This window comes from Blastococcus sp. TML/C7B (assembly GCF_016612845.1).
GTDB lineage: Bacteria > Actinomycetota > Actinomycetes > Mycobacteriales > Geodermatophilaceae > Blastococcus.
Map to the genome: position 1 here is coordinate 335,940 of NZ_JAEOAA010000001.1, position 56,447 is coordinate 392,386.

Annotated in this window: 53 protein-coding genes, 2 tRNA genes and 2 pseudogenes (1 of these 57 only partly in view); 16 read left to right on the forward strand and 41 right to left on the reverse strand. The window is 75.3% G+C overall.

From position 1 onward, the window contains the following. Positions 1-93: 93 nt before the first annotated feature. The 3 genes from JKP76_RS01675 to JKP76_RS01690 all read right to left on the reverse strand — a co-directional run bounded on the left by JKP76_RS01675 (position 94) and on the right by JKP76_RS01690 (position 5,714). On the reverse strand, positions 94-777 hold the full coding sequence (locus JKP76_RS01675; RefSeq protein WP_200489310.1) for a hypothetical protein: 684 nt from the start codon (positions 775-777) through the stop codon (positions 94-96). Continuing rightward, positions 774-5,060 carry a PKD domain-containing protein gene (locus tag JKP76_RS19995; RefSeq protein ID WP_200492743.1) on the reverse strand — a complete coding sequence of 1,429 codons (4,287 nt, stop codon included), beginning with the start codon at positions 5,058-5,060 and terminating at the stop codon, positions 774-776. The genes JKP76_RS01675 and JKP76_RS19995 overlap by 4 nt, the downstream gene beginning before the upstream one ends. 171 nt (positions 5,061-5,231) lie before the next feature. Next, positions 5,232-5,714 (reverse strand): adenylyltransferase/cytidyltransferase family protein, encoded by a 483-nt coding sequence (locus JKP76_RS01690; protein ID WP_200489311.1) that lies wholly within the window; start codon positions 5,712-5,714, stop codon positions 5,232-5,234. 319 nt (positions 5,715-6,033) lie between these two features. Between JKP76_RS01690 and JKP76_RS23760 the strand changes: the two are divergent. Beyond that, positions 6,034-6,228, forward strand: a pseudogene (locus JKP76_RS23760) (Wzz/FepE/Etk N-terminal domain-containing protein); the annotation flags it as partial. A gap of 8 nt (positions 6,229-6,236) precedes the next feature. On the opposite strand, the gene JKP76_RS01700 reads toward JKP76_RS23760, so the two are convergent. Beyond that, a complete protein-coding gene (locus JKP76_RS01700; RefSeq protein WP_200489312.1) occupies positions 6,237-6,521 on the reverse strand; it encodes a hypothetical protein in 285 nt (94 codons plus the stop codon). 71 nt (positions 6,522-6,592) lie between these two features. On the opposite strand from JKP76_RS01700, the gene JKP76_RS01705 reads away from it, so the two are divergent. Both JKP76_RS01705 and JKP76_RS01710 read left to right on the forward strand, forming a co-directional pair. Then, a complete protein-coding gene (locus tag JKP76_RS01705; RefSeq protein WP_200489313.1) occupies positions 6,593-7,231 on the forward strand; it encodes a hypothetical protein in 639 nt (212 codons plus the stop codon). Between the two features lie 161 nt (positions 7,232-7,392). After that, a complete protein-coding gene (locus JKP76_RS01710; protein ID WP_200489314.1) occupies positions 7,393-8,322 on the forward strand; it encodes a hypothetical protein in 930 nt (309 codons plus the stop codon). A gap of 116 nt (positions 8,323-8,438) precedes the next feature. Here JKP76_RS01710 and JKP76_RS01715 read toward each other — a convergent pair whose 3' ends face one another. The 16 genes from JKP76_RS01715 to JKP76_RS01795 form a co-directional block, all read right to left on the reverse strand. After that, a complete protein-coding gene (locus JKP76_RS01715; RefSeq protein WP_200489315.1) occupies positions 8,439-8,681 on the reverse strand; it encodes a hypothetical protein in 243 nt (80 codons plus the stop codon). 41 nt (positions 8,682-8,722) lie between these two features. Next, positions 8,723-8,947 carry a hypothetical protein gene (locus JKP76_RS01720; RefSeq protein ID WP_200489316.1) on the reverse strand — a complete coding sequence of 75 codons (225 nt, stop codon included), beginning with the start codon at positions 8,945-8,947 and terminating at the stop codon, positions 8,723-8,725. A 110-nt stretch (positions 8,948-9,057) separates the two neighbouring features. Beyond that, entirely contained in the window at positions 9,058-10,335 is a 1,278-nt protein-coding gene (locus JKP76_RS01725; protein ID WP_200489317.1) for an O-antigen ligase family protein, read from the reverse strand. Continuing rightward, complete coding sequence (locus tag JKP76_RS01730; protein WP_200489318.1) at positions 10,335-11,591, reverse strand: hypothetical protein; 1,257 nt, start codon at positions 11,589-11,591, stop codon at positions 10,335-10,337. Before JKP76_RS01730 ends, JKP76_RS01725 begins: the two co-directional genes overlap by 1 nt. Before the next feature lie 134 nt (positions 11,592-11,725). Continuing rightward, on the reverse strand, positions 11,726-16,048 hold the full coding sequence (locus JKP76_RS23125; protein WP_309232795.1) for a PKD domain-containing protein: 4,323 nt from the start codon (positions 16,046-16,048) through the stop codon (positions 11,726-11,728). Between the two features lie 396 nt (positions 16,049-16,444). Further along, positions 16,445-17,311 (reverse strand): polysaccharide deacetylase family protein, encoded by an 867-nt coding sequence (locus tag JKP76_RS01740; protein WP_200489319.1) that lies wholly within the window; start codon positions 17,309-17,311, stop codon positions 16,445-16,447. 22 nt (positions 17,312-17,333) lie between these two features. Continuing rightward, positions 17,334-18,482: a glycosyltransferase family 4 protein gene (locus tag JKP76_RS01745; protein WP_309232796.1), complete on the reverse strand. Its 1,149-nt coding sequence runs from the start codon at positions 18,480-18,482 to the stop codon at positions 17,334-17,336. A gap of 17 nt (positions 18,483-18,499) precedes the next feature. Continuing rightward, a complete protein-coding gene (locus JKP76_RS01750) occupies positions 18,500-19,156 on the reverse strand; it encodes a hypothetical protein (RefSeq protein ID WP_200489320.1) in 657 nt (218 codons plus the stop codon). Then, positions 19,153-19,902 carry a CDP-alcohol phosphatidyltransferase family protein gene (locus tag JKP76_RS01755; protein WP_200491218.1) on the reverse strand — a complete coding sequence of 250 codons (750 nt, stop codon included), beginning with the start codon at positions 19,900-19,902 and terminating at the stop codon, positions 19,153-19,155. Before JKP76_RS01755 ends, JKP76_RS01750 begins: the two co-directional genes overlap by 4 nt. After that, positions 19,899-21,158: a DUF1972 domain-containing protein gene (locus tag JKP76_RS01760; protein WP_200489321.1), complete on the reverse strand. Its 1,260-nt coding sequence runs from the start codon at positions 21,156-21,158 to the stop codon at positions 19,899-19,901. Before JKP76_RS01760 ends, JKP76_RS01755 begins: the two co-directional genes overlap by 4 nt. Before the next feature lie 153 nt (positions 21,159-21,311). Beyond that, positions 21,312-22,808 (reverse strand): sugar transferase, encoded by a 1,497-nt coding sequence (locus JKP76_RS20000; RefSeq protein ID WP_309229455.1) that lies wholly within the window; start codon positions 22,806-22,808, stop codon positions 21,312-21,314. A 202-nt stretch (positions 22,809-23,010) separates the two neighbouring features. After that, entirely contained in the window at positions 23,011-23,517 is a 507-nt protein-coding gene (gene pth / locus JKP76_RS01775) for an aminoacyl-tRNA hydrolase (protein ID WP_242471149.1), read from the reverse strand. Between the two features lie 150 nt (positions 23,518-23,667). Next, positions 23,668-24,363, reverse strand: coding sequence for a 50S ribosomal protein L25/general stress protein Ctc (locus JKP76_RS01780; protein WP_200489322.1), 696 nt, complete (start codon positions 24,361-24,363; stop codon positions 23,668-23,670). A 344-nt stretch (positions 24,364-24,707) separates the two neighbouring features. Next, a complete protein-coding gene (locus JKP76_RS01785; RefSeq protein WP_200489323.1) occupies positions 24,708-25,688 on the reverse strand; it encodes a ribose-phosphate diphosphokinase in 981 nt (326 codons plus the stop codon). Beyond that, on the reverse strand, positions 25,685-27,196 hold the full coding sequence (gene glmU, locus JKP76_RS01790; protein WP_309229453.1) for a bifunctional UDP-N-acetylglucosamine diphosphorylase/glucosamine-1-phosphate N-acetyltransferase GlmU: 1,512 nt from the start codon (positions 27,194-27,196) through the stop codon (positions 25,685-25,687). Before glmU ends, JKP76_RS01785 begins: the two co-directional genes overlap by 4 nt. Before the next feature lie 30 nt (positions 27,197-27,226). Then, positions 27,227-27,299 (reverse strand) — tRNA-Gln (locus JKP76_RS01795). A 240-nt stretch (positions 27,300-27,539) separates the two neighbouring features. On the opposite strand from JKP76_RS01795, the gene JKP76_RS01800 reads away from it, so the two are divergent. Next, on the forward strand, positions 27,540-28,523 hold the full coding sequence (locus JKP76_RS01800; RefSeq protein ID WP_200489324.1) for an acyl-CoA desaturase: 984 nt from the start codon (positions 27,540-27,542) through the stop codon (positions 28,521-28,523). A 77-nt stretch (positions 28,524-28,600) separates the two neighbouring features. Next, positions 28,601-29,209 (forward strand): TetR/AcrR family transcriptional regulator, encoded by a 609-nt coding sequence (locus JKP76_RS01805; RefSeq protein WP_200489325.1) that lies wholly within the window; start codon positions 28,601-28,603, stop codon positions 29,207-29,209. 7 nt (positions 29,210-29,216) lie between these two features. On the opposite strand, the gene JKP76_RS01810 is transcribed toward JKP76_RS01805, so the two are convergent. From JKP76_RS01810 to JKP76_RS01840, 7 genes are all read right to left on the reverse strand, one after another. After that, positions 29,217-30,149, reverse strand: a complete 933-nt coding sequence (locus JKP76_RS01810) for a 4-(cytidine 5'-diphospho)-2-C-methyl-D-erythritol kinase (protein ID WP_200489326.1) — start codon at positions 30,147-30,149, stop codon at positions 29,217-29,219. Beyond that, positions 30,146-31,063, reverse strand: coding sequence for a 16S rRNA (adenine(1518)-N(6)/adenine(1519)-N(6))-dimethyltransferase RsmA (gene rsmA / locus JKP76_RS01815; RefSeq protein WP_309232797.1), 918 nt, complete (start codon positions 31,061-31,063; stop codon positions 30,146-30,148). The genes JKP76_RS01810 and rsmA overlap by 4 nt, the downstream gene beginning before the upstream one ends. Next, positions 31,020-32,111 (reverse strand): resuscitation-promoting factor, encoded by a 1,092-nt coding sequence (locus tag JKP76_RS01820; RefSeq protein ID WP_200489327.1) that lies wholly within the window; start codon positions 32,109-32,111, stop codon positions 31,020-31,022. The genes rsmA and JKP76_RS01820 overlap by 44 nt, the downstream gene beginning before the upstream one ends. 361 nt (positions 32,112-32,472) lie before the next feature. Next, positions 32,473-33,312 (reverse strand): hypothetical protein, encoded by an 840-nt coding sequence (locus JKP76_RS01825; RefSeq protein WP_200489328.1) that lies wholly within the window; start codon positions 33,310-33,312, stop codon positions 32,473-32,475. Positions 33,313-33,503: 191 nt separating this feature from the next. After that, positions 33,504-34,400, reverse strand: a complete 897-nt coding sequence (locus JKP76_RS01830) for a TatD family hydrolase (protein ID WP_200489329.1) — start codon at positions 34,398-34,400, stop codon at positions 33,504-33,506. A 37-nt stretch (positions 34,401-34,437) separates the two neighbouring features. Next, positions 34,438-36,234: a methionine--tRNA ligase gene (gene metG, locus JKP76_RS01835; protein WP_200489330.1), complete on the reverse strand. Its 1,797-nt coding sequence runs from the start codon at positions 36,232-36,234 to the stop codon at positions 34,438-34,440. 48 nt (positions 36,235-36,282) lie between these two features. Then, entirely contained in the window at positions 36,283-36,939 is a 657-nt protein-coding gene (locus JKP76_RS01840) for a hypothetical protein (RefSeq protein ID WP_200489331.1), read from the reverse strand. Positions 36,940-37,101: 162 nt separating this feature from the next. Between JKP76_RS01840 and corA the strand changes: the two genes are divergently transcribed. Then, positions 37,102-38,244: a magnesium/cobalt transporter CorA gene (corA, locus tag JKP76_RS01845; RefSeq protein ID WP_200489332.1), complete on the forward strand. Its 1,143-nt coding sequence runs from the start codon at positions 37,102-37,104 to the stop codon at positions 38,242-38,244. Positions 38,245-38,306: 62 nt separating this feature from the next. Here corA and JKP76_RS01850 read toward each other — a convergent pair whose 3' ends face one another. Both JKP76_RS01850 and rsmI read right to left on the reverse strand, forming a co-directional pair. Continuing rightward, positions 38,307-39,185, reverse strand: a complete 879-nt coding sequence (locus JKP76_RS01850; RefSeq protein ID WP_309229451.1) for a hypothetical protein — start codon at positions 39,183-39,185, stop codon at positions 38,307-38,309. Between the two features lie 130 nt (positions 39,186-39,315). Continuing rightward, complete coding sequence (rsmI, locus tag JKP76_RS01855; protein ID WP_200489333.1) at positions 39,316-40,155, reverse strand: 16S rRNA (cytidine(1402)-2'-O)-methyltransferase; 840 nt, start codon at positions 40,153-40,155, stop codon at positions 39,316-39,318. Positions 40,156-40,208: 53 nt separating this feature from the next. Between rsmI and JKP76_RS01860 the strand changes: the two genes are divergently transcribed. Both JKP76_RS01860 and JKP76_RS01865 read left to right on the forward strand, forming a co-directional pair. Next, a complete protein-coding gene (locus JKP76_RS01860; protein WP_200489334.1) occupies positions 40,209-41,729 on the forward strand; it encodes a dolichyl-phosphate-mannose--protein mannosyltransferase in 1,521 nt (506 codons plus the stop codon). Positions 41,730-41,761: 32 nt separating this feature from the next. Beyond that, positions 41,762-42,583, forward strand: a complete 822-nt coding sequence (locus JKP76_RS01865) for an enoyl-CoA hydratase-related protein (RefSeq protein ID WP_309229450.1) — start codon at positions 41,762-41,764, stop codon at positions 42,581-42,583. A 61-nt stretch (positions 42,584-42,644) separates the two neighbouring features. Here the strand turns inward: JKP76_RS01865 and JKP76_RS01870 are convergent. The 5 genes from JKP76_RS01870 to JKP76_RS01890 form a co-directional block, all read right to left on the reverse strand. Beyond that, a tRNA-Ala gene (locus JKP76_RS01870) sits at positions 42,645-42,718 on the reverse strand. Positions 42,719-42,798: 80 nt separating this feature from the next. Next, a complete protein-coding gene (locus tag JKP76_RS01875; RefSeq protein WP_309229449.1) occupies positions 42,799-43,494 on the reverse strand; it encodes a hypothetical protein in 696 nt (231 codons plus the stop codon). Positions 43,495-43,684: 190 nt separating this feature from the next. Then, on the reverse strand, positions 43,685-44,020 hold the full coding sequence (locus JKP76_RS20005; protein ID WP_309232798.1) for a GNAT family protein: 336 nt from the start codon (positions 44,018-44,020) through the stop codon (positions 43,685-43,687). 284 nt (positions 44,021-44,304) lie between these two features. Next, a complete protein-coding gene (gene glp, locus JKP76_RS01885; protein WP_200489336.1) occupies positions 44,305-45,711 on the reverse strand; it encodes a gephyrin-like molybdotransferase Glp in 1,407 nt (468 codons plus the stop codon). Between the two features lie 8 nt (positions 45,712-45,719). Beyond that, positions 45,720-46,775, reverse strand: a complete 1,056-nt coding sequence (locus JKP76_RS01890; protein WP_242471150.1) for a UTP--glucose-1-phosphate uridylyltransferase — start codon at positions 46,773-46,775, stop codon at positions 45,720-45,722. A gap of 27 nt (positions 46,776-46,802) precedes the next feature. Here JKP76_RS01890 and JKP76_RS01895 point away from each other — a divergent pair, with 27 nt between their 5' ends. Both JKP76_RS01895 and JKP76_RS01900 read left to right on the forward strand, forming a co-directional pair. After that, positions 46,803-47,414 carry a 5-formyltetrahydrofolate cyclo-ligase gene (locus JKP76_RS01895; protein WP_200489337.1) on the forward strand — a complete coding sequence of 204 codons (612 nt, stop codon included), beginning with the start codon at positions 46,803-46,805 and terminating at the stop codon, positions 47,412-47,414. Continuing rightward, the gene (locus tag JKP76_RS01900) at positions 47,411-48,949 is read left to right on the forward strand and encodes a carboxyl transferase domain-containing protein (protein WP_200489338.1); all 1,539 of its coding nucleotides are present in this window, start codon (positions 47,411-47,413) and stop codon (positions 48,947-48,949) included. The genes JKP76_RS01895 and JKP76_RS01900 overlap by 4 nt, the downstream gene beginning before the upstream one ends. Positions 48,950-49,108: 159 nt before the next feature. On the opposite strand, the gene JKP76_RS01905 is transcribed toward JKP76_RS01900, so the two are convergent. The 3 genes from JKP76_RS01905 to JKP76_RS23765 all read right to left on the reverse strand — a co-directional run bounded on the left by JKP76_RS01905 (position 49,109) and on the right by JKP76_RS23765 (position 50,206). Next, positions 49,109-49,393, reverse strand: coding sequence for a hypothetical protein (locus tag JKP76_RS01905; protein ID WP_200489339.1), 285 nt, complete (start codon positions 49,391-49,393; stop codon positions 49,109-49,111). A gap of 80 nt (positions 49,394-49,473) precedes the next feature. Next, the gene (locus tag JKP76_RS01910) at positions 49,474-50,022 is read right to left on the reverse strand and encodes a hypothetical protein (protein WP_200491431.1); all 549 of its coding nucleotides are present in this window, start codon (positions 50,020-50,022) and stop codon (positions 49,474-49,476) included. Then, positions 49,940-50,206, reverse strand: a complete 267-nt coding sequence (locus tag JKP76_RS23765; RefSeq protein ID WP_200489340.1) for a TIGR04222 domain-containing membrane protein — start codon at positions 50,204-50,206, stop codon at positions 49,940-49,942. The genes JKP76_RS01910 and JKP76_RS23765 overlap by 83 nt, the downstream gene beginning before the upstream one ends. 275 nt (positions 50,207-50,481) lie before the next feature. Here JKP76_RS23765 and JKP76_RS01920 point away from each other — a divergent pair, with 275 nt between their 5' ends. The 4 genes and pseudogenes from JKP76_RS01920 to mscL form a co-directional block, all read left to right on the forward strand. After that, positions 50,482-51,144, forward strand: coding sequence for a TIGR04222 domain-containing membrane protein (locus tag JKP76_RS01920; RefSeq protein ID WP_200489341.1), 663 nt, complete (start codon positions 50,482-50,484; stop codon positions 51,142-51,144). A 484-nt stretch (positions 51,145-51,628) separates the two neighbouring features. Beyond that, positions 51,629-51,931 carry an FmdB family zinc ribbon protein gene (locus JKP76_RS01925; RefSeq protein ID WP_200489342.1) on the forward strand — a complete coding sequence of 101 codons (303 nt, stop codon included), beginning with the start codon at positions 51,629-51,631 and terminating at the stop codon, positions 51,929-51,931. A gap of 85 nt (positions 51,932-52,016) precedes the next feature. Then, positions 52,017-52,634, forward strand: a complete 618-nt coding sequence (gene cpaB, locus JKP76_RS01930) for a Flp pilus assembly protein CpaB (RefSeq protein WP_200489343.1) — start codon at positions 52,017-52,019, stop codon at positions 52,632-52,634. A gap of 42 nt (positions 52,635-52,676) precedes the next feature. After that, positions 52,677-53,036: pseudogene (gene mscL / locus JKP76_RS01935) on the forward strand (large conductance mechanosensitive channel protein MscL); the annotation flags it as partial. Between the two features lie 81 nt (positions 53,037-53,117). On the opposite strand, the gene JKP76_RS01940 reads toward mscL, so the two are convergent. Then, positions 53,118-53,819, reverse strand: coding sequence for a YbaK/EbsC family protein (locus tag JKP76_RS01940; protein WP_200491224.1), 702 nt, complete (start codon positions 53,817-53,819; stop codon positions 53,118-53,120). A gap of 66 nt (positions 53,820-53,885) precedes the next feature. Between JKP76_RS01940 and JKP76_RS01945 the strand changes: the two genes are divergently transcribed. Beyond that, a complete protein-coding gene (locus tag JKP76_RS01945; protein ID WP_200491225.1) occupies positions 53,886-54,242 on the forward strand; it encodes a VOC family protein in 357 nt (118 codons plus the stop codon). After that, positions 54,239-54,640 carry a PaaI family thioesterase gene (locus JKP76_RS01950; protein ID WP_309229447.1) on the forward strand — a complete coding sequence of 134 codons (402 nt, stop codon included), beginning with the start codon at positions 54,239-54,241 and terminating at the stop codon, positions 54,638-54,640. Before JKP76_RS01945 ends, JKP76_RS01950 begins: the two co-directional genes overlap by 4 nt. Here the strand turns inward: JKP76_RS01950 and JKP76_RS01955 are convergent. The 3 genes in view from JKP76_RS01955 to JKP76_RS01965 are tightly spaced (at most 45 nt apart) and all read right to left on the reverse strand, a layout consistent with a single transcriptional unit that may run on beyond the window. Then, positions 54,637-55,539 (reverse strand): MSMEG_6728 family protein, encoded by a 903-nt coding sequence (locus JKP76_RS01955; protein ID WP_200489344.1) that lies wholly within the window; start codon positions 55,537-55,539, stop codon positions 54,637-54,639. The genes JKP76_RS01950 and JKP76_RS01955 overlap by 4 nt on opposite strands. Positions 55,540-55,584: 45 nt before the next feature. Then, entirely contained in the window at positions 55,585-55,890 is a 306-nt protein-coding gene (locus tag JKP76_RS01960) for a biopolymer transporter Tol (RefSeq protein WP_200489345.1), read from the reverse strand. Then, positions 55,887-56,447: the 3' portion of an NAD-dependent protein deacetylase gene (locus JKP76_RS01965; RefSeq protein ID WP_200489346.1), read on the reverse strand. 288 nt of this gene lie beyond the right edge of the window; 561 of the gene's 849 nt are visible here — the last part of the coding sequence; its start codon lies off the right edge, out of view; it ends in the stop codon at positions 55,887-55,889. The genes JKP76_RS01960 and JKP76_RS01965 overlap by 4 nt, the downstream gene beginning before the upstream one ends.

Here is a 56,447-nt window from a genome sequence, read left to right on the forward strand (position 1 = left end):
GCCGCACCGCTGCCGCCCGAGTGCGGCGCGGGGCCCGATTCCCAGGTTAGACGGCGGGGCCGACACCCGCCGGGGCGCGGCGGGCCGCCCGGGTCAGCGGACGGGAACCGCCCCGGCGAACACGGCCGGGAACCGGTAGCCGTCGACGTCGACGGACAGGCTCACGGCACCGAGCTCGCCCTCGGGGATGGCGAAGGCGTAGACGCCGGTGGCCGTGGCCCCCGGCGCGAGCACGCCGCCGAGGTCGACGGTGTCGCCGTCGTACAACGGGCTGGCCTGGGTCCCCGGGCCGTAGGTCGCCTGGACCACCACGGCGTTCAGGTCCAGCGGCGCGCCGCTGCCGTTGGTCAGCTCGACGGTGAACACCGTCTGCGGCTGACCGGCCCGGGCGCCCGGGCCGCTGCCCCGGGTCACGCCCTGGGTCGCGCCGACCACCCGGACGGAGGCGCCGTCGGACCACTGCGCCGGCCGCGCGAAGTCGGCCGGCGCCGCCTGGACCGTGCGCGCCGACTCCGGCACCCCCTGCCGGATCACGACGTCCGCGGCCACCACCTCCGTCGCCGGCGACTCGACCGGCTCCGTCGGCGCCGGGAGGGCGTCGGGATCCGGCGTCGGCTCCTCGGTCCCGGGCGCCGAGGTCACCGGGGCCGGGGCAGCCGGCGCACCCGCCGTCCGCGCGTCGTCGTCGTCCGTCGTCGTCAGCACGAGGACCAGCGCGGCGAGCAGCATCACGACCAGGGCCGGGAGCACCCGGCGGAGCAGCACGGCGCGGGTCACGGGAGCACCCGGGCGAGGAACGTGGCCACGCGGACCTCGACCGGAGCGGTGGCGCTGCCGGACAGGTACGTGAACAGGCCCACGCTGCCGGGCGCCTGCAGCGCCGCGGTGGTGTCGGTGCGGGTCAGCGTCGGCGCGACCGGCTCGGCCGTGCCCGCCTTCCACACCGTCGCCGCGAGCTCCGTGGTGCCGGTGCCGGCGACCCGGACGCGCACATCAAGCTCCGTGCCGGCGGTGTAGGTGAGGCCCGGGACGAGCACCTCGGCACCGATCAGCACGTCGTCGCTGGTGCCGGACAGCCGGACCATGCCCACGCGCACGCTGCCGTCGGCCAGGACGCGCACCCGGGCGCGGTACTCCTGGTTGGCGGCGACGCGGCGCCCGATCACGTAGACGCTGGAGCCGCCGCCGGTCGGCACGGAGCCCAGCGACAGCCGGGTCTGCACCTCCGTCCGGGTCTGGGACACCCCGCCCACGAACGAGCCGGTGTTGGTGCCCTTGACCGAGGCGAGGACACCCGCGCCGCCGCTCACCGACTGCCGGGCGGCACCGGCCGCGACGGTCCAGGCGCCACCGACGTCGGCGGTCCCGAGACCGCCGGTCACCGACCGGTCGAACTCGTCGGCGACGAGGGGCTGCTCGGTCGGCGGCTCCTCGACCGGGGGCTCCTCGACCGGCGGCTCCTCGACCGGCGCGGTCACGGTGACCGGGCGGGTGGTGGTGGCGGTCGCGCCGTCGTCGTCGGTCACCGTCAGCGTCACCGTGTAGGTGCCCGCGGCGCCGTAGGTGTGCGTCGCGGTCGCTCCCGAGCCGGCCGGCGTGCCGTCGCCCCAGTTCCAGCTGTGGGAGGCCACGGTGCCGTCGGCGTCGGTGGAACCGGTGCCGTCGACGGTGATCCCGAGCCCGGCCGGGGTGGCGGTGAACGCCGCGACCGGGTCCTGGTTCACCACCGGCGCGGGCGCGCCGACCGGGGCGACCCGGAAGGAGGTGAACCGCACCGCGGAGGCGGCCGTGTTCGACGTCGGCCGGTAGGCGGCCAGGCCCACGCCGCCGGGCGCCTGCAGCGCCGCGGTGGTGTCGGTCCGGGTGAGCTGCGGCGCGGTCGGCTCCGCCGTGCCGTCGGCCCACACGGTCGCGCGGATGTCGGTGCTGCCGGCCCCGGTCACCTGCACCCGGACGTTGAGCAGGGAGCCCGGGGCGTACCGCAGACCCGGGACGACGATCTCGCCGCCCGGCCAGGACTCGGTGCCCGAGATCCGCGACAGGGCGAGCCAGACCTGGCCGTCCGCCGCGACCCGCACGCGGACCCGGTACTCCTTGTCGGCCGCCACGCGGCGGCCGCTGACGTAGACGTAGGTGCCGGCGGCGCCGGTGGGCATCGCGGCGAGCCGGAACGACGTCCGCACGTCCGCCGAGGTCTGCGCAACCCCGCCCAGGTAGGCGCCGGTGTTGTTACCGGCACCCGGCAGGCCCAGCTCGCCCACGCCCGGCGTCACCGACAGGCGCGCAGCACCGACCGCGGCGGTCCAGGGGCCACCGGTGTCGGCGGTCCCGAGACCACCGGAGACGGTCCGGCCGAAGGCGTCCGCGGCGACGACACCGGCCTCCGGGGGGACGACGACGGGCGGTGCCGTCACCGTGACGTCCCGGGTGGTCGTGCCGGTCGCGGCGTCGTCGTCGGTGACCGTCAGCGTGACCGCGTAGGTGCCGGCAGCGGCGTAGGTGTGCGACGCGGTCGCACCGGTGCCGGCCGCGCTGCCGTCGCCCCAGTTCCAGGAGTACGAGGCCACGGTGCCATCGGCGTCGGTCGACGCGGTCGCGTCCACCGCCACCGTCAGGTCGGTCGCCGTCGAGGTGAACGCCGCCGTCGGCGCGGCGTTCGGGGCCGGGGCGGTGGCCAGCGCGAAGTGCGCCGCCACCTGCTCCGCCGTCAGCGTCGACGGGTACACGGCGAGCTCGTCCAGCGCACCGGCGAGGGCGGGGCCGGCCGGGGCGTTCGGGACGCCCGAGACCACGGTGCCGCCGCCGAACATCCAGTAGCCGGAGGCGACGCGGGTGTTGGCCCGCGTCATCGTCGGGTCGTTCGCCACCGGGGCGCCGTCGACGTAGAGCACGGTGCCGCCGGTGCCGACCGTGGCCACGAGGTGGTGCCACCGCCCGTCGGTGACCGGCTCGGTGCTGCGCACCGTCTTGTAGGTCGTCGCCCGCGGAGCGGTGCTGGCGCGGGAGGAGAGCCCGAAGGACACCCGTCCGCCGTCGTCGACGTACAGCGCCCGGTCGGTGTTGGCGATGTCGCCGGCCGGCAGGTCCCTGCCGTACTGGGCGATGACGCCGCCGGTGGTCGACGTGGTGCGGACCCAGGCCTCGACCGAGAACGCGGTGCCGGGCGTGGTCACCGCGACCGCGGTGGAGGCCAGGCCGGCGGCCGTGCCGTCGGTGGTCACGGCGGTGTTCCCCGGCACGGCGCCCTCGGCGCCGCGGCCCACGCCGGACCCGGTCGTCAGGTTCGTGGTGCCGGCGTGATCGAAGGAGGTGGTGCCGCTGGGCTCACCCACCCGCCAGTACTGCACCGGGCCGTCGGCCAGCACGCCCCGGGCGTAGGCGCTCGTGGCGGTGGCGACCTGGGCCGCGTTGGACGGCGAGCTGGTCACCGTGTTGCCGTACGGGTCGGTCACGACGACGCGGTAGCTCACCGTGGCGCCCGCGGGCGCGGTGTCGGTGAACTGCTGCACCGGCCGGTTCCACCACGCGGACTCGACGGTGGCGGTGTGCACCGGCGTGGTGCCGCCGTCGCGGAAGACCTGGTAGGTCAGCGTCGAGTCGTCCATGTCGTACGACGACGGGTAGCGGACCTCGACCTCGCCGGCGGTGACCGACGTGGCCTGCGGCCGCATCTGCGCGGCGGTCAGCTCCGGGCCGCGGTCGTTGGGGGCCACGTTCGGACGGGCGAAGCGGACCAGGCCGGACTGGGCGCGGCCGTTGACGGAGGTGAACTCACCGCCGAAGACGACGTAGTCGCCGGCCCCGGTCACCGACCACGGGCCCTGGAACTGCTGGGTGTAGGTGCCCGCGTTCAGCGTCGGCCAGAAGTGCAGGATCGTCGGGCTCGGGCGACCCTCCCAGCTGGTGTAGCGGGGCAGGTCGGTCGTCGCCTTGAGGAGGCCGGTCGCCGCCACGGTCATCGCGACCGCGCGCTGCCACGTCCGCGGGTTCGGGTCGGGGAAGCTGCCGGCGGTCTCGCAGTCGTGCGCGTGGCTGGCGTTGTAGAGGACGGTGCCGTCGGCCCACGTGTCGTACGGGTCGCCGTGGCAGTCGCTCATCCACACCAGGTCCAGCGTGGTCGGGTCGAACGCGACGACGCCCTCGACGTTGCCGATCTGGAAGGCGTAGACGCTGGCGTAGGCCACGCCGCCGTACATCTTCAGGCTCCAGGCGCCGGCCGGGTCGCCGGTGTTGTTGATGCCCCAGGGCTGCGACTTCGCGTCGCCGCCGGCGGTGTCCACGGAGGCGATCGAGTACGCGGTGATGCCGTTGACCTGGCCGAACTGACCCGCGAGCACGACCCGGGTGCCGGTCGGGTCGACGACGATGCCGCGGACGGTGTTGTTCGCCGTCGGCGCCCAGCTGGTCAGGGCGCCGTTGGCGGCGTCGAAGGCCGCCAGCCGCGTGCGGGACTGGCCGCCCGCGGTGGTGAAGTTGCCGCCTGCGTAGACCGTGGAGCCGGTGACCGCGATCGAGTACACGGCCTGGTTGGTCGTCGGGGCGAAGCCGGGCACGAGCGCGCCGGTGGCGACGTCGAAGGCCGCGATGTGCCCGCGGGCGATGCCGTCGACGGTGGTGAAGTCACCGCCGACGTAGATGCGCGACCCGTCGGGCGAGGCGACGACGATGCGCCCCTGGCCGTTGAGCCGGTGGTCGAAGCCGGGGATCAGCGCGCCGGTGCGGATGTCGAAGGCGAGCAGGTTGGCCCGCGGGGTGCCGGCGCCACCGCCGGCCGGCGTCGCGGTGGTGAAGCTGCCGGTCGCGTAGACGGTGGTGCCGACGGTGACCATCGACCAGACGACCCCGTTGGTCTGCACGGTCGGCAGGGCGTCCGCGGAGACCGTGTCGGGGAGCGGGACCGGCGCGGGCTCGGCCGCGGAGGCGGGTGCGGGCACCGCCAGCCCCAGGGCGATGAGGGCGCCGGCGAGCGCTCCGGCCACCAGGGCGGAGAGGGCCCGTCGGCCCTGCCCGCCGCGCACGACGCCTCGCTGCATGTCCTTCTCCCCGATGAGGTGGTGCACGACCGGCCTCCTGAGCGGAGAGCCGGGGTGCCGGCGCGGAGCCGGCGTCGGGCCTTGCGGCCGGAGCAGATGATGACGGAGCGTGACCACCGGTCAAGGTGCGGTGTCACCTGGGAGGGGCGCTACGGGCGCGAACTCACCCGTTCGTGAGCGCCCGGGGCAGCCGGTCGGTCAGGAGCTGAGCGCCCGGGCGCCGCGCCCGGTGGGCGTCTCGGCCTCGATCGCGGCCAGCGCCTTGCGCAGCAGGGTGCTGGAGGTGTGCATCGTGTACGGGAAGTACTGCACGGTCACGCCGACCTCGGCGAAGTCCCGCTCCAGGCGCTCGCCCTTGGGGGTCCCCCGCCAGTCGTCGCCCTTGAAGATGACGTCGAAGCGGACCTCGCGCCAGGTGTCGATCTTGTCCGGCACGACCTCGGCGTGGACGTCGTCGACGAACCGCAGGCTGCGCACGATCTCCATGCGCTCCGCGAGCGGGATGACCGGCGCCCGGCCCTTGGTCAGGACCAGCATCTCGTCGGAGACCACGCCGGCGATGAGGACGTCGCAGTGCGCCGCCGCGTGCTTGAGGATGTTGAGGTGGCCGACGTGGAACAGGTCGTAGGCGCCCGGGGCGTACCCCACGACGGGTGCGGTGGCCCGCGGCTGGTCCGGCATCGACATTCTTCTTCCCCCGATTCGTCACGCTGGGCGACCGTCTCGGCGCGAGATGCCGGTCGTCCAGCGGGTGCCTTCGGAAGATAGGCGAGTTCTGGTCACTCCCCGTGAGATCGGCCGGGGATTCACCCTCCCTGGGGACGCCGGCGGGCGACCCGTCGGTGGAACCGCCTCCCGACCCCGCCCCATGGGGTGAGGGACCCCCGCCGACCGGGTCGGAGGAGCCCTCCGGCGCCCTAGCCTCGGGCGTGCGGCGCGGACCATCGCGCCCTCGAGTGACCCGCCGGGCTTCCGGCCGGCGTGGACGAGGAGCACGGGCATGGAACTCCGGGACTACCTGACGGCCCTGCGCCGGTACTGGCTGACGTGGACGGGCGTGGCCCTCGCGGCCGTCGCCCTCGCCGCCGTCGTGGTGCTGAGCGGCTCCCCCACGTACGAGGCCCGGGCGTCGGTCTTCGTGGCTCCCGCCTCCTCGGAGAGCGGCACGAGCGGCGCGCAGTTCATCAAGCAGCGCGTGACCAGCTACCCGGACGTGGCGCGCAGCGAGGCGGTCCTGGGTCCGGTCATCCAGGACATGGACCTGACGACGTCGGTGGCGCAGCTGCGCGCCCGCGTCTCGGCGGACAGCCCGCTGGAGAGCTCGCAGATCGACATCACCGTGACCGACGAAGACGCGGACGACGCGGCGGCGATCGCCAACGCCGTCGCCGACGAGTTCCGCCGCGTGGTCGAGCAGCTGGAGACCCCGGCCGAGGGCGACTCGCCGGTCAGCCTGACCGTCACCGACCCGGCCAGCGCCCCGACCACCCCGGTCTCCGCCCAGCCCGCCCTGCTCCTCGGGCTCCGGCCTGGTCGTCGGCCTCGGGCTGGGGGCCGCCGTGGCGGTGATCCGCAGCCGCACCGACACCCGCCTGCACGACGAGGACGACGTCCGCGGCGCCTGGGGGCCCGGCGGCGAGGACCTCGTCGTCCTCACCGCCACCGGGCGGCGCCGGTCCCGCCGGTTCGCCGGGCGCCCGTCCGCCCTGGTCGCGCGGCGGCTCGCCGCTCCGACCGGCAGCATGCCGGTGCGCGCCGTCGTCCTGGGCGTGGACACCGAGGACGACCACCAGGTCGCCCGCTCGTTCGCCGACGAGGTCGCGGCCGAGCTGGTCGACGGCGGCGTCCCTGCGAACGTGACCGGTCCCGTCGGCGGCCCGGCCAAGGCGGCCAAGCCGTTCGAGGTGCAGCTGGCGACGGCGACCACCCGCGTCCCGCTGTCGGAGTGGCGGATCATCGGCGAGCGCTACGACGGCGTGATCCTGGTGGCCCCGGCCGGCCGGGTCGACGCCGCCGACCTGAGCGAGATCCGCGCCCTGCTCACCGCCGCGGGCGCCCTGCCGCTCGCCGTGGTCCTGCTCCCCCGCCGCCGCACCGGCCTGGCCGGCGCCCTGTCCGGCATCCCGGCCACCCCCGAGACCGCGGCCGGCGCCAACCTGGTCCGCACCCGCGAGAAGGCCGCGCTCACCAAGAGCTGACCTCGGCAGCAAGTGTTGATCAGGGTGCCTACATCGGGGCCGTCCCGGCCGGCGATTGGCTCTGCGTCAGCGTGCTCTCGCTTCGGGCGGGGGCCGGGCAACGGCGTGGTCGGCGTGTCGAATGAGTGGTCCGCGAAGGACGAGGCGGCACGATCGAGCGCGTGACTGCGGCAGACGAACCCGGCGTGGGGGCCACTTCCTCGCGGATGGAGGAGATCGCGTCGGGACTTCGGTCGTCGAGGACCTCCACGTTCGAGGCGGCGGTCCGGGCGGCGGTCGAGCTCGGCGCTGAGGGCGACAGGCTGCTTGCCGGCCTGGACGGTCTGCGCGGCTGGCGGCCCGTGGTTGTCGTGGCTGCGCTCGGTGAGGTCGATGGCCCTCACGGTGGCGCCGTGTTGCGGCGCGCCATCGCTTCGCGAGGTCGCGGCACCTCCGATCTGCGCTGCGCGGCGCTGCTCGCCCTTGCCAAGCGCGAGAAGGCCAGTGCCAGCGCGGAGCTATCCGAGGCGGTGGGCGACGCCGATGCGGCTGTCCGTGACTACGCGGTGATGAGTCTGGCCGCCGTCGGCGACGGGCGCGCCTGGTACGCGGTGCTCGCTCGGCTGACGGCAACGCTCGGGCGTACGCGCAAGACCGAGGCTGGCGATGACCTGTCTCCGGTCGTGCTCGCCGTGGTCTACCTGCTGCGGCACGTCGGTGAGGATGACGGCCAGGCCGAGGCGGTGGTGTCGCTGCTGCGGCGGCGCTGGTCGCGTCTCACCGACCGGGAACGGCGCTGGTTCGGTCAGCACTGGCCAGCGGTTGTGCCGGGTTCCTCCGGAGCAGGCGGAGCCCGCGCTGCCCGACCCGGCGGCCCTGCAACGGTGGCTGCTGGACGATCCGCTGTTCGCGGGGCCAGTACTGGTCTGAGGGTCGCGAGCCCGTGCGGCCGCACGTCATCAGCGCCCGTGGGGTCAGCCGGTGCGCGCGAACCGCAGCGGGCGCCGGCGTTTCGGCGTGGCGGGGTGGTGCGGTCGCCTCGGCACCGGGTTGCCGTTGGCGTCGAGGACGGTCACGGCCAGGCTGGCCAGCCGGGCCTGGCGGCGCTTTAGGCACCAACGATCAACACTTGCTGCCGAGGTCACCAAGAGCTGAGCGCGCACCCGCGGCCCGTGTCCTCGAGCTGCGGCTGCCCGGTGGGCGTCCCCGCGCCGTCAACGCGGTTTCGTCACACCCCGTTCCTGTGGCGCAGGAGATCCTCGTAGCGGTCGCCGAGTCCGCGCAGCCGCCGGTGCTGCCGCGTGCCCCACACCACCGCGCACGCCACCACGGCGACGTGGCCGGGCACGAGGAAGAGTCGTGCGTCGGTCACGACGGCGAGCCAGCCACCGACCCCGTACAGCGAGACGGCGACGAGGGTCGCGCCGCGGAGGGACAGCCGGAACGGCTCGTCGGCGTCCCGGAGCTCCACGCGGAGATGGTCGTCCTCGTGCCGGGGCGCCACCACTCGTGTCACCCGCTGGGGACCGGTGACTCCGGCGCCTCCAGGCTGAAGAGGGCGGTCAGTCCGGCCACTCCTCCAGTGATGAGCCGAACCCACACCCCGAGCGCCAGCAGCTCCTCCGCGCTGACAGCGCCGGATCCCTCGCCGCCGGGACCGTGCCAGACCGGCAGGTCCGCACCGTGCTCCGGGAACAGCGTGAGTCCCGGCCGCCGCTCCTCGTCGTCCTCCGCCACCGGCCCGGCTGGCGCGGCGACGGCCGCGGGCCGACGGCGGAGTTGCGGTCGCCCGCCACGGCGTGTCCGGCCGTGTCGCCGCACCGACCCAGCAGTCGGCAGAGAACAGGTCAGGCGGGCAGGGCGCCGTTCCGCTCGTCGTCCGCCAGCCGGGCGCGGGAGCCGCCCTCGGCGAGCAGGGAGACGGCCAGCAGCACCAGCAGCGCCGGCGTCGCGTCGAACAGGCCGCTCTCCAGGACGCTGCGGCCGACGACGAAGATCAGCAGGCCGAGGAAGAGGATGCGGTGCGACCGCGGCGCGCGGCGGGTGCCGCGCACGATCCACAGCAGCCACACGGCCGCCACGGCGAGGCCCACGACGCCGGCCTGCACCAGGAGCGAGACCCAGCTGCTGTCCAGCGGCTGGGTGTCCCAGTACTGCCCGCGCACCCGGATGATCTTCACCGACAGGCCGCCGCCGAAGTACTGCTGCCAGGCGGAGTCGGCCCAGGTCAGCGACGCCCGCCAGGCGATGAAGCGGGAGTCCAGCGTGCTCGACCCGTCGCCGCCGCGGGCGGCGAAGCCGGCGACCGCCCCGGTGGCGACCACGGCGACCACCCCGACGACGGCGAACACGAGGCCCGAGAGGACCAGCCCCACCCGCGGGCGCCGGATGTGGGCGGCCATCACGACCAGCGCGAGCAGGAGCACCGCGAGGCCGGTGCGCGACCCGGTCGCCCACACGATCCCCAGCAGGAGGACGACCGCCAGGAGGCCGGCTCCGCTCAGCGCGTCGAGCACCAGCCGCCAGGCCAGGACGACGACGGCCACCCCGGCCAGCAGGGCCAGGTCGTTGGGATCGATGGCGGGCACCCCGCCGGCGAGCCGTCCCTCGGCGACGAAGCTCGGCAGGCCGCTGAGCGCGGCGACGCCGGCGATGAGCCCGCAGGCGCCGGCGATGGCGGTGAGCACCTGGACGCCCGGAGCGGCGCGCAGCAGCAGGACGACGGTGGTCGCGAGCACGGCCACCCGCACGGCGATCACCCCGCCGGCCACCGCGTTGCCCGCCGTCACCGCGCCGAGCACCGAGGCCCCCAGCCACAGCCCGACCCACCAGAGCGTGCCCGTGCCCAGCGGGCGGCGCGGCCCGGACTGGGCCAGCAGCAGGGCGAGGCCCAGCGCGAGCAGGCTGACCGCCGCCTTGGCGAGGACGACGGGGTCCAGCGAGCCGGAGAAGTACTCGCCGCGCCGCCAGGTCACCGCCCCCAGGACGACGAGCAGCGCGACGAGCCGCACCCGCGCGGCCACGCCGTCCCGGAGTCGGGGAGCGACCGCGCTGTCCGGGCGACCGGACGCGGCGAAGGCCGCGGCCAGCCGCTCGCGGACCGGGGACCCCGGGGTGCCGGTCATCAGACGGTCACCGGCTCGGGCAGCGCCGGGGCGCTGCGCTCCCACGGCGCGAGGACCGACCGGCGGACGGCGAAGGCGGTGAGCAGCGGGCCGAGGGCCAGGGCCAGCGGCGTCCAGCCGGCGCCGTCGTCCCCCATCACCACGAGCAGCGCGACCACCGCCAGGAGGGAGGCGAACTCCAGGGTCCGGAACGCCAGCACCCGCCGCTGCCGGCCGTGCACCGAGGCCAGCGACGAGTACGGCAGCAGGGTGGCGCTGGCCGCGGCGTACACCGACCAGCCGGCGACCGCGCCGAGCGGGACGTCGTAGCCGCCGCCGGTGAGCAGCGGGCCCAGCCAGGGCAGCGCGACGAGCGCGACCGCGCCGATCGCGGCCACGCCGAGGGTCAGCCCGAGCGCGGCGCGGTCGGCGGCCCGGAGGCCCGCCGACGGGCCCTGGACGCGCAGCGCCACGAAGTGCGGGAGCAGGAACGAACCCATGCCGGCGACCAGCACCAGGGTGGGCGCGGTGTAGACGCGGGCCACCTCGAGCGGGCCGTAGGCGGCCGCACCCGCGGCGCCGATGACGACGATGCGCAGCAGGGTGAGCATGGCCGGCCGGATGGTCTGCGCGAGCGCCCGCCAGACGCCGAAGGAGGCGACCTCGCGCAGCGCCGGGCGCCGCCACGGGCCGCGCGGCCGCTCGTGCGCCGGCAGCAGCAGCCAGGCGACGACGGCGGCTCCGGCCTGGCCGACCAGCACGGCGAGCACGAAGGAGGTCAGGGTGAGCGGCCCGGAGGCGGCCGCCGCGACGAGGACGCCGAGCGCGAGCACGAGGCTGCTGCCGTCGACGAGCGTCAGCGACCAGAACCGGCCGGTCGCCATGAGCAGCCGGCGCAGCGTGTCCTCGAGGATGAAGGCCGCCGTGGCCAGCCCGAGCAGCGGCCCGACCCAGGCGGGGACGACGTCGGTGGCGGCGGCGAGCACCGCGCCGACGAGCGCCGCGACACCCGGGACGAGGACGGCGCCCACGTGCAGGCCCGCCCGGAGGTCGGGCCGGTGCCGGTCCAGCACGGTCAGCGAGTCACCGACGAGCCCGCTGCAGACGGCGGTGGCCAGGACCATCGCCCCGTAGACCAGCGAGAAGGTCGCCAGGCCGGCGGCGCCGAGCTCGCGCGCGGCCACGACCTGCAGCGCGAGGCCCGCGACCGCCTGACCGGCCTGCCCGGCCAGCGCGCCCGCCGCGGGACGACGCAGCAGTCGGAGCACACCTCTCACCAGGACATCCTCCCGGTCCGGCGGCCCGTATCGGCCGGTCCGGGCGGGGCGGTCACCCCAAGGGGGCAGCCGGGACGCCGACGGCCCCCCGCCCCGGATGCCCGGGACGGGAGGCCGTCGGTGCGTGCGGTGGATCAGGCGACGGGGGTGACCCGCACCTCGGTGAAGCGGACCTCGACCGGCGCGGTCGCGCTGCCCGAGAGGTACCCGCCGAGGGTGATCCCACCGGCGACCTGGAGCGCCGCCGTGGAGTCGGTGCGCACCACCGTCGGCGTCGTCGGCTCCGGGGTTCCGGTGGCCCACACCGTCAGCGACAGGTTCGTCGTGCCGGTGCCCGAGGCCACGACCCGCACGTTGAGCTCGGTGCCCGGCGTGTAGGTGAGGCCGGGCAGCAGCGCCTCGGAACCGATCAGCACCTCGTCGGTGCTCCCGGTCAGCTTGACCAGCGACACGCGGACGCTGCCGTCGGCCAGGACGCGGACCCGCGCCTTGTAGCCCTGGTTGGCGTCGAGCTGGCGGGCGCCGACGTAGACCATCGCCCCGCCGCCGGTGGGCACCGACGACATGGTGAAGGCGGTGCGCACGTCGGCGTCCGTCCGGCCGATGGGCAGGATCGACCCGGTGTTGGTGCCCTTGCCCATGGCGAGGACGGCGGCACCGCCGGACACGGACTGGCGGGACGCGCCGGCCCACGCCGACCAGACGCCGCCCAGGTCGGCGGTGCCCAGGGCACCGGTGACCGCCCGCTCGAAGGCGTCGGCCGCGACCGGCGCCGGGGTGCCGGGCTGCTCCGGGGTGCCGGGCTGCTCGGGGGTGCCGGGCTGCTCGGGCGCCGTGACGGTGACCGTGCGCGTCGTGGTGCCGACGGCACCGCGGTCGTCGGTCACGGTGAGCCGGACGGTGTAGGTGCCGGCCGCGGCGTACGGGTGGCCGGCGGTGACGCCGGTCCCCGTGCTGCCGTCACCGAACTCCCAGGCGTAGCTCGCGACGGTGCCGTCGGAGTCGCGCGACGCCGAGGCGTCCACGGCCACCGAGAGACCGGTGACCACGGTGCCGAACTCCGCCGTGGGGGCCACGTTGGCCGGCGGGGTGACCGGCGGGGTGACCGGCGGGGTCACGGGGAGCGCACCGATCGGCGACGCGGTCAGCTCGGCGAACCGGAGCTCCACCGAGGCGGTGGCGCTGCCCGAGAGGTAGCCGCCGAGGCTGATCGACCCGGGCACCTGGAGGGACGCCGTCGAGTCGGTGCGCACCGCGGTCGGCGTGGTCGGCTCGGCCGAGCCCGCCGCCCACACGCTCAGCGACAGGTCGGTCGTGCCGGTGCCGGACGCCTGCACCCGCACGTTCAGCCGGGTACCGGCCGTGTAGGTCAGCCCGGGCACGAGCACCTCGGAACCGATCAGAGTCTCGTCGGACGAGCCGGCGAACCGCACCAGGGCGGCCCGCACGCTGCCGTCGGCCAGGACGCGGACCCGCGCCTTGTAGGCGGTGTTCGTGTCGACCTGACGGGCACCCACGTAGACCATCGCCCCGCCGCCGGTGGGCACCGACGACAGCGAGAAGGACGTGCGGACGTCGGCGTCGGTCTGGCCGATCGAGCCCAGCGCGGAGCCGGTGTTGGTGCCCTTGGCCATGGTCAGGACGGCGTCGCCGCCGGTGACCGACTGCCGCGAGGCACCCGCGTACGCCGTCCAGGGACCACCGGCGTCGGCGGTGCCCAGACCACCGGTCACCGACCGGTCGAAGGCGTCGGTGGCGAGCATCGAGCCGGTCACGGTGATCGAGCGCTCGACGGAGCTGGTGGCGCCGTCGTCGTCGGTGACCGTGAGGGTCACGGTGTACGTGCCGTCCTCGGCGTACTCGTGCGTGGCCTGCGCGCCGCTGCCGGTGGCGCCGTCGCCGAACGCCCAGGCGTAGGAGACGACGGTGCCGTCGGTGTCGGTGGACGCCGCGGCGTCGAAGACCCCGGTGCGGCCGGAGCCGGCGATGCTGAACGCGGCCGTGGGGGCCTCGTTCGGCGGCGGCGCGACGACGCTGACCGTGCCGGTGCGGGTGTCGGTGGCCCCGCGGTCGTCGGTGACGGTGAGCTGCACCTGGTAGGTGCCGGCCTCGCGGTAGGTGTGCGCCGGCGTCGCGCCGGTCCCGCTGGTGCCGTCACCGAAGGTCCAGGCGTAGGAGGCGATGGTGCCGTCGGTGTCGGTGGAACCGGTCGCGTCGAAGGTCGCGTCCAGGAACGACGCCGTCGAGGTGAAGGCGGCCGTCGGGGCGACGTTCGCCGCCGTCCCGGTGCGGCCGACGGCCTCGTGCGCGGCGATCCGGTCGGCCGGCAGCGCGGTCGGGTAGATCGCGACCTCGTCGATCGAGCCGGAGAAGGTCGACGACCCGCTCCACACGTTGTCGGCACCGATCCGCCAGTAGCCGTTGTAGGCCTGCGCCGACGTGGTGTCGGTGCGCCCGGCCACCTGCTTGCCGTCGACGTACAGGACCATGCCCTGCGCGCCGAGCGTGCCCGCGACGTGGTGCCAGGCGCCGTCGTTAACCGCGGTCGGGCTGGTGACGACCCGGGTGCTGCCCGGGTAGACGCCGAAGTTCACCCGGCCGTTGGTGTCGAGGTACAGGTGGCGGTCGTAGCTGCCGCTGGTGGTGGTGGCCTGGTCGCCGAAGCCGACGAGCCGGCCACCGGCGCGCGAGGTGGTCTTGACCCAGGCCTCGACGGTGAACGTCTGCGGGCCGGGGACGGCCGCGCGGGTCGAGGCGAAGGCCGACCAGGTGCCGTTCAGGCTGACCGCGGTGTCGCTGTCCCCGCGCAGCGCGCCGGCCTGGCCGCGGCCCACGCCGGTGCCCGCGGTCATGTCCAGCGGACGGCCCAGGTTGTAGGCGGCCGTGCCGGAGGCCTCGCCGAGCGACCAGTGGTCGCTGGCGCCGTCGGCGCGCACCACGTCGGCGTACGGGCGGGCCGCGCCGCCGGTGGCGACGGTGGCCGTCGTCCAGCCGGAGGTGGCGACGTTGCCCGACGGGTCGGTGGCCGTGACGCGGTACCGGTGCGTGCCGGCCGCCAGGCCGGTGTCACCGACGCCGATGGTGGGCTTGTTCCACCAGCTCGACGCCTGGGTCACCGTGTGGATCGGGGCGACCTCGTCGTCCCGGTACACGCGGTAGGTCAGGTTCTCGTTGTCCATGTCGTCGGTGGTCTTCCACGCGACGCGGACCGCGCCGGCACCCACCGCGGTGACCGTGGGCTCCATGCCGGTGGCGGCGGGGCCGGTCGTGTTCGGGGCGATCGACGGCAGCGCGAAGCGGACCAGGCCCTGCTGGTTGGTGCCGTTCACCCGCGGGAACTCGCCGGCGTAGGCGACGTACTGCTCGTTGCCCTCGACGGTCCAGCCGGCCTGGTACTGGCCGGTGACGCTGCCCTGGGAGAACGAGGGGTACCAGTGCAGCAGCGCCGGCGCGGGCTTGCCGCTGAAGTTGGCGTTGGTGAAGCCGCCGACGATGGTCCGGGTCGGGGTCAGGCCGAACGCGTTGCCGTGCTTCCAGACCTGCGACGGCGCGGAGTCCGCCCAGCCGCCGATGTAGTCGCAGCGGTGCATGTGCGAGGCGATGTAGAGCACCTGGCTGGTGGCGAAGTTGTCGTAGTTGTCGCCACGGCAGTAGGCCGCGAACCGGAGGTCACCACCGTTGGCGTTCGCCGCGAAGGTGCCCTCGAGGTTGCCCGGGCCGCCGAAGTCGTAGGCGCTGCCGAAGACGGTGTCGCCGGTGGCCGACAGGCCCCAGATCGCGGAGCTGGAGCCCTGGTTGGTGATCAGCTTGTTGACGGCGAACGGCCGCGTCGCGCCGGTGACCGCGTCGAGCGCGCCGACGCCGGTGGCCGCGGTGCCGTTCAGGCTGGCGAACCGTCCGCCGGCCACGACCTGGGCGCCACCGCTGGTCACGACGAGCGCGAGCACCTCGTTGCTGCCCTTGGTCGCGGAGGCACCCGGGACCGGGGCCCACGGGAGCAGCGCGCCGGTGGACGCGGAGACCGCGGCGAGCTTGGTCCGGCTGGCCCCGCCGACGGCGGAGACGCTGCCGCCGAGGTAGACCGCCGAGTCGGTGGCGGCGAGCGCGCGGACCTGGCCGCTGACGCTGGGCCGGAAGTCGGTGGCCAGCTGGCCGGTGGCGGTGTCGTAGGCGGCGATCCGGTTGCGGACCTCGCCGTTGGCGCGGGTGAAGTCACCACCGACGAAGATGCGGCGGCCGTCCGGGGTGGCGGTGATCGCCAGCGCCTGGCCGTTGAGGTCGGGCGCGAAGGAGCTGATCAGCTCACCGGTGCGGATGTCGTAGGCGAGCAGGTTGTTGCGGACGACCTGCTGCGTGCCGGCGCGGGCGCCGGCGGGGCGCGCGGTCGCGAACTTGCCGGCCACGTACACCGTGTTGCCGACGACGACCTGGTCCCAGGCGACGCCGTCGATCTGCACGGTGGGCAGTCGGGTCGGCCGTCACGGTCACCGGCGTGGCCGGGTTCGCGGGGTCCAGCGGCGCGGAGTCCGCCGATGCGGCCGGTGCCATGAGGCCGACGGCCCCGCTGACCAGGAGGAGCGCCACTCCACCCGAGATCGAGCGCCGGGCAGTCCCCGGAGCACGTGCCGTCATCGTCTTCCCCCATGGCTCAGCCGCGGGGAATCCCCATGATCCCCCCGGACGGGCCGACACTAAGCGTGACGATCACGCTCACGCCAGGTTGCGACCGTCACCCGATCAGGTGCATCGGCGCAGGTCAGCGGCTCGTAGCCCGATCACGCCCTGTGCAGGACGGCGGCATTTCTCACCGTGCGTGACGGTCCGCTCCCGGGCCGCGACGGATCCCCGGTGTGTCATCTCGCGCCGGCCCGCCGGGCCCGGAAACGGCGGCGGCCCGCACCGGCCCCCGTGCGGGGGCGGGTGCGGGCCGCCGGGACGTGCGCGCTCACCCGGACGAGGGGGTGGCCCCTCCCCGGGAGGGGACGGCGGACCCGCACGGAGTGCCGCACCATGCGCGCGACGACGTGCACCGTGGTGTCCCCCGGGCTGACGTAGCAGCGGGGCAGGGTGAACCGGTCGCCGGGCTCGTAGTCACCGGTGACGCAGGCGTGGTCGTACCCGGCGGCGCGCACGGCCTCGGCGGCGGCGTCGTCGTAGCTCCCGTAGGGGTAGCAGAACCCGGGGACCTCGGCCTGCAGCACGTCCTCGAGCACCCGCCGGCTCTCCCCCACCTCGGCCGCCAGCGCCCCCGGCTCCGCGCCGGCCAGCCGCGGGTGGGTCATGGTGTGGCTGCCCACCTCGTGTCCGGCCGCCGCGACCGCGCGCACCTGGTCGGCGTCCACGATCGGCAGCCGCGGGCCGTCGTCCCACTCGTTGACGCCGCCGAGCCGGCCGGCGACGACGTAGAGGGTGCCGGCCATCCCGTACCGCTCGAGCAGCGGGACGGCGTGGTCGAGGAAGTCGGTGTAGCCGTCGTCGAACGTCAGCCCGACCAGCCCGCGGGCGCGGCCCTGCTCCTGCGCGCGGAGCAGCTCGCCGAGCGGGACGCCGCGCAGCCCCAGCCGGGAGAGCAGCCTCAGGTGGCGGGCCAGCCGGTCGGGGTGCACGCGGAGCGCGTGCGGATCGGGCGCCGTCGAGGGGCTGATCGAGTGGTACATGAAGACCGGCGGGGTGACCGTGCGGTCGCGCCCCTCGGTCGTCGGTCCTGCGTGTCCGGGCACGGGGATCCCTCCTGGGACGTCTCTAGGGGGCGGCGACGACGGCGCGGTCGTCCCCGACCAGCGCCCGCAGCTCGCCGACCAGCTCGTCGCGGTAGCGCTCGGGGGCGTGCCGGCGGCGCGCCTCGTCGGCGTCGGCCAGCGCGGCCCGGGCGTATCCGGCGCGGTCGGCGACCACCCGCTCGACGGCGTCGGCCCACGCGCCGACGTCCCCCGGCGGGAGCGCCTGCACCGAGGCGTAGCCGGCGGCCGCCTCGCGCAGCCCGCTGGAGTCGCTGACCAGCAGCGGGCGGGCGGCCAGGACTGCCTCCACGGTGGTGAGGCCGAAGGACTCCTCGGCGATCGACGGCACGAGGACGACGTCGGCAGCCCGGAGGTGGTCCCACACGTCGGCGCGGAAGCCGAGAAAAGCCACCCGGTCGCCCAGGCCCGCGGCCGCGACGGCCGCGTGCAGTTCCTCCTCGAACCACTCGTAGCCCTCGAAGACCGAGCCGACGAGGTCCAGCCGCGCGTCGACGCCGCGGCGCACCAGCTCCTCGAGCACTGCGACGGCGACCTGCGGGCCCTTGCGCGGCGACAGCCGGCCCACGACGAGCAGCCGCAGCGGGCCGTCGGTGCCCGCGTGCGCGGAAGACGCCTCGCCGGGCGCCGTCACGGCGTTGTAGACGACGGCGGCGCGCCTCCGCAGCCGCGGCGCGACCTCGCAGAGCACGTCGAGGGTGAACCGGCTGTTCGCGATGACCCGGTCGGCCAGGACCGGCGCGAGCGCCATGCCCCGGCGCAGCAGCCGCGGCTGCGACGCCTCCGCCTCGTGCACGTGGCACAGCGAGGGGCTGCCGGCCAACCGGGCCAGCAGCGGCCAGGACGGCAGGGTGAGGGTGTTGACGTAGACGCCGTCCCGGCCGTGCCGGCGGATCAGCCGGACGGCGGGCAGCGCGCCGCGCACCGCGTCGGCCACCAGCCGCAGGAAGCCGCGCGGCCGCATCGCGGCGTTGCGGAGCACCGGCATCCGGCACTGCACGACCCGCAGGCCGCGCGCCTCGAGCTCTTGGACGAGCGGCCCCGGGCCGGGCAGGACGACGGTCACGTCGAACGCCGTGGCCAGCGAGGACGCCGAGTCCAGCAGCACCCGGTCGGCGCCGTAGAGCTCGGCTCCCGGGTGGGCGACGAGCACCCGCCGGCGGCCCACGGTCAGGCCCCGGAGCCGGTGAACACCATGAACGGCGCGCCGGCCTGGTACCCGACGGAGAGGGTCACGAGGTCGCGGTCGCCGGCGGGCACGGTGAAGACGTACACGCCCTCGGCGCTCTCCCCCGGCTGCAGGACGCCGGAGAACGGCGCGGTCGACGGGTCGTTGATCGGCGAGGCGGGCAGCTGCTCCTCGCCGTGTGCCAGGTCGACCGCCACGCCGTCGAGCGGCACCGGGCCGCCGGTGCCGTTGGTGATCCGCACGGTCACCCGCAGCGCCGGGCCGGAGATGTTGCCCGGGCCGACGCCCGTGGCGTCGACCGCCTCCAGGGAGACGACGTCGGCGACGACCCCGTCCCCGGCAGCGGCCTGCTCGTCGAACCCGACCGGCGCCAGGGTCGCCGGGAGCTCGGTGGCGTCCTCGGTCGGTCCGGCGGGCTCGGGGGTGACCGGCGCGGGCGCCAGCTCCGGCGGCGCGCCGGAGGTCAGCGGCGCCTCCGTCGCGTCGGCGTCCTGACCGGACGCGCTCATCGTCCCGTCGTCGCCCGGCGCGAGCGCCAGCCCGACGGCGACGAGGACGGCGACCAGCAGCGCGGCCGCCCCGGCGACGACCAGCCGCCGGCGGCGATCGCCGCCGGAGATGCGGGAGAGCAGCGTCATCGGGGCAGCCTCGTCATCTCGGTGAACCACTTGATCGAGGCGAGGGCGAGGAAGCCCGCCGCCGCGAGGAACAGGAGCGTGTAGGCCGGGACGAACAGCCCCGGCGCGCCGTACAGCACGAACAGGCAGGCCAGCAGGCCGTAGTCCGTGGGCAGCGTGAGCAGCGACCGGCCGATGCCGGCCGGCTGCGCGGTGGGCTGGGCCCGGGTGGCGACGCCGTGCTGCGCGCGCAGCGCCTCGTTGAGCATCGTGGCGAAGTAGGTGACCGCGTCGACCAGGCAGTAGCCCAGCGGCACCAGCAGGACCACCGGGTCGACGACGTCGAAGCGGTAGAGGCCGATGACCAGCGCGAGGTGCAGCCCGGAGGACTTCACCGCGTCGACCATGTGGTCGAGCCACTCCCCGGCCGGCGAGCCCCCGCCGCGCAGCCGGGCCAGCTGGCCGTCGGCGGCGTCGAAGGCGTAGCCGAGCACCAGGCACGCGGTCAGGACCAGGCCGAGGGTCCACGACGGCTCGACGGTGGCCAGCAGCACGAGCGCCGTGGCGGTGAAGACGGCGCTGATGCCGGTCACCGCGTTGGGCGTGAGCCGCGCGTGGAAGGCGACCGCGGCCAGCAGCCGGCCGAGCTTGCGGTTGACGAAGCGGGAGTACGCGGGTGCGCCGGCCGCGCCCTTCTGGGCACCGGACAGCCGGCCGAGCGTCTCGCGCAGGCTCTCCTCGGGCCGCGGCGGGGCGAGGGTGCTCACTGCTGCGCTCCGCGGATCGGGATGACCGGCGTCGTCGTCCCCGGGTGCGCGACCGGGTTCACGACCGGGGGCACGACCGCGGTCGTGGTCCGCGGCTCCGGGATGCGCAGGGGGGCCGGCACCGCCGTCGGCAGCCGCCGGCCGTTCGGACGACGGGTCGGGAAGTCGCGCCGGGCCAGGGCGAGGGCCAGCTTCTCGTAGCCGGTCGCGACCTCGTCCCAGTCGTAGCCGGCGGCCAGGTCGCGGGCCCGCTTCCCGGCGATGCGGATGCGGCGGGGCTCGGCCTCGGCGGCGTCGACCAGGGCGGCGACGTCGGCGGGGCTGGTGAAGTAGCGACCGGCGTCCTCGACGACCTCGCGGTTGAAGTCGCAGTCGAACGCCAGCACGGCGGTGCCGGCGCCGATGGCGCGCAGCAGCGAGGGGTTCGTGCCGCCGACGCAGTGGCCGTGCAGGTAGGTGTAGGCGTTGGCGTAGAGCTGGTCGAGCTGCTCCTGGTCCCAGACGCCGCCGAGGAACCGGACCCGGTCGTCGGCCGCGGCGTGCACCTGCGCGGTGTAGGCGTCGGAGTAGGGCGCGGAGCCGACCACGACCAGCGGCTTGGTCGCGCCGCTGCGGGCGTAGCCCTCGACGATCACGTCGACGTGGTTCTCGGGCTCGAAGCGGGCGACCACCAGGTGGTACTCCCCCGGGGTCAGGCCGAGCTCGGCCAGCCGGTCGGCCCCGGGCTGGATCAGCGGGGCGCCGTAGGTGAGCAGCGTGGTGGGCGCGCCGAACTCGTGCCGGTAGTAGTCGGCGATGCCGACGGCGTCGGCGATCAGCGCGTCGGACCAGCGCACGGCCAGGGCTTCCGCGGCGCGGTAGTACCGCTGGCCGACCGGGCCCCACTTGGCGCGCTTCCACTCCAGGCCGTCGACGTGCGTCGCGACCGGGATCCGGGCGGCCCGGAGCGCCGGCAGCAGCGGCGAGTTCGCGGCGTTGAAGACGAACGCGGCATCGGTGCGGTGCCCCAGCAGGTGGCCGACCGACAGGGCCGAGTGGCTCAGGGTCTCCAGCGCCCGCTTGTGCGCGGCCGGCAGGTGCACCAGCTCCATGCCCAGGTAGCGGTCGGGCCGCTCGGTCTCGTCCCGCCCGGTCCGGCAGTAGACGACGACGCGGTGCCCGCGGTCGGCCAGCCGGCGGCCGACCTCCTCGACGGCGGTCTCGAAGCCGCCGTACCGGGCGGGAACACCTCGGGTGCCCAGCATGGCGATGCGCATCGTGGTCCGTCCGTTCGCTCGTCCGCAGCCGGTGGATGCGGCCGCTCCGGCGCGCTGTCACGCACCGCGAATCAAGGATCGCGGCCCGTAGCCGCGCGCGCGTCGTTCCGGCGGACGCCGTCACCCTGCGGGGTGACCCCCGGACGGGGTGGGTCAGTAGGCCCCGGAGCGGTTGAGGACCGCGCGCGTCGTCTTCCAGAGGATCAGCATGTCGAGGGCGAGCGACCAGTTCTCCACGTACCGCAGGTCCAGGCGCACGGCCTCCTCCCACGGCAGGTCGCTGCGGCCGGAGATCTGCCACAGGCCGGTGAGGCCCGGCTTCACCAGCAGCCGGCGGCTGACCGACGCGTCGTAGCGGGCGACCTCGCCCGGCAGCGGCGGCCGGGGGCCGACGAGCGCCATGGTGCCGCCCAGCACGTTGAACAGCTGGGGCAGCTCGTCCAGCGAGAGCCGGCGCAGCCAGCGGCCGACCGGGGTGACCCGCGGGTCCTCCCGCATCTTGAACAGCAGGCCGTCGGAGATGTTGTCCGCGCGGATGTCCTCGAGCCGCTTGTCGGCGTCGACGACCATGCTGCGGAACTTCAGCATCGTGAAGGCCTGGCCGTTGATGCCGACGCGCTCCTGGCGGTACAGGGCGGGCCCGGCGCTGGTCAGCCGGACGGCGAGCGCGATGCCGACGAGCACCGGCGAGAGGAGCAGCAGCGCGAGGCCGGCGGCGCAACGGTCGACGGCGCCCTTGACCATGCGCCGCCAGCCCTCGAAGCGGGGCTGCTCGACCGAGAGCAGCGGCAGGCCCTCGAACGGGCGGATGTGCAGGCGGGGGCCGGCGACCTCGATGAGGCCGGGGGCGACCAGGAGCTCGACACCGCTGCCCTCGAGCTGCCAGGACAGCTGGCGCAGGTACTGCGCGGCCGTCTCGCTGGCCGAGGTGACGGCGATGGTGTCGGCACCCAGCCGGGCGGCCAGCGCGACGACGTCGTCCAGGCCCTCGACCGGCACGTCCACCAGGCCGGCGACGCGGGCGCGGTCGGCCGGCGTCACGCAGAGACCGACGACGTCGAGGCCGGCGTAGCTCTCCCGGCGCACGCGGTCGGCGAGCTCCAGGACCGCGCCGCCGCGGCCGACGACGATGACCCGCTTGCCGCAGCGGCCCCGGGCACGCAGCCGGCGGAGGTAGGTGCGCGCGGCGTAGCGCGCCACGAGGGTGGTGAGGGTCAGCGCGGGGACGCCGACGACGACCAGCGCGCGGCTGAGGTCCAGCCCCGCCGCGTAGGAGACGAAGCCGGCGACGGCCAACAGGACCAGGCCGGCGCGGCCGACGGTGCGGTACTCGTCGCTGCCGGTGCCGAAGACCCGCTCGGCGTGCGCGCCGCAGGCCCAGAGCAGCAGCGGCCAGGCCGGCACCAGCGCGACGGAAGCCCAGAACAGCGAGGGCTCGGGCGGCAGCCCCTCGGGGCGGGTGAGGACGACGCCGGCGCCGATGGCGGCCGCGGCGAGGGCCTCGAAGGCGGCCAGCGCGAGGGCGTAGGTGCGCACCCAGGGTGCGGTGGCGATCCGGGTGAGCGGGCGGGCCGGCGTCACGGTCGTCTCGCGACGCGGGGCCGGGATGAGGTCCAGCCCGGTGCTCAGCGCTTCCTTGTCCACCAACACGTGTGCTCCCCCGTTACGCAGTGTGATTGCGTCAACACACGAGGGGTGCGGCCGTCAGGCCGACGAACAGGACGTTCTCCCCCGAGTGCAGTCCTCGATGCGCGGACAACACTCACAGTCCGTCACCGGCAGGGTCAACACGGACGGGGCCTCTTCACCCTTTCGGGAGCACGGAGAGTGACCGATCGGCGAGCTGGGCGGCTCAGCTGCGGGGGTGGACCTCGTTCTGCGCGGCCTCCAGGCCGCGGGCGAGCAGTGACTCTGCGGCGTCGGCCGCGTCGACGAGCAGAAGGTCGAGCTCCTTGCGCTCGGTCGCGGAGAAGTCCTTGAGCACGTAGTCGGCCGGGTCCTGGCGGCCCGGGGGGCGGCCGATGCCGACCCGCACGCGCAGGTAGTCCTTGGTGCCCAGAGAGCGGGTGATCGAGCGCAGGCCGTTGTGGCCGCCCTCGCCGCCGCCCCGCTTGAGCCGCACGACGGCGAAGTCGATGTCGAGCTCGTCGTGCACCACGACGAGGTCGGTGGCCGGGAGCTTGTGGTAGTCGAGCAGGCCGCGCACCGGGCCGCCGGACTCGTTCATGTAGGTGAGCGGGCGGGCGAGGACGACGCGGCGGCCGGCCAGCCGGCCCTCGCCGCTGACCGCCCGCGACCGGGCGCCCTTGCCCGGCGAGAGCCGGATGCCGGCGCGCTCGGCCAGCAGGTCGAGCACCATCGCGCCCACGTTGTGCCGGTTGCCGGCGTAGCCGGGCCCGGGTGTTGCCCAGCCCCACGACGAGGAAGGGCCCCTCGCTCGGAGCGGACGCCGCAGGGGCGCCGGCAGTGCCGGCGCCCCCGCGGGTCGTGCTGTCGGTCAGCGGAGGCCTCAGTTGTCCGCGGACTTCTCGGCCGAGTCCATCGACTCGCCGCTGCCCTGGTCCTGCGGCTCCGGGACGACGTCGCCGTCGGCGTCGGACTCCTCGCGCTCGATGCCGGCCTCGGCCTCGGCCTCGGCGAGCTCGGCCTCCAGCGCCTCGGCGGTCGGGGCGCCGAGGAAGCCGATGACCAGCGCCTCGGGGTCGGTGATCAGCGTCGAGCCCGAGGGCAGGACGAGCTCGCCGGCGGTGATGTTCTGCCCGGCGGCGTGGCCGGTGATGTCGACCTCGATGGCCTCGGGCAGCTTGGTGGCGTCGGCCTCGATGGAGACGGTGTTGAGCTGGTGGTTCGGGATCGAGTCGGGGGCCGGGTCGCCGACGATGACGATCGGCACCTCGACGGTGGTCTTCTCGCCGCGGCGGACCAGCAGCAGGTCGACGTGCTCGTGCTGGCGGGTCAGCGGGTCGCGCTGCACGGCCTTGGTGAGGGCGAGCTGCTCCTTGCCCTCCAGGACGACGGTCAGCAGGACGTTGCTGCCGCCGTTGCGCAGGGCCGCGGCGAACTCGCGGGCCGGCAGCGACAGGTGCACGACGTCCTGGCCGTGCCCGTAGAGGACGGCGGGGATGCGACCCTCGCGGCGGGTGCGACGCGCGCTGCCCTTGCCGAACTCGGTACGGGTCTCGGCGTCGAGCCGGAAGTCAGCCACGGTGATGTGCTCCTAGGTATCGGGTCTGTGCGGGCCAGGCGCGAACGCACAGCACCCCGGAGAGCACAGCACGTCGATAACGGAACGCTGGGCGTTCCCTCGCCGGGCAACGCGAGCCAGGGTACGCGACTGGCGACGACCACCGCGCAGCGGTCCGTCCGAGCGGGGGCCCGGAGGGCCCCCGAGGACGGACGTGCCGCAGGACGAAGACGCCGGGACAGGAGCTGCCCCGCGAGGCCGTCGCGGCGAGCGGGGCCCGGAGGGTCCCCGAGCCACGGCGGGTACGCGCTCAACTCAGCCGGGGAACGGCTCCTGGCCGCGGTCGGAGCGCGGAGCGCGACAGATCAACTAGCTCCGTCGAACAAGGAGGTGACCGAGCCGTCCTCGAAGACCTCCTTGATCGCCCGGGCGAGCAGGGGGGCGATGGAGAGGACCGTCAGCTTGTCGAAGCGGCGGTGCTCCTCGATGGGCAGCGTGTTGGTCACGATGACCTCGCTGACCTTGCTGCTGGAGAGCCGCTCGACCGCGGGGCCGGAGAGCACGCCGTGCGTGGCGGCGACGATGACGTCGGCGGCGCCGGCGTCGAAGAGCGTCTCGGCGGCCTTCACGATCGTGCCGCCGGTGTCGATCATGTCGTCGACCAGGATGCAGACGCGGCCCTCGACCTCGCCGACGACGCGGTTGGCGACGACCTCGTTGGCGACCAGCGGGTCACGGGTCTTGTGGATGAAGGCCAGCGGCGTCCCGCCGAGCTTGTCGCTCCAGCGCTCGGAGACGCGGACGCGGCCGGAGTCCGGGGAGACGACGGTGATGTCGCGGTCGCCCCAGCGCTCCTTGACGTGGTTGATCAGCAGGTCGAGGGCGAAGAGGTGGTCGACCGGGCCGTCGAAGAAGCCCTGGATCTGCGCGGTGTGCAGGTCGACGGTCATCAGCCGGTCGGCGCCGGCGGTCTTGAACATGTCGGCGACCAGGCGCGCGGAGATGGGCTCGCGGCCGCGGTGCTTCTTGTCCTGACGGGCGTAGGGGAAGAACGGGGCGACCACGGTGATCCGCTTCGCGGAGGCGCGCTTGAGCGCGTCGACCATGATCAGCTGCTCCATGAGCCAGGTGTTGATCGGCGCGGTGTGGCTCTGCACCACGAAGGCGTCGCACCCGCGCACCGACTCCTCGAACCGCACGAACAGCTCGCCGTTGGCGAACTCGTAGGAGGCGGTCGGGGTGGGGGTCACGCCGAGGTGGCCGGCGATCTCGCCGGTCAGCTCGGGGTAGGCCCGGCCGGAGAAGAGCATCAGGCTCTTGTTGGTGGTCTGCCGGATGGCGCTCATCGGGTCTGCTGCCCCTCGTCGTCGTGCGCCCCGGGGTCGGGGGCGTCCGCTCGCCCTTCCGCGGCTGCGGCGGCCTCCGCGGCCGGGGATCCCGGCCGTCGGCGTCGGACCCACCCTGCCACATTTCGCTGGGTGGCCCGCGCCACGCCCATGGCCCCCGGGGGGACGTCGTTCGTGATGACCGACCCGGCCGCGGTGTAGGCGCCGTCGCCGATGGTGACCGGCGCCACGAGCATGCTGTCCGACCCGATCCGGACGTGGTCCCCGATGGTCGTGCGGTGCTTGGCCACGCCGTCGTAGTTGACGAAGACGGTGGCGGCGCCGATGTTGGCGCCGCGGCCGATGGTCGCGTCGCCCACGTAGGAGAGGTGCGGCACCTTCGACTCCTCGCCGACCTCGACGTTCTTGATCTCGACGAAGGCGCCGGCCTTGCTGCCGCGGCCCAGCCGGGTGCCCGGGCGCAGGTAGCTGAACGGGCCGACGGTCGCGTCCGGCCCGATCTCCGCCCCCAGGCAGTGCGAGCGGACGACGCTGGCGCCGGCCTCGACGGTGCAGTCGACCAGCGTGGTGTCCGGGCCGACGACGGCGCCGGTGGCGACGGTCGTCGTCCCGAGCAGCTGGGTGCCCGGCTGCAGGACGGCGTCGGCGGCGGCGGTCGCGGTGACGTCGACCCAGGTGGTCTGCGGGTCGACGACGGTGACCCCGGCGCGCATCAGGTCGTCGAGCACGCGGTCGTTGAGGGTGCGCCGCCGCTCGGCCAGCTCGCGGCGGTCGTTGCAGCCCAGGACGTCGTCGGGGTCCTCGGCGCGGACCGCGGCGGTCGGGGCGCCCTCGGCGACCAGCGGCGCGAGCGCGTCGGTGAGGTACTGCTCCCCCTGCGAGTTCGCCGTCCCGACGCCGGCCAGGACGCGGCGCAGGGTGGCGGCGTCGGCGACGTAGACGCCGGCGTTCACCTCGCGGATGGCGCGCTGCTCGGGGGTGGCGTCGCGCTCCTCGACGATGGCCTGCGGGGCTCCGCGGCCGTCCCGGACGATGCGGCCCAGGCCGGTCGGGTCGTCGACCTCGGCGGTGAGCACGGTGAAGACGCTGCCGGCGGCGTCGTGGGCCTGCACGAGGTCGCCGAGCGTGCGGCTGGTCAGCAGCGGCGAGTCCCCGTTGACGACGAGGACCGACCCGTCGAGCTCGGGCACCGCGGCGAGGGCGACCTCGGCGGCGTGCCCGGAGCCGAGCTGCTCCTCCTGCACGACGGCGACGGCGCCGGGCGCGACCTCGGCCAGGTGCGCCGCGACCTGCTCGCGCCCCGCCCCGACGACGACGACCGTGGTGCCCGCCGCCAGCGGCGCGGCCGCGGCCAGCACGTGCCCGAGCAGGCTGCGGCCACCCAGGGTGTGCAGCACCTTCGGCGTCGAGGACCGCATGCGGGTGCCCTGGCCGGCGGCGAGGACGACGACGGCGGCGACGCGCGGCGTCCCGGCGGGAGCGGACGGCGGGTTTTCCTGCGGGGGCACGGGTCTCCTCCAACGGTGACGGCACGGCTGCTGGGGGACTCGGACTCGAACCGAGACTGCACGGCTCCAAAGGCCGGCGGGCTGCCGATTACCCCATCCCCCACCCGCGGCGCCGTCGCGGACGGCGTCGCGGAGGTGCCCGAGCGGACCGGCACCCGGGTGCGAGCCTAAGGGCCGCGCTCCCCGCGGGGGCACCGGCGGCGGCGGCGCGGTGCGTCCCGACCCACCGGACCAGCGGGTTCGCGGATCCGCCTACGGTGCCGTAGGTTTTCCGGCACATCGCCCGGAGCTCGCCGGTTCTGCCACCGCGCCCGAGGCGGATCACCACAGCACAGGAGTCCTCTTGTCAGCTCCCGCCCTCACCCGACCGACGGCCCCGCCCCGCGCCGAGCCCTACGCCGGGTTGCCGGACAACGCCATCGGCCGGCGCAAGAGCACCCTCGAGATCGTCACGCTCTACGTGATCGTGCTCGTGCCCTTCGTGGCCCTGGCGGCCGTCATCCCCGCGGTGTGGGGCTGGGGCATCTCCTGGCTGGACGTCGGCCTGGCGGTCGGCTTCTACTACCTGTCGCTGCTCGGCGTGACCGTCGGCTACCACCGGCACTTCACGCACGCCTCGTTCAAGAGCGCCCGCCCGCTGCGCCTGGGGCTGGCCGTCGCCGGCTCGATGGCGATCCAGGGCCCGGTCAACCAGTGGGTGGCCGACCACCGCCGGCACCACGCCTTCGCCGACCGCGCGGGTGACCCGCACTCCCCCTGGCGCTACGGCACCGACCTGCGCGCGCTGCTGAAGGGCATGTTCCACGCCCACCTGGGCTGGCTGTTCGACCGCCGCAAGACCAACCAGGCCCGCTACGCCCCTGACCTGCTCAAGGACGCCGGCCTGGTCTTCATCAGCCGCACCTTCGTCGTGTGGGCCTTCCTCAGCCTGGCGATGCCCGCCGTCCTCGGCGGGCTGATCACCGGCAGCTGGGCCGGTGCCTGGTCGGCGTTCTTCTGGGCCGGCCTGGTGCGCGCGGCCCTGCTGCACCACGTCACCTGGTCGATCAACTCGGTCTGCCACGTGGTGGGCAACCGGCCGTTCGTCTCCCGCGACCGGGCGACGAACTTCTGGCCGCTGGCGATCCTCAGCGGCGGCGAGTCCTGGCACAACCTGCACCACGCCGACCCGACGTGCGCCCGGCACGGGGTGCTGCGCGGCCAGATCGACATCAGCGCCCGCGTCATCTGGGTGTTCGAGAAGCTCGGCTGGGCCTCCTCCGTCAAGTGGCCCGACCCGGTGCGCCTGGCCGCCAAGCGCCGCGTCGAGGCCCCGGCCGCGTCCTGAGCACCGACCCCGGCACCGACCTCGGGCACCCGCCCGGGGCCGGCCCGGGTGCGCACGGCACCCGCGTCCGGGTGCGCATGACCGGCGCGCAGCGCCGGGAACAGCTGCTCGACGTCGCCCGCGAGCTGTTCGGCCGGCGCGGTTTCGTCGCCACCTCGATCGAGGAGATCGCGGCGCACGCGCAGGTGAGCAAGCCCGTCGTGTACGAGCACTTCGGCGGCAAGGAGGGCATCCACGCCGTCGTCGTCGACCGCGAGATGCAGCTGCTGCTGGGCCGCTTCACCACGGCCCTCTCCGCCCCGGGGCACCCCCGGGAGCTGCTGCAGCGCGCCGCGCTGGTGCTGCTGGAGTACATCGAGTCCGACACCGACGGCTTCCTCGTGCTCACCCGTGACGCCCCGATCACCAGCGGCGTGGGCGGCTACTCCTCGCTGATCGGCGAGGTGGCCCGCAAGGTCGAGCACATCCTCGGCGGGCACTTCGACGCGCGCGGCTACGACCCGCGGCTGGCCGAGCTCTACAGCCAGGCGCTGGTCGGCATGGTCGCGCTGGTCGGCCAGTGGTGGCTGGACACCCGTACGCCCGACAAGAGCGTGGTGGCCGCGCACCTGGTGAACCTGGCCTACAACGGCCTGTCCCACCTCGACCCGTCCCCCGACCTGCTGGACGGTCCCGGCGCCCCCTGAGCGCCGCTCAGACCACCCGGGCGCCGGGCACCGGCCCGGTGACCGCGCGGACGGTCCGGAAGACGCCCTCCCCGGCCAGGGTCGCCGCCAGCCGGACGGCCGCGGGCTGGTCCTCCGCGAGCGCCGCGATGGTCGGGCCGGAGCCGCTGACGAGGGCACCGAGGGCGCCGGCGCCGCGGGCCGCCTGCAGCGCGCGCCGCAGCTCCGGCCGCAGCGAGAGCGCCGGCGCCTGCAGGTCGTTGGCGAGCGCGTCCGCCAGCGCCGCCGCCGGCCCGCTGCGCAGCGCGGCCAGCACCGGCTCGGCGGGCAGCAGCTGCTCGCCGTCGGGCACCCGGCCCTCGGCCCGGAGCCGGTCCAGCTCGCCGTACACCGACGGGGTCGACAACCCCTCGCCGGCGATGCCGAGCACCCAGTGCCACGACGGCCGTGCCAGCACCGGGGTCAGCTGCTCCCCGCGCCCGGTGCCCAGGGCGACGCCGCCGAGCAGGCTGAACGGGACGTCGCTGCCCAGGTGCGCGGCCAGCTCCAGCAGGTCGGCGCGGTCGGCACGGGTGCTCCAGAGCGCGTCCAGCGCGACCAGCGCGGCGGCGGCGTCCGCGCTGCCGCCGGCCAGGCCCGCGGCCGCCGGGATGTCCTTCGCGATCTCGAGCTGCGCGTCGGCGGGCACGCCGGCGTGCTCGGCGAGCAGCTCGGCCGCCCGCCAGACCAGGTTGCGCCGGTCGGTCGGGACGGCGTCCGCCCCGGTCACCCCGCCCGAGCCCTCGCCACTGACGGCGAGGCTCAGCCCCTCGCCCGGCCGGGCGGTGACGGTGTCGAACAGCGAGACGGCGAGGTAGACCGTGCGCAGCTCGTGGAACCCGTCGGGGCGCAGCGGGCCGACGGCCAGGTGCGCGTTGATCTTCGCCGGGGCCCGCGCGGTGACGACGCCGGACGCCGTCACGGCTGCACCTCGTCGGTGGCGGCCAGGCGGGCGAAGTCGGTCACCGAGAGCTGCTCGCCGCGGGTCGAGGGGTCGATGCCGGCCGCGCGCAGCCGGGTCTCCGCGGCGGCGGGGCTGCCGGCCCAGCGCGCCAGGGCCGCGCGCAGGCTCTTGCGGCGCATCCCGAAGGCGGCGTCGACCGCCGCGAAGGTGGCCCGGCGGTCGCCCTCGGGCGGGGGGCGCCGGACGAGGGCGACCAGCCCGGAGTCGACGTTGGGCTCGGGCCAGAACACCCGCCGGCCCACGTTGCCCGCCCGGCGCACCTCGCCGTACCAGGCGGCCTTGACCGACGGCACGCCGTACGCGCCGCCCCCGGGGGGCGCCGCGAGCCGCTCGGCGACCTCGGCCTGCACCAGGATCAGCGCACGCTCCAGGGTCGGCAGCAGGTCGAGCAGGTGCAGCAGCACCGGCACCGCGACGTTGTAGGGCAGGTTCGCGACCAGCGCGGTGGGCGGCGGACCCGGCAGCTCGCTGATGCGCAGCGCGTCGGCCTCGACGACGGTCAGCCGGTCGGCGAGGTCGGGCCGGCGCTCGGCGACCGTCCGGGGCAGCCGGGCGGCCAGGCGGGGGTCGATCTCGACGGCGGTGACCGCCGCCGACGCCGGCAGGAGCCCGAGGGTGAGCGAGCCGAGGCCCGGCCCGACCTCGAGGACGACGTCGTCGGGCGCCAGCCCGGCGGTGCGCACGATGCGCCGGATCGTGTTGGCGTCGTGCAGGAAGTTCTGGCCCAGCTGCTTGGTGGGGCGCAGCTCGAGCTCCGCGGCCAGCTCGCGGATCGCGGCCGGCCCCAGGAGCCCGTCGGGCGGCTCGGGGGGAGTCAGGGCGACCCGATCAGCCGAACAGCCGCGGGCCGCAGTGCGGCCACTGGCCGGCACCGGAGCGCTGGTACAGCAGCTGCGCGCGGTAGGTCTGCTCGTCGGGGCTGGCCTGCGAGGGCAGCCCCGTGCCGCCGACGGACTGCCAGGTGCCGACGCCGAACTGGTACAGGCCGTGGTACTTGCCGGTGCTGCTGACGGCGGTGGGGCGGCCGCCGGACTCGCAGGCGGCGAGCGCGGCCCAGTTGAGCCCGTCGGCGGACGGGCTGGCGGTCGGCCGCGGCTTGGTGCCGACGGCGACCTGCTCGGTGACCGGGGCGCGGTCCACGACGGTGCTCACGGTCTCGCGGCCGGTCTCGACGCCATCGGTCACGGTGATCCGGTAGGTGACGGTCTGCTGGCCGTCGACGCCCGGCGTCGTCACCTTCTTCTCGCCGACGGTCGCCTCCGGGTTCGGCGTCTCCACCGTCTCGTGCGGCAGGGCGACGGTCTCGGTGACTTCGGTGACGGTCACCCGGTAGACCTGCAGGCGCATGCCCGCGGTCAGCGGCGTCGTGGCCTCGGCGGTGGCGCGGTCCGTGGCGCTCAGCACGATGCCCTGCTCGGCGAGCAGGTCGCCGGCCGTGGCGGCGGTGGTGGTGACGACGCGCTCCTGGCCGTCCACGGCGAGGACGACGTCCTTGGGCGTGGTGACCTCCAGGCTCATCCCGTCCAGCGGCAGCCGCTCGCTGCGGCTCGCGGAGAGGACCAGGCCGTCGGCGCGCAGGCCGAGCTGCTCGAGCGCCTCGTCCACCGACAGGGCGGTCACGTAGATCTCCTGCTCGACGCCGTCCACGGTGAGCTTCAGCGGGCGGGCGCGGGTGAGCAGGACCGTGTCGCCGTCCGCGACGGCCGCGTCGACGGCCGGCAGCACGACGTCGTGGGCCGCGGGCTCCAGGCCTGCCTCGTCCAGCACCTCGGCCACCGTGTCGGCGTAGGTGCCGACGCGCGAGGCCTGGCCGTCGACCGTGAGGACGATCGACTTCTGGGCGACGAAGAAGGCCAGCGTTCCGCCCACGAGTCCGAGCAGGACGAGGGCGAAGAGGCTGAGTCGGAGCGAGCGGCGCACGGCACATCCAGGGGTTCCGGGACCCGGGCAGGAGGACGTGGGCACGCCGCCGGTGGACGGCGCGCCCGCTGCAGTCCGCATCCGGGTCGGCTGCTCGACCGGAACCTGCGGTTCCGGTCGGGCGCTCGGCCCGGGGCGGCCTCCACCCCGGCTGATCACGACACGATAACGAGCACGGTGCGTGGTGCAACGGTGCGTGATGAGTGAATCAGACCGTCGCCATGTCGCTATGTGGACGCGCCGACACGTTCTGTGACAGCCGTGCCGGGATCAGGAACTCGGGACCGTCGCTCGTCGCTCTGCCGGGGTGAGCAAGCGCACAGCGTGGGATCCAGCCGTTCGGGGCACACACGCCCGCCCGTCAGCCCGCCAGCGCCCGGGCCCCGGCACGCACCGGTCGCAGCCACGTCACCAGGAAGAACGCGACCGCCAGCCCGGACGACAGGGTGCAGAAGCCGCCGGCGACCAGCCCCACCGGCAGCAGGTCGAAGTGCTCGGTCACCCGGTCGCCGCGGTCGATGCCCGCGGTGAGCAGCAGCGCGCCCAGCGGCAGCAGCGCCAGCACGCCCGTCGCCGCCGAGACCAGGTGCGCCGTCCAGGTGCGCAGCGCCTCGTCCACCGGCACGTCGGCGCCCGCGGCCGGCAGCGGGCGCACGACCGCCCGCAGCAGCGCCAGCTCGGCGAGCACCCAGGCCACGCCCGGCACCGCCACCGCCGTCCCCGCGAACGCCGCGCCGACCTCCTCGCCCGACCACAGCCAGGCCGCCGTCGCGATCACCGCGACGACCTCCAGCCGCATCGTCCACACCAGCCAGGCCGAGATCAGCTCCGCCCGGCGCGGCCGCCGGTGCGGCTGGGCCACCGCCCAGCGCGGCCGCGGCCGGGTCACCTCCGCCAGCAGGACGCCGGCCAGCAGCCCGAGCACCAGGATCGGCACCCACAAGAAGACCGACGACTCCCCCACCAGCACGAGGACGCCCACGATCCCGGCGATCCCCAGCAGCAGGCCCAGCCGCCGCCAGCGGCGCCCGTGCTGCGCCTGCTGGGTCAGCGCCGCCGCGCCCTCGGCCGTCGGTTCGACCAGCTCCACGGACCCGCCGGCCACCGCCCGCCGGTCGGCCGCCCGCGCCCAGGCACGCGACAGCAGCACGCCCGGCACCAGCAGGGCGATGAACAGCACGACGGCGATGAGGCGGCCCACCCTGTCATTGTCGCCCTCCGGGCGACACCGCGGCCACGTGCCGTTCCCCTGCGCCGCTGAGCCGCCCCCGTCCCTCCTCTGGGGACCCTCCGGGCCCCCGTCGTCGGGACCGCTCCGCGGGTTGCTCCCCGTCGTTCCTCGGGGGACCCTCCGGGCCCCCGCTCGTCACGACCCGCTGACGCGAGGTCGGCTCAGGTGCCGGTCTCCCACGAGCCGAAGACGCGTTCTGCGTTGCGGGTGAGCTGGTGGCAGAGCTCCTCGAGGTCGGTGCCGGTGACCTCGGCGAGGGCGCGGACCGTGTGCGGCACCAGGCGGGAGGCGTTCGGGCGGCCGCGGTGCGGGACCGGCGTGAGGAAGGGCGAGTCGGTCTCGACCAGGAGCTGCTCGGCCGGGGTGAGAGCGGCGGCCTCGCGCAGGTAGCCGGCGTTGCCGAAGGTCAGGGTGCCGGCGAACGACAGCACGAAGCCCCGCGCGACGCAGGCCTTCGCGAACGCGGCGTCACCGGAGAAGCAGTGGAAGACGGTGTGCTCGGGCGCGCCCTCGTCGTCCAGCACGCGGAGGATCTCGTCGTGGGCGTCCCGGTCGTGGATGACCAGGGCGACGCCGTGCTCCTTCGCGATCCGGATGTGCGCCCGGAACGACGCCTCCTGCGCGGCCCAGCCCTCGGGGCCGGTGCGGAAGCGGTCCAGGCCGGTCTCCCCCACGGCCCGCACCCGCGGCAGCGCGGCCAGCCGGTCGATCTCGGCCAGCGCCTCGTCGGTCGCCTTCCCTGCCCCCGCCTCGTTCGGGTGCAGCGCCACGGCGGCCAGCACCGACGGGTGCCGCGCGGCCAGGGCCGCCGACCAGCGCGATGAGGCGACGTCGACACCGACCTGGACCAGCCGGGTCACGTTCACCGCCGCCGCGGCCGCGATCTCGGCGTCCACGGCGGCGTCGGACGCCCACTCGCCGTGCTCGTCGTCCGCCGGCCGCTCCCCCAGCACGATGTCCAGATGCGTGTGGCTGTCCAGCGCCGGCGCCGGCAGCGGCTCCGGGGACGGCGGCGGCTCACCGCGCCGGTTGGCCCGCGACGAGGCCGACCGGCTCACGCACGCCCCCCGAGGGCAGAAATGGCCATTACTGCCGTCACGCGGAGCCCTCTTCGAGGCGGGCCAGCTCCTCCTCCACCACCGAGTCGTCGAGCTTCTTGAAGATCGGCGTCGGAGCGCTCAGCGGGCTCCCCGACGGCAGCGGGCGCGAGCCCCACGTCGCCGCGGCGCCCGCGTAGTCGCCGGTGATGATCGGGTAGGGAGAGCCGTCGTCGAGATCCGTGGTCTCCACGATCTGCGGCGCCGGCGACCACACGCCCTCGCCCCCGAGCAGCTCGTGCACCTTCTGCGCCGAGTGCGGGAGGAACGGGGTGAGCAGCGCGTTGCAGTCGCTGATCGCCTGGAGGGCCGTGTGCAGCACGGTGTCCCGGCGGGCCGGGTCCTCCTTGAGCTTCCACGGCGCCTGGTCCGACAGGTACTTGTTCGCCTCGCCGACGACGCGCATCGCCTCGGTCGCCGCGGCCTTCTGCCGGTTGCGGCCGAGCAGTTCGCCGATCGGCCCGAACGCCGACGACGTCGAGGCCAGCAGCGCGCGGTCGGCGTCGGTCAGCTCGCCCGGCGTCGGGATCGCGCCGACGTTCTTCGCCGCCATCGACACCGTGCGGTTGACCAGGTTGCCCCAGCCCGCGACCAGCTCGTCGTTGTTGCGGCGGACGAACTCCGACCAGGTGAAGTCGGTGTCCTGGTTCTCCGGGCCGGCGGCGGCGATGAAGTAGCGCAGCGCGTCGGCGTCGTACCGGGCGAGGAAGTCGCGCACGTAGATGACGACGTTCCGCGAGGAGGAGAACTTGCGGCCCTCCATGGTGAGGAACTCGCTGGAGACCACCTCGGTCGGCAGGTTCAGCCGGCCGTAGGAGCCCGGCGTCCCGCCCTTGTCGCCCTCGCCGTTGTAACCGAGCAGCTGGGCCGGCCAGATCTCGGAGTGGAAGACGATGTTGTCCTTGCCCATGAAGTAGTAGGCGTCGGCGTCCGGCGACTGCCACCACTGGCGCCAGGCCTCCGGGTCCCCGGAGCGGCGAGCCCACTCGATCGACGCCGACAGGTACCCGACCACGGCGTCGAACCAGACGTAGATGCGCTTGTCGGGCCGGTCGCGCCAGCCGTCCAGCGGCACCGCGACGCCCCAGTCGATGTCGCGGGTGTAGCTGCGCGGCTTGAGGTCCTCGAGCAGGTTGACGCTGAAGTTGAGGACGTTCGAGCGCCAGTTCTTCCGCGTCGCCAGCCAGTCGCCCAGCGCGCGGGTGAACGCCGGCAGGTCGAGGAAGTAGTGCTCGCTCTCGACGAACTTCGGCGTCTCACCGTTGATCTTGCTGACCGGGTTGACCAGGTCGGTCGGGTCGAGCTGGTTGCCGCAGTTGTCGCACTGGTCGCCGCGCGCGCCGTCGTAGCCGCAGATCGGGCAGGTGCCCTCGATGTAGCGGTCGGGCAGGGTGCGCCCGGTCGACGGGCTGATCGCGCCGAGCGTCGTCTTCGGGAACACGTAGCCGTTCTTCAGCAGGCCCAGGAAGATCTCCTGGCTGACGGCGGCGTGGTTGGCCGTCGTCGTCCGCGTGAACAGGTCGTAGCTCAGCCCGAGGGACTGCAGGTCGTCGACGATCACCCGGTTGTTGCGGTCGGCGATCTGCCGGGGCGTCACGCCCTCGGCGTCGGCGGCCACGGTGATGGGCGTGCCGTGCTCGTCGGTGCCGCTCACCATCAGCACCCGGTTGCCGCTCATCCGCTGGAAGCGGCTGAAGACGTCGGAGGGGACTCCGAACCCGGAGACGTGGCCGATGTGCCGCGGGCCGTTGGCGTAGGGCCAGGCGACCGCGGTCAGGATGTGGCGATCACTCACGGCACAACAGTACGGAGGCCCGTCCACCCGGTTGCCCGGGCAGTCGGGTCAGTGCGCGGTAACGGTCGTGGAGGCGATGTCGCCCGGGCCCAGCGGGTCGTCCACCGGGCCGACCAGCGCGAGGGCGCCGAGGGCCAGGCCGATGACGGCGAGGGTCGCCGTCGCCAGGCCGCGGTGCGCGACCGCGGGGTCGGGACGCCGCTCGACGACGCGGGGACCGGCCGCCAGCCACGCCGCCACCGACGGCGAGCCGGCCAGCAGCAGCTTGCCGACCGGGACCGACACGGCCAGCAGGAGCGCACCCGGGAGCGCGAGGGGCAGGGCGACGGGGACGAGGAGCGCCGCGACGCCGAGCAGCGCGACCAGCGCCAGCTCGCCGACGGCGACGCCGACCAGCATCCGGCGACCGGAGCCGTCGACCACCGCGGCGCCGCTGCCGGCCGCCAGCACGATCCACGCCGCCAGCAGGAGCAGGCCGACGGCGACGACCGGGCCGGCGGGGCGCGACGGCCCGCCGAGCAGGCCGTCCAGCCCGTGCAGCGCGACCGCGAGCAGGGCGACGGCCTCGACGACGGCGAGGGCGCCGGTGAGCAGGGCGGTCACGGGCGGGCGGCGCCGCGCCGTGCCGGTGCCGAGGGGGCGGAGCGGGAGCGCGAGACGCGGGCCCGCGAACGCACCGCGCATGCCGTGCACGTCGATCGCCACGCCGAGCTCCCCTGACCGGTCCGAACTGTCCCCGGAGGGCTCGTCGCGTTCCCGCCCGTGCTGGAGGGCCGCAGCGCCGGGCCCCACCCCGACGGGTGAGCCGCCCGCTCGCCCCGCGCGGCGCGCCTACGCTGCGGACGCCCGGTCCCGAGGAAAAGCCCGATGAGCAGCGCCGGCACCCCGCCCCCGCCCCCGCCGTCGACCCCGCCGCTGCCCGACCGCGCCGCCGGCCCGGAGACGACCGACGGGCCGCCGAACCCCCGCCCCCGCCCGGCCGGCCGCGAGCCGCGGACGCCGACCCGCGCCCCCGGCACCCCGGCCGTCGTCGACTGCGCCGTCTACGTGGACGGCGAGCGGCAGGCCGCGGTGGAGCCCGAGGAGGCCCTCCACGTCGCGGAGCGGACCGGCGGCTTCGTGTGGCTGGGGCTCTACGAGCCGACCGAGGACGAGCTCGCGGCGATCGCCCGGCGCTACGCGCTGCACCCGCTGGCCGTGGAGGACGCCGTCTACGCCCACCAGCGGCCCAAGCTGGAGCGCTACGACGAGGCGCTGTTCATGGTGCTGAAGACGGCGACCTACGTGGAGCACGAGGAGCTGACCGCGACCAGCGAGGTGGTGGACACCGGCGAGGTCATGGTCTTCCTCGGGCCGCGCTACGTGATCACCGTCCGGCACGGGCACCACAGCGAGCTCGGCGACCTGCGGCACCGGCTGGAGGAGCAGCGCGACCTGCTGTGCCTGGGCCCGGCCGCCGTCCTCTACGCCGTCGCCGACCTGGTGGTGGACACGTTCGTCGACGTCGCCGGCGCGGTCGAGGACGACGTCGACGAGCTCGAGGCCTCGGTCTTCAGCCCGTCGCGGACCGACGACATCGGCCGGCTGTACCAGCTCAAGCGGGAGCTGATGTCGCTGCGCCGGGCGGTCTCCCCGCTGGAGGTGCCGCTGCAGAAGCTGGCCGAGCGGGAGATCGATGTCGTCCCGCAGGCGATGCGCTCCTACTTCCGCGACGTGCTCGACCACGCCATCCGGGTGCGCGACCAGGTGGCCGGCCTCGACGAGCTGCTCACCTCGATCCTCCAGGCGTCGCTGGCGCGCACCTCGATGGCCGACAACGAGGACATGCGCAAGATCTCCGCCTGGGCCGGCATCATCGCCGTCCCGACCGCGATCGCCGGCATCTACGGGATGAACTTCGAGCACATGCCCGAGCTCGGCACCCGCTACGGCTACCCCGTCGTCCTCCTGGTGATCCTGGTGTCCTGCCTGCTGCTGCACCGCGGCTTCAAGCGCAACGGCTGGCTCTAGCCCGGCCGCGAGAGTGCATTTCGCGGGCCCATCCCGCGGGGATGAGCCCGCTTTCCGCACACTCACGCCACGAGGGCCGCGGCGACCCTCGCGATGAGCTGCGCCGGGTGGCGCAGGTCCTCGGCCGTCACGAAGACGACCCGCCAACCCGCAGCCGTCAGCCGGTTGAGCCGCGCGCGGTCCTTCGCGAACTGGCCGGGCTCCCCGTGCCACCGCCCGTCGTACTCCAGAGCGATCCGCTGCTCGGGCCAGGCGAAGTCGACGCGCGCCACGAAGCGCCCCCGGTCGTCGACGACGCGGTGCTGGGCGATCGGCGCCGGCAGCCCGCTCCGGCGCAGGAGCAGCCGCACGCGGGTCTCCGGAGGAGACTGGGCCAGCCCGTCCGCCAGCGTGCACGCCGTCCGCGCCCGAGCGGCACCACGGCCCCGGGCGACGGCCGCGAGCGCCCGGACCCGGCCCAGGTCCGCCTGACCGCTGTCGACCATCCGGTCGACGGCGACGACGGCTGCGTCCCCGGACAGCAACCCGGCGAGGCGGACCGCCGTCGCCTCTGGCGAGGTCACCGGCATGCCGTGACGCGAGGCCCGCTCAGCCGGCGGGAGAGCGGCGCGACGCACGCTCAGGCCGGGCCTGCGGACCGGGTGCGACCGCGGCGGGACCGTGACCTCGACGTCGTCGTCCGCGGCGGCGAGCTCCACGCCCCAGAGCACCGCCGCGCTCCTCCCGCTCACGACGGCGAAGGGCAGGAGGACGCACGCGGCGCGGGCCCGCACCTCGTGGGTCAGCGTGACGTCACGGTGCAGGTAGACGCCTCGGAACACCGCCCGCCAGGCACTGCTGCGCAGCTGATCGGGGGTGAGCAACCCCTCGTCGACGGCCCACCAGCCGAGGAACGGCTCCGCGGTGAGCAGCGCGGGGGGCTGCGACGGCGTCCGGGACACCGGGACACCCTGGCGGGCCCGGCACCCGGGGCGTGCCCGTCATCCACAACCCGCCGCGAGCGTGCAGTTGTCGGGGCCATCCGGCGCGGATGGGCCCGCGCAGCGCACTCTCGAGCGCTGGGGGCGCGGGTCAGGCGCCCTTGTGGGCGACGACGGCGTCGTAGACGTCCCGGCGGGGCAGGCCGGTGCGCTCGACGACGGCGCGGATCGCGTCCTTGCGGGTCGCGCCGGCCGCCTCCTCGGCGGCGACCTCCGCCGCGAGCTCGGCCGGCGTCAGCGTGACGGCCCGAGGAGGCGCGCCGCCCACCACCAGCGTGATCTCGCCCTTGACGCCGTCGGCGGCCCAGGCGGCGAGCTCGGCCAGCGTGCCGCGGCGGATCTCCTCGTAGGTCTTGGTGAGCTCCCGGCACACCGCGGCAGGACGGTCCTCCCCGAGGACGGCGGCGGCGTCGGCGAGGGCGTCGGCGAGGCGGTGCGGCGACTCGAAGAAGACCATCGTGCGCGGCTCGCCGGCCAGCCCGGTGAAGCGCGCCCGGCGCTCACCGGCCTTGCGCGGCAGGAAGCCCTCGAAGCAGAACCGGTCGACCGGCAGCCCGGAGACGGCCAGCGCGGTGGTCACCGCGGACGGGCCGGGCACCGAGGTCACGGCGATGCCGGCGTCGATCGCCGCGCGCACCAGCGTGTACCCGGGGTCGGAGACCGACGGCATGCCCGCGTCGGTGAGCAGCAGGACCGTCGCGCCGTCGGCCAGGGCGCTCATCAGCCCGGGCAGCCGCTGCTGCTCCACCGACTCGTGGAAGGTCACCACGCGGCCGGTGAAGGTGACGCCGAGGTCGGAGGCCAGCCGGTGCAGGCGCCGGGTGTCCTCGACGGCGAGCACGTCGGCGGTCTCCATCACCGAGCGCAGCCGCGGTCCGACGTCACCGGGCTGCCCGAGGGGCGCGCCGCCCAGCACCAACCGACCTGTCACCCCGGCAGCCTGTCACGGCGGGCCGAGCCGGCGACCCACCTACCCTGGCCGGCATGGCGCTGCTGGCACCCGAGCGGGAGGAGCACGAGGCCTCCCGGCCCACCCCGGACGCCGCCCGCTGCGGCCGGCTGCTGCGCCCGCGCCGCGACCGCACCCCGCCCCTGCCCCGGGACACGCGGCTGTCCTGGCTGCTCACCGGCCTGCTGGGTGCGCTCACGCTGTGCAGCCGGCTCGTCGGCATCCGCTACCCCGCCGACCGGTTGTTCGACGAGGCCTACTACCCGCCCGAGGCCGCGGAGCTGCTGCGCTGGGGCTACGAGTACAACCGCGGCTACACCTTCATCGTCCACCCGCCGCTCGGGAAGTGGCTGATCGCCGTCGGCGAGGCGCTGTTCGGCAACGACTCGTTCGGCTGGCGCCTCCCGAGCGCGGTCGCCGGCTCGATCGCCGTCGTCGTCCTGGTCCGGCTGGCGCGGCGGCTCACCGGCTCGACGCTGCTGGGGCTGCTCGCCGGCCTGCTGCTGGCGCTCGACGGCTTCTCGTTCAGCCTGTCCCGGATCGGCCTGCTCGACATCTTCCTGCAGGTCTTCGTCGTCTCGGCGGTCGCCTGCCTGGTGGTCGACCGCGACCGGGTGCGGGCGCGGATCCGCGTCGCGGGCGAGCGGGCGGCCGGCGGGTTCCGCCTCGGCCCGCGCGGCTGGCGGATCGCCGCCGGGTTCCTCTTCGGCTGCGCCTGCGCGGTCAAGTGGAGCGGCATCTGGTTCCTGGTGTTCTTCGCCGTCCTCTCGATGTTCTGGGACCGCGCGGCCTGGCGGGACGCCGGCTCGCGCACACCCACCCGCGCCGCCGCCCGGTACGGCCTGCCCGGCGGGCTGTGGGCGCTGGCGGCGGTCCCGGTGCTCACCTACCTGGCCAGCTTCACCGGGTGGTTCCTCGGCGAGTCCTCGCAGGGCAAGGCGTGGGCCCAGCAGAACCCGGACACCGCGTTCCCCTTCGTCCCCGACGCGCTGCGCTCGCTGTGGCACCAGCACGCCGAGTGGCTGCGCTTCCACAACGGCCTGTCGACGCCGCACCCGTGGGAGTCGGGCCCGTGGTCGTGGCTGGTCAACGGCCGGCCGATCCTGCTGTGGAACCCGCAGGGCCTCACCGACGACGCCGGCGAGCCGGTGGTGCGCTACATGCTCATGGTCGGCACGCCGACGCTGTGGTTCCTCTTCGTGCCCGCGATGGTCTGGCTCCTCTGGCGGGTGGTGGCCCGGCGCGACCCGGCCGCCGGGGTGGCGACGACGGCGATCGCCGCGGGCTGGCTGACCTGGCTGGTCAACACCGACCGCACGATGTTCATCTTCTACCTCGCACCCGTCGTCCCCTTCCTCGTGCTGGCGATCACGCTGCTGCTGCAGGACGTCATCGGCCCCCGGCAGGGGCAGCGGCGCACCGTCGGCCTGGCGGTCGTCTGCCTCTACGTGGCGGTGGTCGCGGCCACGTTCGTCTTCTTCCTGCCGGTGCTCACCGGGGAGCCGCTCAGCAACGCGGAGTGGCTGCGGCGCATGTGGTTCCCGTCCTGGTTCTGAGGCGACGGCCGCCGCACGCCCCTACCGTGGCGGTGACCACTCCCCGGGAGAGGACGACGATGACCGACGCGCCCGACCGCCCCTCCGTGCTGACCGCCGTGGACGGCGACGTCTGGCGGATCACCCTGGACCGGCCCGAGACCGGCAACGCCCTCACCCCGGCCCTCGCCGCCGAGTTGCTGGCTGCGCTGGCCGCCCGCCCGGAGGACACCCGGGTGATCCTGCTGCTGGGCAACGGGCCGCGCTTCTGCGTCGGCGGTGACGTCGGCTCCTTCGCCGGAGCCGACGACCCGGGACCGTTCGTGGGGCAGCTGGCGCACGACTGGCACGAGGTGATCCGCGCGATCCTCCACAGCCCCGTGCCGGTGGTCGCCGGGGTGCAGGGCGCCGTCGCCGGGGCCGGTGTCGGGCTGATCGGGGCCTGCGACCTGGTCGTCTGCGCGCGGACGACGAAGATCCGCCCCGCGTACGGCGCGATCGGCTTCACCCCGGACGGCGGCACCTCGTGGGCGCTCAGCCGCTCGCTCGGCGCCCCGCGGGCACTGGACATCCTGCTGAGCAACGGCTCGCTCACCGCCGCCGAGGCGCACCTCACCGGGCTGGTGGCGCGCCTGGTCGAGGACGAGGAGCTGCGGTCGACGGCCGAGGCGCTGGCCGCGGAGATCGCAAACGGACCGATCCGCGCGATGGTCCGGACGCGGGCGCTGGTGCGGAAGGCCGCCACGCGCACCCTCGAGGAGCAGCTGGACGACGAGGCGCAGCTGATCGCCGAGTCCGCCGACGACCCGGAGGGCCGCGAGGGCGTGCGGGCCTTCGTCGAGAAGCGCCGGGCAGACTTCCGCAGCGCGACCTGAGCGGGCCGGAACGCACGAACGCCGCCGGGCGGAGGCCCGACGGCGTTCATGGCGTAATGGGTGGAGCTGAGGGGAGTTGAACCCCTGACCCCCTCGATGCGAACGAGGTGCGCTACCGGACTGCGCCACAGCCCCTTACGCGATGCCAGCTTACCGCCCCGGCTCGCCGGTGCCACCACCGGGGCGGCAGCGGCGAGCCGGGGACGGCGGGTGCCTCAGAGGTTGGCCACCCGGCGCGGCTGGTACTCGTCGATGTCGGCGAAACCGAGGTCGTCGTCGTCGAGCCCGACGACGGCGCTGTTCTGCCAGCCGACCGGAGCCGGCGTGCGGGCGGCGACCACGCGGCCGCGGAACTGGGCGACCGGCGCGAGCGGGACGCTGGGGTGCGGCAGCTCCGGCAGCGCCTCGGCGGCGACCGTCTCGTGCACCTCGGGGGCGGTGCGCGGCGCGGGGGCGGCGACCGGTGCGGGGCGGGCCGCGGTCCGCAGTGCCTCGCGGGCGGCGGCCCGGGCGGCGCGACGGGCGGCGAGCCGCTCGCGGCGGGCCACCTTGCGCAGCACCAGCACGTAGCCGACGACTGCGAGGTCGAGGACGACCTGCACGGTCCACAGCCAGGGGCTGTAGACGACGGCGCCGACCAGCGCGACGAGCGCGAGGGCGACCAGCCCACCGAGGGTGCGGCGGCGCAGCGCGTGCACGTCGACCTTCAGCTCACCGCTGGTGAGCAGGGCCGTGCGGTCGATGGACACCCGCTCGGTCTCCGCGTGCACCACCGGGTCCGCCGCGCGGCGCCGCTGCAGCGTCCGCCCGGAATCGGCACGCCCGGTCCGGTCGTCCTGCGCGTCGCCGCGGGTCACCACCATGGGCACCAGCACGACGAACCAGAGGACGACCAGAGCTGCCAGCAGCACGCCTGATCCCATTTCGAACACCACCTGTCACATGAGTCACTCGCGAGGGCGAGGTTATGCAGACGCCCCCTCCGAACGAGGGAGGCGCGCGGCGTGTCGCTGATCGGTCGTGTGACTGGTGTGACGGCGCCGCGGCGTGTCGACACGGGAGAGGCGGTGACCGTCCCGGCCGCGTGCTATCGGCGCGGGCTCAGCGGCCCGCGCGGTCCCGCCAGCGCGCGAGCGCGCCGCCGGGCAGGTCGTCGGCGAGCAGCGCGTAGGCCAGGTGGTCCCGCCACTCCCCGTCGATGTCCAGGTAGCGGCGCAGCACGCCCTCGCGGGTGAAGCCGAGGCGCTCCACGAGCCTCTGGCTGGGCCCGTTCTCCGGGCGGATGTCGGCTTGCAGCCGGTGCAATCCGACCGGTCCGAAGGCGTGGTCGCACACCAGGGCGACGGCGAGCGAGGCCATGCCGCGGCCGGCCACCTCCCGGTCGATCCAGTAGCCGAGCCAGCCCGAGCGCAGCGCGCCCCGGACGACGTTGTCCACCGTCACCTGGCCGGCCAGCCGGCCCTCGACCCGGATGGGCGAACGGCAGGGTGATCCCGGCCCGCGCCCGCCGCGCCAGCGCGGCCCGCATCGCGCGGTAGGCCGCCGGGCTGTGCCGCACCCCCCAGGACTGCGCCGACGTCGGTTCCCAGGGCCGCAGCCAGTCCTCGTTCGCCGAGCGCAGCCGGCTCCACTCCCCCGCGTCGCGGCGGCGCAGCGGCTCCAGCTCGACCGGCCCCCACGCCAGCCGCGCGGGCCAGCCCGGGTGCAGCGCGGGGTCCAGGTCAGCCCCCGAGGAGCAGCGGCATGACCGTGACCAGGCCGCCCGCGGCGACCTCGGTGACGTCCTCGTCGACCACGATGAGGCAGTTGGCCCGCGCCATGCGGGCCAGCAGCGCGTCGGTGCCGTCACCCACCGGTTCGACGACGTACCCGCCGTCGGGGTGCCGCATGACCGTGCCGTGCAGGTACTGCCGGTAGCCCAGCGGGGAGACCAGCGCCTGGCCCGCCACGGCCTGCACGGTGCGGCGGAACAGCTGGCGCTTGCCCAGCATCAGCCGGATCGCCGGGCGCACGAACACCTCGAAGGCGACCAGGGCGGCCACCGGCTCCCCCGGCACGCAGATGACCGGGACGCGGTCGCGGCCCAGCCGGCCGAAGCCCTGCACCGGGCCGGGGTGCATCGTCACCTGGCGGAACTGCATCTCGCCCAGCTCGGCGAGCACCTCCTGGACGACGTCGAACGCGCCCGGTCCGAACGTCCCGGCGATGAGCACCAGGTCGCTGCGCAGCAGCTGGCTCTCCAGCACCTCGGTCAGCCGGCGCCGGTCGGCGGGCAGGATCCCGGAGCGGTAGGCCTCGGCGCCGGCGTCGCGGGCGGCCGCGGCGAGGGCGTAGCTGTTGACGTCGACGACCTGGCCCGGGGCCGGCGCCGTCCCGATGTCCACGAGCTCCGGCCCGGCGCACAGGACGGCGATGCGCGGCCGCGGCCGGACGAGCACGCGCTCGCGGCCGACGGCGGCGAGCAGGCTGATCTGGGCGGGGCCGATCGGCGTCCCGACCTGGACGGCGGGGTCGCCCGGGGCGACGTCGTCCCCCGTGCGGCGCACGTAGCCCCCCACCGGCGGGCCCGCGAGCACCTCGACGCGCACCGCGCCCTGGTCGGTCCACACCGCGGGGACGACGACGTCGGCACCGGTGGGCAGCATCGCGCCGGCGGTGACCCGGTAGGCCAGGCCCGGCCCGATGGTGGCGGGGACGCCCGCGCCGGCGACGCTCTCCCCCACGACCGCGAGCGGGACCGGCGCCGACAGGCGGGCGCCGGCGACGTCCTCGGCCCGGACGGCGTAGCCGTCGAGCGCGGCCTGGTCGAAGGCCGGGAGCGCCCGCTGGCTGATGACCTCCTCCGCGCAGAGCAGGCCCTGCGCGTCGAGCACCGCGAGCTCGATGGGGTCGGGTTGGGGGACGCTGGCCAGGATCTCGTCGAGGTGCCGCTCGACGGTGCAGATCACCGACAGCGGGACGGACTCGGCCGGCGGCAGCGGGATCGGGCCCTCGACGACGGCGCGCGGCGTCGGCAGCGGGGGCAGGTCGCCCGCCGGCGGGCGCACGGGACCGTCGACGAACTGGGTGTCCCGGTAGCCCTGGGACGCGTCGCCCGTGCCCTCGGCGCCGTCGATCCTGCCGGTCATCCCCACCCTCACCACCCGTTCCGCCGTGCCGTCCGCCGTTCGGCGGCACCGGCTCCGCGCGGCACCGCGGGCCCCGATCGGGGGCCGGCGCGGAACCCCGCCGTCCGATGGTGCCCCCTGGGAGCCCCGGTCAGGCCGGCGACGCGCCCTCGGCGGGCAGCTCGCCGACGAACTCGCGCAGCCAGGAGCGCAGCGCGGGGCCCAGGTCGTCGCGCTCGGCGGCGAGGCGGACGACCGCCTTGAGGTAGTCCAGCTTGTCGCCGGTGTCGTACCGGCGGCCGCTGAACACGACGCCGTGGACCGGCTCGCCGCGGGCCACGAGGGTGGCCAGCGCGTCGGTCAGCTTGGATCTCCCCGCCGCGGCCGGGCTCGGTCTCGCGGAGCACGGCGAAGACCTCGGGGGCCAGCACGTAGCGGCCGATGATCGCCAGGCTGCTCGGCGCCTCCTCGACCGGCGGCTTCTCGACCAGCCCGGTGACGGCGACGACCTCGTCCCCGTCGAGGGCCGGCTGCGAGCCGGGCTCGACGGCGACCGCGCCGTACTTGTCGATGTTCTCCATGCCGACGTCGAGCAGCGCGATGACCGAGCCGCCGTGCTCGGCCTGCACCGCGAGCATCTGCTCGAGCAGGTGGTCGCGCTCGTCGATGAGGTCGTCGCCGAGCAGGACCGCGAACGGCTCGTCGCCGACGAACGCCGCCGCCTGCAGGACGGCGTGCCCGAGGCCGCGGGCCTCGCCCTGCCGCACGAAGTGCACCTGCGCGACGTCGGTGGAGGAGCGGACGGCGTCCAGCCGGGCCGCGTCGCCCTTCTTCTCCAGCGCCGTCTCCAGCTCGGGGGTGCTGTCGAAGAAGTCCTCGATGGCGCCCTTGTTGCGGCCGGTCACCATGAGCACCTCGGGCAGGCCCGCGCGGGCGGCCTCCTCGACGATGTACTGCAGCGCCGGGCGGTCGACGACCGGCAGGAGCTCCTTTGGCACCGCCTTGGTGGCGGGGAGGAAGCGCGTGCCCATCCCCGCGACGGGGATGACGGCCTTGCGTGCAGGTCGGGCGCCCGGGCTGGTCATGGCGGGCAGCCTAGCTAGCCTGCCGGGATGCCTCCTGCCGACGACGTGGTGCCGGCCAAGGCCGCGCTGCGGGCCCGGCTGCTCGCCGCGCGCCGGGCCCGGCCTGCGGCCGAGCGCGAGCGGGCGGCGACCGCCGTGGCGGCCGCGCTGCGGACGGGGCTCGCGACGGCGCGCACGGTCGCGGCGCACGTGCCGGAGGCGGTCGAGCCCGGGCACGGGCGGCTGCCGGGCGAGCTCGCCGGAGCCGGCACCCGGGTGCTGCTGCCCGTGGTCCGGGGCCGCGAGCTGGCGTGGGCCGAGCACGACGGCCGGCTGGCCCCGGGCCGGTTCGGGCTGCTCGAGCCGGTCGGCCCGCGGCTGGGTCCGGAGGCGATCGGGTCCGCGGACGCCGTCGTCGTCCCCGCGCTGGCGGTGTCCCGCAGCGGGGTGCGGCTGGGCCGCGGCGGCGGCTACTACGACCGCGCGCTGGCGCACGCCCGGCCGGACGCCGTCCTCGTCGCCGTCGTGTTCGACGGCGAACTCCTCGACGACCTGCCCGCCGAGCCGCACGACCGCAGGGTCACCGCCGTGGTCACCCCCACGGGCGGGTGGGAGATCATCAGCCGCCCGCACCTCCCCCGTCGAACGGAGCCCACGTGACCACGCCCGACGGGAAGCCCGTGCGGCTGGACGCCCGCGCCCTGCGCGACCTGGTGCTCGACCCGGGGTCGTGGGAGTCCTGGGACTCCCCCATCCCGGTGCGCGAGGTCGACGAGGGCTACGCCCGCGACCTGCGCCGCGCCGCGGAGAAGACGCGGCAGGACGAGTCGATCATCACCGGCGAGGGGCGGCTGCGCGGACGGCGGGTCGCCGTCGTCGCCGGGGAGTTCGGCTTCCTGGCGGGCTCGATCGGGGTGGCCGCCGCCGACCGGCTGATCGCCGCGGTGGAGCGGGCGACCGCCGAGGGGCTGCCGCTGCTGGCCGCGCCGGTGTCCGGGGGCACCCGGATGCAGGAGGGCACGGTCGCCTTCCTGCAGATGATCGGCATCACCGCGGCCATCGCGCGGCACAAGCAGGCCGGGCTCCCCTACCTGGTCTACCTGCGCAACCCCACCTTCGGCGGCGTGCTGGCGTCGTGGGGCTCGCTGGGGCACGTGACGATCGCCGAGCCGGGCGCCTCGATCGGCTTCCTGGGCCCGCGCGTGTACGAGTCGCTCTACGGCGAGCGCTTCCCCGAGGGCGTGCAGACGGCGGAGAACATGGCCGAGCACGGGCTCATCGACGCCGTCGTCCCGCACGACGAGATCGCCGAGGTCGCCGACCGGGCGCTGCGGGTGCTCGCCGCGCGGCAGACCTGGCACGTCGACGTCGCCTCGGCCGACCGGCCGGGTCCGGACGACGGCGCGGACGGCGACGACCCCGAGGACGGCCGCACCGCGTGGGACGTGGTGACGGCGTCCCGCCGCACCGACCGGCCGGGTGTGCGCCGGCTGCTGCGCACCGCGGCCACCGACATCGTGGGGCTCTCGGGCACCGGGGCCGGCGAGAAGGACCCCGGCCTGCTGCTCGCGCTGGCCCGTTTCGGCGGGGCGCCGTGCGTCGTCCTCGGCCAGGACCGGCGGGGCCAGTCGACGGCGGCGCCGCTGGGGCCGGCGGCGCTGCGCGAAGCGCGCCGCGGCATGCACCTGGCGCAGGAGCTGCGACTGCCGCTGGTGACGCTCATCGACACCCCCGGCGCCGCGCTGTCGCGCGAGGCCGAGGAGGGCGGGCTGGCCGGCGAGATCGCGCGCTGCCTGCAGGACCTGGTGATGCTCCAGGCGCCGACGCTGGCGGTGCTGCTGGGCCAGGGCACCGGCGGTGGCGCGCTGGCGCTGGTGCCGGCCGACCGGGTGCTCGCGGCCGCCAACGGCTGGCTGGGCCCGCTGCCGCCGGAAGGCGCCTCGGCGATCGTGCACCGCGACACCGACCACGCCGGCGAGATGGCGCAGGCGCAGGGGGTCCGGGCCACCGACCTGTGGCGCGCGGGGATCGTGGACCGCGTCGTCCCGGAGCGGCCGGACGCCGCCGACGAGCCGACCGAGTTCTGCCTGCGCCTGGGCCGCGTGCTCGGCGAGGAGCTGGCCGGCCTGCTCGGCCGGGACGACACCGAGCGCTTCCGCACCCGGCTGCACCGCTACCGCCACCTCGGCAGCTGAAGCCGCGCCACGATCAGGTGACCTGATCATCGCGCTTCCTCCCTCACGGTCGGCGGTGAGGGAGGACGCTGCGCGGTGAGGGAGGATGCCGCTGCACCCACCCGCGGCCGCCCACGGCGGCGTGCTCCCGGCGCACCCACCCGGCGATAGGCCGAACGGTCAGGGCCGGGGGTTCACCCGCGTCCAGCCGCGGTCGTCGCGGCGGCCGCCGAGCCCGGCGCGGCACCGGCGGCACACCACCTGGACCTCCTCGGCGTGCCGACCGCTCTCCGGCTGGACGTCGGCCCAGCTGACGTGGGAGAACCGCCGGAGACCCGACCGGTGCAGCGACAGGCCGCAGACGGTCTCGTTGCGGCCGCGCTCCCAGCCGTGCACCTCGCCGGCCGGATACCGGATGCCGTCGTCCGGATCGACCCACGTACCCGTCGCCGCCACCGCTGCCATGCCAGGCCCTTACCCGTCCCGTGGCCGGGCGACCACCCTCGGCAGGAGGCGCTCGGACACCGGGCTGCGCCGGGTGGTGCTCACCCGCAGTCGTCGTGGGCGCGGCGGACCATCCCGTGGGTCAGCCCCGGCCGTCGACGTCGCCTCTGGAACCCGCGCCGCCGTCCCGACGGGCCAGCGCCACGGTCCACCGCGAGACCGCCGGCGGCTGCGGGGTCGCCGTCCATGTAGAGCTCCCCGGTCATCACGGAACTCAGCCGGTGGGGCTGGCTGGGGTGGACCGACCGAGGGTTCCGGCGCTCGCTACGGGGCGGGAGGACCACCGGGGCGCGGTCGAAGATCTCGGCGCGCAGGCGGTCGTCGGACATCGCATCCCGCCCGTGCAAGGCCACCTGGACGGCGCTGCCTCCGTCGCTCTCCGGCCGCTCCGCGAACTGCCGCAGGGCACGCCGGCCGGCCGCAGTCGTGTGCGCGTGCGTCTTTCCCACGAGCCGGGCCGGGATGGCGCGGCGCACCAGCCCGTCCCGGGTGAGGTGGCGGAACTCCTCATCCATCCGACGGTCGTGCAGGAACCGGGAGGTGATCACGTCCACCGACCGGTGCCCCCGGCTGCCGATCGCGTCCAGCACCGCCGCCTCGACGGGATGCCCGGACGACGTCGCCTCGGGCGTGGAACTCGCCGGACGGGTCGACGCGGACCAGACCGGACTCGACCAACGCAACGACCGCGGTGTCCACCAGCCTCGGCAGGCCACCGGCCAGTACCGCCACGTCGTACACGTCGAGGGGGCGTGTGCTCTCGGGAGTCGTCATGGTCGCCGCCCTTCAGGGTCGCGGAGAACCGGTCGTCGCACGTGCATCGTCCCGCTGCACTCCCGGAGTGCACAGGGACCTAGGGAACCCCCCTCCCCGGGCTCGCGGTCACCCTCACGAAGGGTGCGGACGTGACCCTCGCCGGCGGGGTGTTGCGGCCTCCACAACACCCTGGGCGGTCCCTTCGGCCCTGTGCTCCGGTCATCTCCGGAGGAACCCTGGACCACCCGCGCAGGACCCGCGGTTCCCACGGCCCCGAGAGGTGGCGGGTGATCATGGCGCTCCCCGGCGACGGCCAACCACTCGACGTGTACGACGCGGCGGTTCTCGCCGGCGGGGTTCCTCGGCTGGTGGACACCGCGCTCGTGGCCCTGGTGGAGGCCGGACACGTCCGCGTCGAACCCTCCGGGGAGTTCCGCGCCGAGGCGACGTCGTCCGGGCACCCCGTCGAGGCCGCCGTGCTGGACGCGGTCGCCGGCCGGGGACACAGCTCGGTGGACCAGATCCACGGGCGGCTCGTTCGCGAGCAGAAGCTGGCGCCGGAGTTGCAGCGGCTCACCGCGGCCGGGCTCGTCCGCCGCGCCACCCTGTCCCGGCTCGTCCGGCACACGAGCGCGTACACCCCCACGGCGGCGGGACGACGCGCCCTGCGATCGTTCGCCGAACACACGCAGGACGCCGGCAGCAACGCCGCCCAGGTCGCGCTCCACGGGAGGGAGACGATGCCCGACCGCCGGCTGCACGACGAGATCTTCGTCCGCGCTGCGGCGGTCCCCGTGCCGCGCCGTGACCGCCAGAATTCGCGAGCGGTCGACCCCGGCAGCCTGGGTCAGGAGGACTACCGCACCCGGATGAGCTCACCTCGCGGCGGGCGCGAGCACTACGGCTATGGCGGCGCAGGAGGCCCCCAGGGTGGCTTCTCCGGCGGCGACGGGTGATGCCCGGTCAGCAGCGCACCTGCAACCCCCTCGCGGAGGGCCGGCGACTCGTCGATCGGCGGAGGGCCCCCGTACCCGCGCACGGGTTCGCGCCAGGACACGCGGGCCGACTGCGCTGTGGCGCCGGTGTCTCCACTCCCGTGACGTCGTGGCCGCACCGCACCGGCAGGTGAAGACAGGAGCCTGAGCTGCGACTTCTGCCGCGACGAAGATGCCGCGACAGCTCCCGACGGCCTGCTCGGCGGCCGCGTCACCGAGCGCCGCGCTGTTCCGCCAGCCGTACCACGCCGGTCGTGGCGGCTGGGCGTCTCGATTCCACGGCGACGTCGTGGGTGGCGAGTCGGGAGTGGGCGGCCGCGTGGCGCAAGGCCCACGCTCGCCGACCGTCGTGGACGGGTGGCCGCGTCATGGCGCATCATTGGCAGTCGCCGGGTAGGAGTGCCAGCCCGGTCCCCACCTCCGCTCGACCAGGGAGCCCACGCACGTGCCCACCTACCAGTACGCCTGCACCAACCCCGAGGGAAAGCACGAGTTCGAGGTCGTCCAGTCGTTCACCGACGCCGCGGTCGCCGAGTGCCCGCAGTGCGGTGCCCCGGTGCGCAAGGTCTACGGCTCGGTCGGCGTCGTGTTCAAGGGCTCCGGCTTCTACCGGACCGATAGCCGCAGCTCGTCGTCGGCCACGGAGACCGCCTCGACGTCGAGCAGCTCGTCCTCGGACAGCAAGCCGGCCGCCGCGGCGAGCGGGCCCGCCGCGACCTCGGGCAGCGCGGCCAAGGCCGCCGACTGACCCCGGCCCGTCCACAGCGGGCGGGCCCGTCCACAACTGCTCCGACCCGGGCCCACCGCGCCCCGGGCGGCGGCAGGCTCGGCGCATGCCGCGCTTCCGCCGTCCCCGCTCCCCCGCCGCACTCGCCCGCCGGGTCGCCGCCCTCCTGCTGACCGCGACCGCGCTGGTCCTCGCGCTGCGCCCGGGCCCACCGGCCGGCGCGGCCGCCCCGGAGCCGGTGCCCGTCGTCGTGGCCGCCCGGTCGCTCGACGCCGGGCGCGCGCTGGGCCCCGGCGACCTGGCCCTGAGCCGCTATGCCGTCGGCACCGCGCCGGGTGGTGTGGTCGCCGACCCCGCCCTGCTGGTCGGCCGCGTGCTCGCCGGCCCCGTGCGGGCGGGTGAACCGCTGACCGATACCCGCCTGGTCGGCCCCGGCCTCACCGCGCTGCTGACGAGCGGTCAGGTGGCCGCGCCGGTCCGGCTCGCCGACCTCTCCGTGGCCGCGCTGGTGCGCACCGGGGACCGGGTCGACGTGCTGGCCACCGCGCCGGGTGCAGCCGAGGCCGAGGTGCTGGCGGCCGGCGTGCGCGTGCTGGCCGCCGGGGGCTCCGGCGAGGACCGGGCTACCGGCCTGCTGCTGGTGGCGGTCGACCCGCCCACCGCGGCGCGACTCGCCGCGGCGTCGACCAGCGACACGCTGACGGTCAGCCTGCCTCCCCCGTGAGTCCGCTCGCCAGCAGCCCCCTCGCGCGGTTGTATGTCGCCCATGATCAAGGGATTCAAGGACTTCCTGCTGCGCGGCAACGTCGTCGACCTCGCCGTCGCGGTCGTGATCGGCGCCGCCTTCACCGCCGTCGTCGGCCAGTTCACCGCCTCGTTCCTCGAGCCGCTGATCGCCCTCGTCGGCGGCGGCGGGCTCGACGGTGGCACGTTCACGGTCAACGGGCAGGTCTTCGACTGGGCGGCCTTCGTCAACGCGGTCATCACGTTCGTGCTGACCGCGGCGGTCGTCTACTTCGTCGTCGTGGTGCCGATGAAGAAGATCATCGAGCGGCGCAAGCGCGGCGAGGAGGCCGGTCCTGCCGAGCCGACGCAGGTCGAGCTGCTGGTGGAGATCCGCGACCTGCTCCGCGCGCAGCAGGGCCAGGGCCCCGGGCCGCGACCCGTCCGGCCCCGGGACAACGGTGCTGCCCGGGCAGCTCTGACGTCAGTCGCTGCCCCAGTGCGGCGGCCGGTCCTCCAGGTAGCGGCGGTCGCTCTCGGAGAGCTCGGCCGGCCGCTCCCCCCACCCCACGTCGCTGTCGTCCGGTGCCCGCCGCACCGGCGCGGCGGGCACCGGGGCGGGAGCGGCCGGCTCCTCCGGCAACGGCTGGCCGAGCCCCTCGAGCACCTCCGCCGAGGCCAGCGCGGCGAGCACCGCTCCCGGCACGGCGAGCTTGCTGCCCCGGGTGCCGGACCCGATGACGACGAGGTCGGCCGCGGCCACGGCGGCATCCACCAGCACCGGCCACGACGACGGCAGCCCGACCGGGGTGATGCCCCCGTAGGCCATGCCGCTCTCCGCGACCGCGACGTCCTGCGGGGCGAACGACGCCTTGCGTGCGCCCAGGTGCCGGCGGACCAGCCCGTTGACGTCGGCCCGCGTGGTCGCCAGCACCAGGCAGGCGGCCAGCGAGGTCTGCCCGGCGCGGCGGGCGGCCACCACCACGCAGTTGGCCGAGGCCTCCGCCGGCACCGCGTACGCCTCGGTGAAGGCGGCGGTGTCGGCGAGCTCGTCGTCGATCTCGGCCACCCAGGCCGGCCCGGTGAGCTGCGCGAGCGCGTCGGCCACCGGCGCGCCCAGCAGCTCGGGGTGCTCGGCGGCGGGCAGCCAGGTCAGGGAGCCCAGGACGGGCGGGGTGGGAGCCACCCCCTGATCCTGCGCCCGGGACGCCCGGCGCTGCCCGCGGGGGTGATCCGGGCCAGGATGGCTCCCATGATCGGCCAGCTGCACTCCGTCGTGATCGACGCGCCCGACGCGCACGCCCTCGCCGGCTTCTACGCCGAGCTGCTCGGGATGGAGGTGAAGGGAGCCCCCGGGGACGACTGGGTCGTGGTCACCGGCGCCGGCTACCGCATCGCCTTCCAGCAGGCCCCCGACCTCCGGCCGCCGGACTGGCCGGACCCCGAGCGGCCCCAGCAGTTCCACCTCGACATCCGCGTCGCCGACATCGGCGAGGCCGAGCCTGCGGTGCTGGCGCTCGGCGCGCGCCGGCTGCCCGGCGAGGGCGGCGACTTCCGCGTCTACGCCGACCCGGTCGGCCACCCCTTCTGCCTGGTGTGGGACGCGTGACCGGGGACCGCCCGGCGCCCGCCTTCGTCGGCGCCATGGGCTTCACCACCGCCGAGGTCACCGGTACACGGGTCACCGGCAGCGCCGACCTCGGGCCCGAGCACCACACCCCGTGGGGCGTCGTCCACGGCGGCGTCTACTGCGCGATCGTCGAGACCGCCGCCAGCGTGGGCGCCAGCCGGGCGGTGCAGGAGCACGGCCAGTTCTCGGTGGGCGTCAACAACAGCACCGACTTCATCCGGTCCATGACCGCCGGCCGGGTCGACGTCGTCGCCGAGCCGGTCCAGCAGGGCCGCACCCAGCAGCTGTGGCAGGTCGCGCTCACCCGCGCCGAGGACGGCAAGCTCGTCGCCCAGGGCCGGGTACGCCTGCAGAACGTGCCCCTGCCGGGCAGCTAGGCGAGCGCAGCAGGGTCCAGCACGACGGAGAACAGCGCGCGCGGGTCCTGCAACGTCGCCGGCGGCCGGGCGGCCGACCGCGGGACCACCCGGTCCCAGCGGGCCGCCCGGCGGTGCGGCAGCAGCTCGCGTCCCTGGAACAGGTAGTCCCCGACGACCTCGCCGAGCAGCAGCCCGGCGCCGTGCTCGATCGGCAGCCCCACCGGATCGCCCGGGCGCAGCTCGTCGAGGAAGGTCGACAGCTGGCGCAGGTCCTTGGCCGGGCGCCGGCCGGAGATCTCCTTGGAGAGGTCGCGTAGCTCGGCCGGGCCGAGCCCGGTGGCATCCACGTCGATGCCCGACTGGGTGCCCAGCCCGATCACGCCGGCGGCCAGGCAGGCGCCGAGCTCGTTGTGCGCCCGCGGCCGGACCACCCACACCCGCACGCCCTCGGGCGCCGGGGCCGGCGGCACCTCGTCGGCGCCCGGCCACACGTAGGGCAGGTCGTCGGGGTCCCCCGGGAACCGGGGCCGGTAGAACTCCGGGTCCTTCGCCAGCAGGTTCGAGCGGTGCGACAGGTGCAGCTCCTCGTCGCCCACCCACGAGGGCAGCAGCCCGGCCGCCTGCGCCTCCGCCTGCGTCATGGCCGCGGCGTCGGGGGCGAACTCCGAGATCAGCGCCTCGGTGGTGTCGGCGAACCCGCGTTCGCGCCACACCCGGACCATCGCCAGGGAGTAGACGACCAGCCCCGCGGTGTGCCCGCGCCACATGGTGACCACCGGGTGGTTGGCCCACCCGTAGTCCGGCAGCTCGAGGGCGCGCAGCACCTGCAGGCACTCGACCCGCTGCTTGCCGAGCCGGGGGTTGTCGAGGAGGCGGGCGGACTCGGTGAAGTCGGCGACCGGGACGAAGGTCTGCATCAGCAGCGCTCCTGCCCGCTCCCCCCAGCCCGGTCAATCGCCCGGTCAACCGCCCAGCGAGCGCAGCGCGTCCTCCCAGCGGGCCCGCCGCTCGTCGTCGGACTGGTCCCACCAGGCGGTGCCGCGCTCCCCCAGGCCGGTCTTGGCCAGCTGGACCGTCGCCCGGGCGGCGGCCACGGCCGCGTCGTCCCCGGCCTTCGTCGCCGCCCGCACCCCGGAGCGCCCCACCCCGAGGTGGTGCAGCAGCCGCTCGCGGACGTCGTCGGGCAGCGCCGGGTCCGCCGTCCGCCACCGCCGCCCGTCGACCACGACGTACCGGCCGTCGTCGGTGCGCTCGACCTCGCGGCTCATCCGGCCAGCCGGGCGGCCAGCGCCGGGAGCACCTCGCCGAGCGGGGCGTCCACCCGCAGGTCGGCCTTCGCGTCGCCGCGCGTGGGGCCGACGTTCACGATCGCCACGGGCACCCCGATCTTGGCCGCGTGCAGCACGAACCGGTAGCCGCTCATCACGGTCAACGACGAGCCCAGCACCAGCAGGCAGCCGGCGCCGTCGACGAGGGAGAAGCAGGAGTCCACCCGGTCGCGGGGGACCGTCTCGCCGAAGAAGACGACGTCGGGCTTGAGCAGGTCGGCCCCGCAGGCCAGGCACTCGACCATGACGAAGTCGTCGAGCACCTCGTCGGGCAGCTCGGCGTCGCCGTCGGGGTTGATCTCCTCGGCGCGCGGGCCGAAGCCGGGGTTGGCCGCCCGCAGCCGCTCGTCGAGCGCCGCCCGGCCGGCCACGTCCCCGCAGCCGAGGCAGACCGTCCGGTCCAGCCCGCCGTGCAGCTCGATGACGTCGGTGGCGCCGCCGGCCTGGTGCAGTCCGTCGACGTTCTGGGTGATCAGCCCGCCGAGCAGGCCGGCCGC

Excerpts from the sequence above, each read along its gene's own strand:
- JKP76_RS01690 (WP_200489311.1), bottom strand. The coding sequence starts at position 5,714 with ATGCCGGACCAGCCGCGGGCCACCGCACCCGTCGTGGGGTACGCCCCG.
- JKP76_RS01725 (WP_200489317.1), bottom strand. The coding sequence starts at position 10,335 with ATGACCGGCACCCCGGGGTCCCCGGTCCGCGAGCGGCTGGCCGCGGCC.
- JKP76_RS01750 (WP_200489320.1), bottom strand. The coding sequence starts at position 19,156 with ATGACGCTGCTCTCCCGCATCTCCGGCGGCGATCGCCGCCGGCGGCTG.
- JKP76_RS01760 (WP_200489321.1), bottom strand. The coding sequence starts at position 21,158 with ATGCGCATCGCCATGCTGGGCACCCGAGGTGTTCCCGCCCGGTACGGC.
- pth (WP_242471149.1), bottom strand. The coding sequence starts at position 23,517 with ATGGTGCTCGACCTGCTGGCCGAGCGCGCCGGCATCCGGCTCTCGCCG.
- JKP76_RS01785 (WP_200489323.1), bottom strand. The coding sequence starts at position 25,688 with ATGAGCGCCATCCGGCAGACCACCAACAAGAGCCTGATGCTCTTCTCC.
- JKP76_RS01805 (WP_200489325.1), top strand. The coding sequence starts at position 28,601 with ATGACCGGCGCGCAGCGCCGGGAACAGCTGCTCGACGTCGCCCGCGAG.
- corA (WP_200489332.1), top strand. The coding sequence starts at position 37,102 with ATGAGCAGCGCCGGCACCCCGCCCCCGCCCCCGCCGTCGACCCCGCCG.
- JKP76_RS01860 (WP_200489334.1), top strand. The coding sequence starts at position 40,209 with ATGGCGCTGCTGGCACCCGAGCGGGAGGAGCACGAGGCCTCCCGGCCC.
- glp (WP_200489336.1), bottom strand. The coding sequence starts at position 45,711 with ATGACCGGCAGGATCGACGGCGCCGAGGGCACGGGCGACGCGTCCCAG.
- JKP76_RS01890 (WP_242471150.1), bottom strand. The coding sequence starts at position 46,775 with ATGACCAGCCCGGGCGCCCGACCTGCACGCAAGGCCGTCATCCCCGTC.
- JKP76_RS01895 (WP_200489337.1), top strand. The coding sequence starts at position 46,803 with ATGCCTCCTGCCGACGACGTGGTGCCGGCCAAGGCCGCGCTGCGGGCC.
- JKP76_RS01905 (WP_200489339.1), bottom strand. The coding sequence starts at position 49,393 with ATGGCAGCGGTGGCGGCGACGGGTACGTGGGTCGATCCGGACGACGGC.
- JKP76_RS23765 (WP_200489340.1), bottom strand. The coding sequence starts at position 50,206 with ATGACGACTCCCGAGAGCACACGCCCCCTCGACGTGTACGACGTGGCG.
- JKP76_RS01920 (WP_200489341.1), top strand. The coding sequence starts at position 50,482 with ATGGCGCTCCCCGGCGACGGCCAACCACTCGACGTGTACGACGCGGCG.
- cpaB (WP_200489343.1), top strand. The coding sequence starts at position 52,017 with ATGCCGCGCTTCCGCCGTCCCCGCTCCCCCGCCGCACTCGCCCGCCGG.
- JKP76_RS01945 (WP_200491225.1), top strand. The coding sequence starts at position 53,886 with ATGATCGGCCAGCTGCACTCCGTCGTGATCGACGCGCCCGACGCGCAC.
- JKP76_RS01955 (WP_200489344.1), bottom strand. The coding sequence starts at position 55,539 with ATGCAGACCTTCGTCCCGGTCGCCGACTTCACCGAGTCCGCCCGCCTC.
- JKP76_RS01960 (WP_200489345.1), bottom strand. The coding sequence starts at position 55,890 with ATGAGCCGCGAGGTCGAGCGCACCGACGACGGCCGGTACGTCGTGGTC.